The sequence below is a fragment of the Mesorhizobium sp. M0217 genome (assembly GCF_040321955.1).
In the GTDB taxonomy this organism is placed as follows: domain Bacteria; phylum Pseudomonadota; class Alphaproteobacteria; order Rhizobiales; family Rhizobiaceae; genus Mesorhizobium.
The window spans coordinates 53,765-108,787 of the sequence record NZ_JAMYSN010000007.1 but is presented as its reverse complement, the minus strand read 5'-3'; the positions used below and the strand labels follow the sequence as shown (position 1 = coordinate 108,787).

Annotated in this window: 55 protein-coding genes and 2 pseudogenes (2 of these 57 only partly in view); 27 read left to right on the top strand and 30 right to left on the bottom strand. The window is 63.1% G+C overall.

Annotation, left to right across the window (positions count from 1 at the left end):
* The 6 genes from NKJ18_RS14245 to NKJ18_RS14220 all read right to left on the bottom strand — a co-directional run.
* Positions 1–662, bottom strand: partial view of an SMP-30/gluconolactonase/LRE family protein gene (locus tag NKJ18_RS14245; protein ID WP_023701959.1) — the 5' portion only. It extends 214 nt beyond the left edge of the window; the window shows 662 of its 876 coding nt (coding positions 1–662); its start codon is at positions 660–662; its stop codon lies beyond the left edge, outside the window.
* Positions 662–1,303: a 2-dehydro-3-deoxy-6-phosphogalactonate aldolase gene (locus NKJ18_RS14240; protein WP_352758479.1), complete on the bottom strand. Its 642-nt coding sequence runs from the start codon at positions 1,301–1,303 to the stop codon at positions 662–664. Before NKJ18_RS14240 ends, NKJ18_RS14245 begins: the two co-directional genes overlap by 1 nt.
* Positions 1,304–1,325: 22 nt before the next feature.
* Positions 1,326–2,270 (bottom strand): 2-dehydro-3-deoxygalactonokinase, encoded by a 945-nt coding sequence (locus tag NKJ18_RS14235; RefSeq protein WP_031209613.1) that lies wholly within the window; start codon positions 2,268–2,270, stop codon positions 1,326–1,328.
* Positions 2,271–2,275: 5 nt separating this feature from the next.
* Positions 2,276–3,043 (bottom strand): SDR family NAD(P)-dependent oxidoreductase, encoded by a 768-nt coding sequence (locus tag NKJ18_RS14230; RefSeq protein WP_352443612.1) that lies wholly within the window; start codon positions 3,041–3,043, stop codon positions 2,276–2,278.
* A gap of 169 nt (positions 3,044–3,212) precedes the next feature.
* Positions 3,213–4,562, bottom strand: coding sequence for a putative bifunctional diguanylate cyclase/phosphodiesterase (locus NKJ18_RS14225; RefSeq protein WP_023681311.1), 1,350 nt, complete (start codon positions 4,560–4,562; stop codon positions 3,213–3,215).
* Between the two features lie 100 nt (positions 4,563–4,662).
* Positions 4,663–6,462 (bottom strand): GtrA family protein, encoded by a 1,800-nt coding sequence (locus NKJ18_RS14220; protein ID WP_352758477.1) that lies wholly within the window; start codon positions 6,460–6,462, stop codon positions 4,663–4,665.
* Between the two features lie 124 nt (positions 6,463–6,586).
* Between NKJ18_RS14220 and NKJ18_RS14215 the strand changes: the two genes are divergently transcribed.
* The 3 genes from NKJ18_RS14215 (at position 6,587) to gshB (ending at position 9,003) form a co-directional block, all read left to right on the top strand.
* The gene (locus NKJ18_RS14215; RefSeq protein ID WP_023814539.1) at positions 6,587–7,591 is read left to right on the top strand and encodes a glycosyltransferase; all 1,005 of its coding nucleotides are present in this window, start codon (positions 6,587–6,589) and stop codon (positions 7,589–7,591) included.
* A gap of 3 nt (positions 7,592–7,594) precedes the next feature.
* Positions 7,595–7,969: a GtrA family protein gene (locus NKJ18_RS14210; RefSeq protein ID WP_023701953.1), complete on the top strand. Its 375-nt coding sequence runs from the start codon at positions 7,595–7,597 to the stop codon at positions 7,967–7,969.
* An 80-nt stretch (positions 7,970–8,049) separates the two neighbouring features.
* Positions 8,050–9,003, top strand: coding sequence for a glutathione synthase (gene gshB, locus NKJ18_RS14205; RefSeq protein WP_023701952.1), 954 nt, complete (start codon positions 8,050–8,052; stop codon positions 9,001–9,003).
* A gap of 92 nt (positions 9,004–9,095) precedes the next feature.
* On the opposite strand, the gene NKJ18_RS14200 is transcribed toward gshB, so the two are convergent.
* Entirely contained in the window at positions 9,096–10,169 is a 1,074-nt protein-coding gene (locus NKJ18_RS14200) for a glycosyltransferase family 2 protein (protein ID WP_352758475.1), read from the bottom strand.
* 184 nt (positions 10,170–10,353) lie between these two features.
* Here NKJ18_RS14200 and NKJ18_RS14195 point away from each other — a divergent pair, with 184 nt between their 5' ends.
* Together NKJ18_RS14195 and NKJ18_RS14190 are read left to right on the top strand one after the other, a co-directional pair.
* Entirely contained in the window at positions 10,354–11,418 is a 1,065-nt protein-coding gene (locus NKJ18_RS14195) for a glycosyltransferase (RefSeq protein WP_155924238.1), read from the top strand.
* Between the two features lie 250 nt (positions 11,419–11,668).
* Entirely contained in the window at positions 11,669–13,201 is a 1,533-nt protein-coding gene (locus NKJ18_RS14190; RefSeq protein ID WP_023687500.1) for a YifB family Mg chelatase-like AAA ATPase, read from the top strand.
* 205 nt (positions 13,202–13,406) lie between these two features.
* Here the strand turns inward: NKJ18_RS14190 and NKJ18_RS14185 are convergent, their stop codons facing one another.
* On the bottom strand, positions 13,407–15,578 hold the full coding sequence (locus NKJ18_RS14185; protein ID WP_352758474.1) for a malate synthase G: 2,172 nt from the start codon (positions 15,576–15,578) through the stop codon (positions 13,407–13,409).
* A 133-nt stretch (positions 15,579–15,711) separates the two neighbouring features.
* Entirely contained in the window at positions 15,712–17,733 is a 2,022-nt protein-coding gene (locus NKJ18_RS14180) for a hydantoinase/oxoprolinase N-terminal domain-containing protein (protein WP_352519081.1), read from the bottom strand.
* A 195-nt stretch (positions 17,734–17,928) separates the two neighbouring features.
* On the opposite strand from NKJ18_RS14180, the gene NKJ18_RS14175 reads away from it, so the two are divergent.
* From NKJ18_RS14175 to NKJ18_RS14165, 3 genes are read left to right on the top strand one after another with little or no spacing between them, the layout of a single operon-like run.
* Positions 17,929–18,906: a threonine ammonia-lyase gene (locus NKJ18_RS14175; protein ID WP_023673293.1), complete on the top strand. Its 978-nt coding sequence runs from the start codon at positions 17,929–17,931 to the stop codon at positions 18,904–18,906.
* 8 nt (positions 18,907–18,914) lie between these two features.
* Positions 18,915–19,295, top strand: a complete 381-nt coding sequence (locus tag NKJ18_RS14170) for a nuclear transport factor 2 family protein (protein WP_023681284.1) — start codon at positions 18,915–18,917, stop codon at positions 19,293–19,295.
* A gap of 17 nt (positions 19,296–19,312) precedes the next feature.
* Positions 19,313–19,912 (top strand): DNA-3-methyladenine glycosylase, encoded by a 600-nt coding sequence (locus NKJ18_RS14165; RefSeq protein ID WP_023744872.1) that lies wholly within the window; start codon positions 19,313–19,315, stop codon positions 19,910–19,912.
* 4 nt (positions 19,913–19,916) lie between these two features.
* Here NKJ18_RS14165 and NKJ18_RS14160 read toward each other — a convergent pair whose 3' ends face one another.
* From NKJ18_RS14160 to NKJ18_RS14145, 4 genes are read right to left on the bottom strand one after another with little or no spacing between them, the layout of a single operon-like run.
* Positions 19,917–21,053, bottom strand: coding sequence for an ABC transporter permease (locus NKJ18_RS14160; protein ID WP_023681282.1), 1,137 nt, complete (start codon positions 21,051–21,053; stop codon positions 19,917–19,919).
* Positions 21,050–21,970 carry an ABC transporter ATP-binding protein gene (locus tag NKJ18_RS14155; RefSeq protein ID WP_023681281.1) on the bottom strand — a complete coding sequence of 307 codons (921 nt, stop codon included), beginning with the start codon at positions 21,968–21,970 and terminating at the stop codon, positions 21,050–21,052. The genes NKJ18_RS14160 and NKJ18_RS14155 overlap by 4 nt, the downstream gene beginning before the upstream one ends.
* Positions 21,967–22,920 (bottom strand): HlyD family secretion protein, encoded by a 954-nt coding sequence (locus NKJ18_RS14150; protein WP_352758471.1) that lies wholly within the window; start codon positions 22,918–22,920, stop codon positions 21,967–21,969. The genes NKJ18_RS14155 and NKJ18_RS14150 overlap by 4 nt, the downstream gene beginning before the upstream one ends.
* Positions 22,917–23,621 (bottom strand): CerR family C-terminal domain-containing protein, encoded by a 705-nt coding sequence (locus tag NKJ18_RS14145; protein WP_023681279.1) that lies wholly within the window; start codon positions 23,619–23,621, stop codon positions 22,917–22,919. Before NKJ18_RS14145 ends, NKJ18_RS14150 begins: the two co-directional genes overlap by 4 nt.
* 92 nt (positions 23,622–23,713) lie before the next feature.
* Between NKJ18_RS14145 and NKJ18_RS14140 the strand changes: the two genes are divergently transcribed.
* The 3 genes and pseudogenes from NKJ18_RS14140 (at position 23,714) to NKJ18_RS14130 (ending at position 26,080) form a co-directional block, all read left to right on the top strand.
* Positions 23,714–24,211, top strand: coding sequence for a CYTH domain-containing protein (locus NKJ18_RS14140; RefSeq protein WP_352758469.1), 498 nt, complete (start codon positions 23,714–23,716; stop codon positions 24,209–24,211).
* A gap of 86 nt (positions 24,212–24,297) precedes the next feature.
* Positions 24,298–25,237, top strand: a pseudogene (locus NKJ18_RS14135) (CHAD domain-containing protein).
* Between the two features lie 42 nt (positions 25,238–25,279).
* Positions 25,280–26,080 (top strand): C40 family peptidase, encoded by an 801-nt coding sequence (locus NKJ18_RS14130; protein WP_023834577.1) that lies wholly within the window; start codon positions 25,280–25,282, stop codon positions 26,078–26,080.
* Between the two features lie 7 nt (positions 26,081–26,087).
* Here NKJ18_RS14130 and NKJ18_RS14125 read toward each other — a convergent pair whose 3' ends face one another.
* Positions 26,088–26,678, bottom strand: coding sequence for a TetR/AcrR family transcriptional regulator (locus NKJ18_RS14125; RefSeq protein WP_023673283.1), 591 nt, complete (start codon positions 26,676–26,678; stop codon positions 26,088–26,090).
* Positions 26,679–26,801: 123 nt separating this feature from the next.
* On the opposite strand from NKJ18_RS14125, the gene NKJ18_RS14120 reads away from it, so the two are divergent.
* Positions 26,802–27,629 (top strand): oxidoreductase, encoded by an 828-nt coding sequence (locus tag NKJ18_RS14120; RefSeq protein ID WP_352514316.1) that lies wholly within the window; start codon positions 26,802–26,804, stop codon positions 27,627–27,629.
* Between the two features lie 64 nt (positions 27,630–27,693).
* The gene (locus NKJ18_RS14115) at positions 27,694–27,990 is read left to right on the top strand and encodes a YciI family protein (RefSeq protein WP_023834575.1); all 297 of its coding nucleotides are present in this window, start codon (positions 27,694–27,696) and stop codon (positions 27,988–27,990) included.
* 142 nt (positions 27,991–28,132) lie between these two features.
* Here NKJ18_RS14115 and NKJ18_RS14110 read toward each other — a convergent pair whose 3' ends face one another.
* Positions 28,133–29,509: an adenylate/guanylate cyclase domain-containing protein gene (locus NKJ18_RS14110; protein WP_023744871.1), complete on the bottom strand. Its 1,377-nt coding sequence runs from the start codon at positions 29,507–29,509 to the stop codon at positions 28,133–28,135.
* Positions 29,510–29,683: 174 nt separating this feature from the next.
* Positions 29,684–30,484, bottom strand: coding sequence for a helix-turn-helix domain-containing protein (locus NKJ18_RS14105; protein WP_023710374.1), 801 nt, complete (start codon positions 30,482–30,484; stop codon positions 29,684–29,686).
* 115 nt (positions 30,485–30,599) lie between these two features.
* On the opposite strand from NKJ18_RS14105, the gene NKJ18_RS14100 reads away from it, so the two are divergent.
* Complete coding sequence (locus NKJ18_RS14100) at positions 30,600–31,460, top strand: SMP-30/gluconolactonase/LRE family protein (RefSeq protein ID WP_352758467.1); 861 nt, start codon at positions 30,600–30,602, stop codon at positions 31,458–31,460.
* Positions 31,461–31,478: 18 nt separating this feature from the next.
* Here NKJ18_RS14100 and NKJ18_RS14095 read toward each other — a convergent pair whose 3' ends face one another.
* Both NKJ18_RS14095 and NKJ18_RS14090 read right to left on the bottom strand, forming a co-directional pair.
* Positions 31,479–33,200 carry a SulP family inorganic anion transporter gene (locus tag NKJ18_RS14095; protein WP_352758466.1) on the bottom strand — a complete coding sequence of 574 codons (1,722 nt, stop codon included), beginning with the start codon at positions 33,198–33,200 and terminating at the stop codon, positions 31,479–31,481.
* Between the two features lie 79 nt (positions 33,201–33,279).
* Positions 33,280–33,549: a helix-turn-helix domain-containing protein gene (locus tag NKJ18_RS14090; protein ID WP_023673276.1), complete on the bottom strand. Its 270-nt coding sequence runs from the start codon at positions 33,547–33,549 to the stop codon at positions 33,280–33,282.
* A gap of 79 nt (positions 33,550–33,628) precedes the next feature.
* On the opposite strand from NKJ18_RS14090, the gene NKJ18_RS14085 reads away from it, so the two are divergent.
* On the top strand, positions 33,629–33,820 hold the full coding sequence (locus NKJ18_RS14085; RefSeq protein ID WP_031210574.1) for a hypothetical protein: 192 nt from the start codon (positions 33,629–33,631) through the stop codon (positions 33,818–33,820).
* A 16-nt stretch (positions 33,821–33,836) separates the two neighbouring features.
* Here NKJ18_RS14085 and NKJ18_RS14080 read toward each other — a convergent pair whose 3' ends face one another.
* Together NKJ18_RS14080 and NKJ18_RS14075 are read right to left on the bottom strand one after the other, a co-directional pair.
* The gene (locus tag NKJ18_RS14080) at positions 33,837–34,547 is read right to left on the bottom strand and encodes a phosphatase PAP2 family protein (RefSeq protein ID WP_023692974.1); all 711 of its coding nucleotides are present in this window, start codon (positions 34,545–34,547) and stop codon (positions 33,837–33,839) included.
* Between the two features lie 4 nt (positions 34,548–34,551).
* Complete coding sequence (locus NKJ18_RS14075; protein WP_023681268.1) at positions 34,552–34,893, bottom strand: hypothetical protein; 342 nt, start codon at positions 34,891–34,893, stop codon at positions 34,552–34,554.
* 230 nt (positions 34,894–35,123) lie between these two features.
* Here NKJ18_RS14075 and NKJ18_RS14070 point away from each other — a divergent pair, with 230 nt between their 5' ends.
* On the top strand, positions 35,124–35,348 hold the full coding sequence (locus tag NKJ18_RS14070) for a hypothetical protein (protein WP_023687518.1): 225 nt from the start codon (positions 35,124–35,126) through the stop codon (positions 35,346–35,348).
* Between the two features lie 15 nt (positions 35,349–35,363).
* Here NKJ18_RS14070 and NKJ18_RS14065 read toward each other — a convergent pair whose 3' ends face one another.
* From NKJ18_RS14065 to NKJ18_RS14055, 3 genes are all read right to left on the bottom strand, one after another.
* Entirely contained in the window at positions 35,364–36,044 is a 681-nt protein-coding gene (locus NKJ18_RS14065) for a GNAT family N-acetyltransferase (protein ID WP_023692973.1), read from the bottom strand.
* Positions 36,041–36,526 carry a MarR family winged helix-turn-helix transcriptional regulator gene (locus NKJ18_RS14060; protein ID WP_023692972.1) on the bottom strand — a complete coding sequence of 162 codons (486 nt, stop codon included), beginning with the start codon at positions 36,524–36,526 and terminating at the stop codon, positions 36,041–36,043. The genes NKJ18_RS14065 and NKJ18_RS14060 overlap by 4 nt, the downstream gene beginning before the upstream one ends.
* Positions 36,527–36,920: 394 nt before the next feature.
* Entirely contained in the window at positions 36,921–38,123 is a 1,203-nt protein-coding gene (locus NKJ18_RS14055; RefSeq protein WP_352758464.1) for a flavin-containing monooxygenase, read from the bottom strand.
* Between the two features lie 128 nt (positions 38,124–38,251).
* On the opposite strand from NKJ18_RS14055, the gene NKJ18_RS14050 reads away from it, so the two are divergent.
* Positions 38,252–39,283 (top strand): phosphatidylglycerol lysyltransferase domain-containing protein, encoded by a 1,032-nt coding sequence (locus tag NKJ18_RS14050; RefSeq protein WP_352758462.1) that lies wholly within the window; start codon positions 38,252–38,254, stop codon positions 39,281–39,283.
* 192 nt (positions 39,284–39,475) lie between these two features.
* Here NKJ18_RS14050 and NKJ18_RS14045 read toward each other — a convergent pair whose 3' ends face one another.
* A complete protein-coding gene (locus tag NKJ18_RS14045) occupies positions 39,476–40,237 on the bottom strand; it encodes an ABC transporter permease (protein WP_023805830.1) in 762 nt (253 codons plus the stop codon).
* The gene (locus NKJ18_RS14040) at positions 40,234–41,160 is read right to left on the bottom strand and encodes an ABC transporter ATP-binding protein (protein WP_023692970.1); all 927 of its coding nucleotides are present in this window, start codon (positions 41,158–41,160) and stop codon (positions 40,234–40,236) included. The genes NKJ18_RS14045 and NKJ18_RS14040 overlap by 4 nt, the downstream gene beginning before the upstream one ends.
* Before the next feature lie 269 nt (positions 41,161–41,429).
* On the opposite strand from NKJ18_RS14040, the gene NKJ18_RS14035 reads away from it, so the two are divergent.
* Together NKJ18_RS14035 and NKJ18_RS14030 are read left to right on the top strand one after the other, a co-directional pair.
* Positions 41,430–42,791 carry a cytochrome ubiquinol oxidase subunit I gene (locus tag NKJ18_RS14035; protein ID WP_023825837.1) on the top strand — a complete coding sequence of 454 codons (1,362 nt, stop codon included), beginning with the start codon at positions 41,430–41,432 and terminating at the stop codon, positions 42,789–42,791.
* Positions 42,792–42,899: 108 nt separating this feature from the next.
* Positions 42,900–43,904 (top strand): cytochrome d ubiquinol oxidase subunit II, encoded by a 1,005-nt coding sequence (locus tag NKJ18_RS14030; protein ID WP_023710366.1) that lies wholly within the window; start codon positions 42,900–42,902, stop codon positions 43,902–43,904.
* A 246-nt stretch (positions 43,905–44,150) separates the two neighbouring features.
* On the opposite strand, the gene msrA is transcribed toward NKJ18_RS14030, so the two are convergent.
* The 3 genes from msrA to NKJ18_RS14015 form a co-directional block, all read right to left on the bottom strand.
* Positions 44,151–44,876 carry a peptide-methionine (S)-S-oxide reductase MsrA gene (gene msrA, locus NKJ18_RS14025; protein ID WP_023681259.1) on the bottom strand — a complete coding sequence of 242 codons (726 nt, stop codon included), beginning with the start codon at positions 44,874–44,876 and terminating at the stop codon, positions 44,151–44,153.
* 112 nt (positions 44,877–44,988) lie between these two features.
* Positions 44,989–45,273, bottom strand: coding sequence for a hypothetical protein (locus NKJ18_RS14020; RefSeq protein ID WP_352758460.1), 285 nt, complete (start codon positions 45,271–45,273; stop codon positions 44,989–44,991).
* Between the two features lie 81 nt (positions 45,274–45,354).
* Positions 45,355–46,056 (bottom strand): DUF1223 domain-containing protein, encoded by a 702-nt coding sequence (locus NKJ18_RS14015; protein ID WP_352758459.1) that lies wholly within the window; start codon positions 46,054–46,056, stop codon positions 45,355–45,357.
* A 194-nt stretch (positions 46,057–46,250) separates the two neighbouring features.
* On the opposite strand from NKJ18_RS14015, the gene NKJ18_RS14010 reads away from it, so the two are divergent.
* From NKJ18_RS14010 to NKJ18_RS13980, 7 genes and pseudogenes are all read left to right on the top strand, one after another.
* The gene (locus tag NKJ18_RS14010; RefSeq protein WP_023681256.1) at positions 46,251–46,622 is read left to right on the top strand and encodes an endonuclease domain-containing protein; all 372 of its coding nucleotides are present in this window, start codon (positions 46,251–46,253) and stop codon (positions 46,620–46,622) included.
* Positions 46,623–46,761: 139 nt separating this feature from the next.
* Complete coding sequence (gene lepA / locus NKJ18_RS14005) at positions 46,762–48,567, top strand: translation elongation factor 4 (RefSeq protein WP_023687530.1); 1,806 nt, start codon at positions 46,762–46,764, stop codon at positions 48,565–48,567.
* 483 nt (positions 48,568–49,050) lie between these two features.
* Positions 49,051–50,664, top strand: a complete 1,614-nt coding sequence (locus NKJ18_RS14000; protein WP_352758457.1) for a reverse transcriptase domain-containing protein — start codon at positions 49,051–49,053, stop codon at positions 50,662–50,664.
* Between the two features lie 408 nt (positions 50,665–51,072).
* Positions 51,073–51,261 carry a hypothetical protein gene (locus NKJ18_RS13995; RefSeq protein WP_352758456.1) on the top strand — a complete coding sequence of 63 codons (189 nt, stop codon included), beginning with the start codon at positions 51,073–51,075 and terminating at the stop codon, positions 51,259–51,261.
* A 476-nt stretch (positions 51,262–51,737) separates the two neighbouring features.
* Positions 51,738–52,085: a hypothetical protein gene (locus NKJ18_RS13990; protein WP_352758455.1), complete on the top strand. Its 348-nt coding sequence runs from the start codon at positions 51,738–51,740 to the stop codon at positions 52,083–52,085.
* A gap of 318 nt (positions 52,086–52,403) precedes the next feature.
* Positions 52,404–52,775 carry a hypothetical protein gene (locus NKJ18_RS13985; protein ID WP_352758453.1) on the top strand — a complete coding sequence of 124 codons (372 nt, stop codon included), beginning with the start codon at positions 52,404–52,406 and terminating at the stop codon, positions 52,773–52,775.
* Positions 52,776–52,871: 96 nt separating this feature from the next.
* Positions 52,872–53,241 (top strand): annotated as a pseudogene (locus NKJ18_RS13980) (endonuclease domain-containing protein).
* 112 nt (positions 53,242–53,353) lie between these two features.
* Here NKJ18_RS13980 and NKJ18_RS13975 read toward each other — a convergent pair.
* Positions 53,354–53,674 carry a hypothetical protein gene (locus tag NKJ18_RS13975; RefSeq protein WP_023681249.1) on the bottom strand — a complete coding sequence of 107 codons (321 nt, stop codon included), beginning with the start codon at positions 53,672–53,674 and terminating at the stop codon, positions 53,354–53,356.
* Between the two features lie 163 nt (positions 53,675–53,837).
* On the opposite strand from NKJ18_RS13975, the gene mbfA reads away from it, so the two are divergent.
* Positions 53,838–54,821: an iron exporter MbfA gene (gene mbfA / locus NKJ18_RS13970; protein WP_352758451.1), complete on the top strand. Its 984-nt coding sequence runs from the start codon at positions 53,838–53,840 to the stop codon at positions 54,819–54,821.
* A 160-nt stretch (positions 54,822–54,981) separates the two neighbouring features.
* Here the strand turns inward: mbfA and NKJ18_RS13965 are convergent, their stop codons facing one another.
* On the bottom strand, positions 54,982–55,023 hold the 3' end of the coding sequence (locus tag NKJ18_RS13965) for an antibiotic biosynthesis monooxygenase family protein (protein ID WP_352758449.1). It continues 303 nt past the right edge of the window; the window shows 42 of its 345 coding nt (coding positions 304–345); the start codon falls outside the window, past its right edge; it ends in the stop codon at positions 54,982–54,984.

Here is a 55,023-nt window from a genome sequence, read left to right as displayed (position 1 = left end):
GCATAAGCCTTCACCGCCTTGCCGCCCCAGACCGCGTTCCACAGCACGCCGTCGCGGTCGACGACCGAGCCATCGACATAGCCCTTCGACGAGCGATGGTCGACGAACACTTTGGACTCGCCGATCGGCAGACCCGTTGCCGGATCGCAGGCGACGCGCATCAACAGGCCGGTCGCGGTATCGGTGTAGTAGGCGATCGTTCCATCCTGCGAGAAACAGATCGAGTTCGACACGGTGATGCCGGTGTAAAGCGTGCGCAATTCTCCCTTGAAGAACCAGTAGATGGCGCCCGCGCCCTTCTCCTCGCCCTTGCCCATCGTGCCGACCCAGAAGGCGCCACAAGGGTGGACGCGCGCATCGTTGGAGCGGGTCAGCGCATTGTCGGCCTCGATGGGCGTATGCAGCGTCAGCTTGCCGGTCGAGACGTCGCGGACATGCAGGCCGGTCTCGGTGGCGATGAGCTGGCGATTGTCGTCGATAATGGCGATGGCGCTGGCCATCTGGCCGAGCTCATGGACCTTCCGCGCGCCGGACGTGACACCCTGCTCCAGCAAAAGCCCGTTGACGATGTCGAACCAGAACAGCGTGTCGGTGGCGGGATCGTAGCTCGGCCCCTCGCCGAGTTCACAGACATGGTCCGAAAAAACCGAAACGTTTCCCATCATGCCGCTCCGCCGAAGGCCGCATCCCAGGCCGTCACCGCCGCCCGGGCGCGCGAGGCCACCTCGTCGACGCTCATACTAGGTTTGAACAGGCTGGAGCCAAGACCAAAAGCAGTCACCCCAGCGGCTTTGTAGCCGGCAAAGTCTTTGTCGGAAACGCCGCCGACGGCGCCGACCACGGTATCGGCCGGCAGCACGGCCCGCATCGCCGAAATGCCGCTAGGCCCGAGCACGCTTGCCGGGAAGAATTTGAGCGCCGAAGCCCCAAGCCTAATCGCCTGAAAAGCTTCGGTGGGGGTGAACACGCCTGGCATCGTCACCATGCCGTGGTGCATGGCGCGGGCCATGACGTCGGCATCGATGTTGGGGCTGACCAGCAGCCTCCCGCCGGCCTTGGCCAGGGCGTCGACATCGGCTGAAGTCAGCACCGTGCCGGCGCCGACCAGCGTCGTCTTGGGCAATGCGGTGACAATGCTGGCGATCGATGAAAACGGCTCCGGCGAATTGAGCGGCACCTCGATGGCTTCGATGCCGGCGTCAAACAGCGCCTGGCCGATGGCAACCGCCTCGCTGGGTCTGAGGCCGCGCAGAATGGCGACAAGACCACGCTTCAGCTTCGGGAAAGGTGCGGTCTGGGTCACGCTGTCACTCCACTCTGGTGAGTCATTTGGCGATCATGCCATTTTCCCGCGCTGCCTCGATGAGGCCGGCACGCACCGCCTCGTCGGCGTCGACCGTCCTGACGGCAAGCCCTGCAAGGTCTAGCGCCTGGCGGTAGAGGGCTGCTAGCGAGCCGGACGCAACCAGCACGATTGCGGTGGTGCTTTCGCCATAGCGGCGGCCCGCCGAGGCGATCTCGCCGCCGATCAGCAGGCCGGATAGGCAAGCGGCGGCATCGTCGGCCTTGAGGTTCTGCAGCAGGCCGGCGGCGCGGATCGAGAACAGCCGCGAAGTGACATCGCCGCCCTCCGCCAAAGCCTTGCGGCACCATTCCTGGAAGAACGGATTGTCCGGAGTGACCGGCTTCGGGCTCTCGCCCAGCGAATGGCGCAGGATAGAGTGAGTGGCCAGCACCGAAAACAGCTCGCCGGTCGGCCAGGTGCAGAAGCCGTCGACCGCGCCGTCTGCGACCAGAACCCATTTCGAATGGGTGCCGGGCATGCAGACGAGATGGCGACCTTTTGCCGGCAAACCGGCGCCGGCAAGCTGGGTTTCCTCGCCGCGCATTACGTCCGGCGCATCTTCCAGGCGCTGCGCCAGGCCAGGCACGATGCGGATGTCGCGGCTCTGGCCGGGAATGCGGGCGGCCCCCGCGAGGATGGCACTGAGCGGCGCCGGCACGGTGACGTAAGGCGCTTCCAGCCAACCCTGGCGCGAGCCGGCCATGCCGCAGATGATGACCGGCAGTGTGTCAGGTGCGCCGAGCGCCGCCAGATGGCCCTCGAGGATGATCGAAAAGCCTTTTTGCTGCGCGGTGATCAACCCATCATCGCCGCGACGCTCGGCAAGCACCCCGCCCGCCTCGTCGACCAGCCAGACCCGCATGCGGGTCGTGCCCCAGTCGACGGCGGCGACTGCTGGCGTGCCTTTTGCCGGATTTTGATTCACCGGGCTCACAGGAAACCCCCGTCGACGATCAACATCTGCGCCGTCAGCATACGCGAGGCGTCGGAGGCCAGGAACAGCACCGTGCCGACGATGTCGTCGGGCTGCATGACCTGCTTGATGCATTGCTTGGCGACATGGGCGGCGAGCCTCTCCTCGGTGACCCAGAGTTCCCTTTGCCGGTCGGTGATCACCCAGCCCGGCGCAATCGCATTGACGCGGATGCCGTCGACCCCAAGCTTGCCCGCGAGACCTTTGGTGAGGCCGAGTATGCCGGCCTTGGCGGCGGTGTAGGCCGGCATATCGGGGTGGTTGATGAGATAGGAGGTCGAGGTGAAGTTGATGATCGACCCGCCGCCGGCCCGCTTCATGCCCGGCGCGACCGCCTGTGCGGTGAAGAAATGCGGGCGCAGATTGACGGCGAGATTGTTGTCCCAGAACTCGACGGTAACGTCGGCGACCTCGTGGCGTTCGTCCCAGGCGGCATTGTTGACCAGCACGGTGACGTCGCCATGCGCCTCAGCCGCTTTGGCGGCCGAAGCGCGCAACGCCTCGACGTCACGCAAATCGGTCTTGAGGTAGAGCGGTCGCCGGCCAAGTTCTTTTTCGACGCGGTCGGCAAGCAGCGTGCTTGGGCCATCGGCGATGTCGATGAAGGCGACATGGGCGCCCTGGCGAACGAAGCCCTCGGTCAGTGCCGCACCAATTCCGGAACCGCCGCCGGTGATCAGCACCGAGGCTCCCCTGAGGTCGGCAAAATCGGCCGATGGCATCATATTTTTCTCTCCCGATCCGGTCGGCGCGCATCCTATCCAGCCAAGTCCGGGGAGCAAGGGCGAAAACGGCGATTTGTTTGGCTTATGTCAGACAAAAGGACGCAAGATGGCGGCCACAGTCGATCTTGGCTCGCACCGCTGACTTGCTCGACGCAGGCAAGACCGCCGGTCAGACTGCCTTGGCGTAGAGGGCGCCGCGATAGGAATCGCGGAGGTAGCCGAGCGTGGCGTCGGCGTCGACCGGTTTGCCGAAGAGATAGCCCTGGCCGCCGGCGCAGCCGAACTGGACGAGGCGGTCGGCCTGCGCCTCCTCCTCGATGCCTTCGGCGACGACATCCATGCCGAGCCCTTCGCACATGGCCAGAATGGCGCGGATGATGTGTTCCGACGGGCGGTCGTCGAGGATCGAGGAGACGAAGGCGCGGTCGATCTTGAGCTTGTCGAAATGGAATTCGCGCAAGCGGCCGAGCGAGGACTGGCCGGTGCCGAAATCGTCGAGCGAGACTCGGATGCCGACGCGACGCAGGTCCTCGACGATCTTCTCGGCCGAGGCCGGATCGTTCATCAGGCCGGTTTCGGTGATCTCGATCTCCAGCCGTCGCGGATCGAAGCCGGTGCGGTCGAGGATCGACAATATGTGCAGGCCGGTGTTCTGGTCGACGAGCTGCGAGGGCGACAGGTTGAAGGACAGGAACAGGTCCTTCGGCCAGCTGCGCGCCGCTTCGGTCGCCTTGCGCAGCACCAGCTGCGATAGCGGGCCGATGATGCCGCGCTCTTCGGCGATCGGGATGAACACGGTCGGCGGCACCACGCCGAGGTCGCGATCGGTCCAGCGCGCCAGCGTCTCGAAGCCGATGGTGCGGCGGGTGGTCAAATCGACGATGGGCTGGAAATGCGGTTCGACCTCACCGGCCGAGACGGCACGGCGCAGCGCCTGTTCGATGCGGGTGACGCGCTTGGCCGCCTCTTCCATTTCGCGGGTGTAGACGACGACGCGGCCACGGCCCGAACGCTTGGCGTGGTAGAGCGCCGTTTCGGCCTTGTTGACGAGGATTTCCGTGGTTTCGTCGCCGGAATAAAACAGCGAGCAGCCGACCGAGGCCGAAAGCCTGGCGGTGCGTTCGCCGACATCGTAGGGCGCCGACAGGATTTCGATCATCATGCGCGACTTCTCGGCCGCCGCCTCCTCCGAGAACACCATCGGGTAGAGGAAGGCGAATTCGTCGGCGCCGATGCGGCAGACCGTAGAGTGGCTGTCCATCGAGGCGCGCAGCCGCATCGCCACCTGGATCAATATGTCGTCGCCGGCCTTGTGGCCGAACAGATCGTTGATCGGCTTGAAGCCGTCGAGGTCGAGAATGCCGACCGTGAACGGCGCGGGATCGTCTGCACGGTCGCTGATCAGGCGATCGACCTTATCGAAGAAGCGGCGATGGTTGCCAAGCCCGGTCAGCGCATCGGTGAACGCCAGATCCGAGTTTTCCCTGCTTGCCTGCCCGGTGCCAAACGTCGTTTGCATCGGTATCCCTGTTTGTGACGCCCGAAATTTAGGCTGAGACTGGCAGCAAAGCGTTTAGGAAGCGTATCGCGAAATCGATTTTTCGCTGGCGAATGATGCTTTAGCGGACGCGGTAGAGTTCGACCGGGGTTCCGCGCGTTTCGGCCACCGGTTCGAGCCAATCGGGGACGCTTCCCTGCATCAGCCTGGCCAGGAAGCCTTGCGGCGCCTTGGCGGCAAGCATCTTGCTTTCGGCGCTGCCGCGGCAGAGCGCCATCAGGCCGACGTGGTGAGCCGCCGCGATCATCCTCGCCTGGTCCGCCGATCCGAGGAACGCATCGAGCGCAAGCAGGTCGCCGGCGATGTTGCGATGATAGGGGCCGGCAAAGACGCGGTGCCCGGAATAGGCCAGGATGGGCGAGCCGAGATTGGAAATGGCAAGCACCGTGGTGTCCGGCAGCCGGGCCAACGCCGCGAAGGAGGCCTTGCGCTCGCAGGACGGATCGCTGTCGGTGTCCTGTGCCTCGACCGAGACCTTGCTGGCCTCGAATACGCTCGACGTCGCGGCGGCAGCACCGGCCCAGACGGCATTCACCGACACCACCCAGACTGCCGCCATGCGCAGCGATACGCTGCGCGCAGGGCTGATCCTCGCCCGTTCGCGCCAGCTTGCGATCCAGGCCGACAGCGGGATGACGGCAAAGGCGATCGAGAATGTCGAGCCGCGGACCTGCCAGGCGCTGACGATGAAGGCGCCGAGCAGCAAGGCGCCGACGAGGCTGTCCTGGCGGCGCCATGGTCCGCGCAGGCGAAGCGCCATAAGCGCGATCGCCACCAGCGGCGTGACATAGCGCGCCGCCAGCGAGGCCGGCTCGCTGGCGGCAATACTGAACAGCGACTGCGCCTCGTCAATGTGATCGAGCCACAATTCCTTGAGGCGCGGATCGAGGTTTGCGTAGGGAGCCGCAAGGCATTGCGGAAACAGCGCCACGATGACGGCGCCCAGCACAAGCGCGAGCAGGCTAAGCGAGATCAGGCGGCGGCTGGCCGTGCCATTGGACACCGTGAGCGACGTCACGGCGGCAAGCCCCAGTCCGGCGATTGCCGCCACCACGAACTGCACAGCCGAGAAGGCATCGCACTGCGGCTGGCCCATGGCCGATGGCGGGATGGTGGTGACGAAGACGAGGGCTGAAACCCCGGCAAAGCCGAGACCGAAATCCCTGGCGATCCGGCGTTCGCCGCCGGGATCGACGACGAACAGCAAGGCGATGCAGGCGCCGATGGTGGCGACATAGGGCGCGGTTTCCATGCCGACGGCCAGCGTCAGGGCCGCACACAGCCCGGAAATCAGCGCCGCCCAGCGACGCGCCGGCGCCTCGAGCAGCAGGCTGAGGCTGGCCGTGGTCAGCGTCAGCTGGACATTGTGATGATCGAGCACACCCGGCAAGAAAATGCCGATGAAATGCAGCGCTGCAGCGCCGATGACGATAGCGGGCAGCACGGCGCCGACGCCGGCGAAGCTTCGTGCCGCACGGGCTGTAAAAAACACCGCCAGGCAGAACAGCAGCGACGGCCACAGCACCTGTGCGATCGCTTCGGCCATGGCCATGCTGCCGGTCAGCGCTGAGGCGGCGAGGATGATGGCGGCGAGCGGTGCGTCGACCAGCCGCGACCAGTGCATGACGAAACCGCCTTCCGGCCCCATCCTGTACTGATGCAGGTCGAACCAGCCCTGGCCGGCCAGCATGTCGCGAACCTCGACCAGCCGCAGCAGGCTGTCATTGTCGCCGCCGGCATTGCTCAATTCGCGAAAGCCCGTGGCGGCATTGACGGCCAGCACCACCAGCATGGCAAGCAGCGCCAGCGTCATATCGGACTTCCAGGAGGAAGCACCCGCCTTGGCTGCGTTCATCATCATGACCTTCGTCGGAAAGACTGCGGCCTTAAACCTAGCCTTAACAGCTTCAATAAATAGTAAAGTCGCCTGAGCGAGGCCGCATATGAGCGCGGCCGGAGGCTCCGCCGGGCGTCGGGAGACGGAAATGCCGCACGAAGTCCGCCATGAGCCGGCCATTGCCGTGCTCCTGCCTTGTTACAATGAGGAACTGACCATCGCCGAGGTGGTGCGGCGCTTTCGCGAGACGCTGCCATCGGCCGACATCTATGTCTATGACAACAATTCGCGCGACCTGACGGCATTAAAGGCCCGCGCAGCGGGCGCCATCGTCGTCCGCGAGCCGCGCCAGGGCAAGGGCAACGTCGTGCGGCGCATGTTCGCCGACATCGATGCCGATATCTATCTGATGGCCGACGGCGACGGCACCTATGCGCCGGAAGATGCCTCGCTGCTGATCAACATCCTGCAGACCGAGCGCTGCGACATGGTGGTGGGCACCAGGCGCGGCGTCACCGACGATGCCGGCCGTTCCGGCCATGCCTTTGGCAACCGCATTTTCAACAGCCTCTACAAGCGGCTGTTCGGCACCGACTTCACCGACATCTTCTCCGGCTACCGCGTCTTCTCGAGGCGTTTCGTCAAGAGCTTTCCCGCGGTTTCCGGCGGCTTCGAGATCGAGACCGAAATGTCGGTGCATGCCTCGCAGCTCAAACTGCCGGTGAGCGAGATCGCGCTCGATTATGGCCGCCGGCCTGAGGGATCGTCGTCGAAGCTGTCGACCTATCGCGACGGCGCCAGGATCCTGTGGATGTTCGCCATGCTGATGAAGGAGACGCAGCCGCTGCGCTTCTTCGGCGCCTTCGCGATTTTCTTCCTGGCGTCGAGCCTTGCCCTGATGACGCCGGTGCTGATCGAATTCGCCCAGACCGGCCTCGTGCCGCGCATGCCGACCTGGGTGCTGTCGGTCGGCCTGCTGCTGCTCTCGATGCTTGCGATGGTGACCGGATTGATCCTCGATTCGGTGTCGCGCGGGCGCGCCGAGCAGAAGCGCATTTTTTATCTCTCGGTGCCGTCGAGCCGGGTCGAAGGGCGCGAACGCACTGGTGAAATCCCGAAGGCCGAACCGGGCAAGACGCCCCGGGCCGCCTGAGCCGTGAGCCGGCTCGCCCGCTTCGTCCTGGCAGGCGGCGTTGGTTTCGTCGCCGATGCCGCGGCGCTCTGGCTGCTCTTGGCGCTGACGCCGCTCGGTCCCTTCGTCGCCCGTGTCCTGTCGATCGGCTTTGCGCTGTGCGTCACCTGGCAGATCAACCGGCACCTGACCTTTTCGCCGTCGAGCCGCGGCGTGGCGCAGGAGGGCGCGCGCTATGGCGGCGTCGGCATCGCCACCAGCATCGTCAACTATCTCATCTACTGCGCCATCCTGTTTGCGCTGCCGGCGCTGCCGCCGCTGGCCGCACTTGCCGTCGCCTCGCCGGTCGCCATGGCGCTGTCGTTCCTCGGTTACTCCCGGCTGGTCTTCGACCGTTAAAGGTCTGGGCCAAGCAAGCGCGATTGGCAGAAGCCGCCAAGTTCCGTATATCGGCGACAGAGCCTGCTGGAGACCGGAAGATGCCCCTGAAAATCGCCGTCCAGATGGACCATGTCTCCACCGTCTCGATCGCCGGCGACACGTCGTTTGCGCTGTCGCTGGAGGCGCAGCGGCGCGGCCACCAACTGTTCCACTATACGCCCGACCGGCTGTCGATGCTGGGCGGCAAGGTGTTTGCCCGCATCGAAGAGATGAAGCTCCGCGACGAGAAGGGCAATCATTATACGCTGGGCGACAAAGTGCGCACCGACCTGTCGGAGATGGATGTGATCCTGCTGCGCCAGGACCCGCCCTTCGACATGAATTACATCACCACCACGCACATTCTGGAGCGTATCCATCCCAAGACACTGGTCGTCAACGACCCGGCCTGGGTGCGCAACAGCCCGGAAAAGATCTTCGTCACCGAATTCCCCGATCTGATGCCCGAAACGCTGATCACCAAGGATCCCCAGGAGGTCGCGGCCTTCCGCAAGGAATTCGGCGACATCATCGTCAAGCCGCTCTACGGCAATGGCGGCGCCGGCATCTTCCATCTCAAGGAGGGCGACCGCAACCTCGCCTCACTGCTCGAAATGTTCGCCCAGCTGTCACGCGAGCCCTATATCGTCCAGCGCTATCTCAAGGATGTGCGCAAGGGGGACAAGCGCATCATCCTGATCGACGGCGAGGCGGTCGGCGCCATCAACCGCGTGCCGGCCGACCACGATTCCCGCTCCAACATGCATGTCGGCGGCCGTGCCGAAAAGACCGAGCTGACGACACGCGAACGCGAGATCTGCGCCCGCATCGGGCCGTCCCTGAAAGCACGCGGCTTCATCCTCGTCGGCATCGACGTCATCGGCGACTACATGACCGAGATCAACGTGACCTCGCCGACCGGCGTGCGCGAAGTGCAACGTTTTGGTGGCGCGGATATCGCCAGCCTGTTCTGGGACGCGGTGGAGGCGAAGCGGCGCAATTCGGCCGCGTAGTGTGCGTTGCTACGGAGGACTTTGGTGGGTCCAGAGAAGCATCGAAAGATGCTCTTTATCGGGTAAGACTGCCGAGCAAGCGGCTCATCAAATCAAACTATGTCCCGGAAGCGCCGAGGCCTCAGTTTCGGAGGAAGGAGACCGATAAGTCTGGTCTGCAATTTTAGCTGTGGTGTTGCCCAGTCTTTCAGCAGAAAACCCGCATCGGCGTTCTTTTCCAGCAATGCAAAAGCCGCAGACAGTCCGATCAGGTCGACCAAGGTCCTGCGCATTGAGTGGCGGGAGATTAAATGCGCCAGTCCCGGCGCCACTTCGCACCAACGATTGGCCAGTGCCCGCCGTATCGCTATTTCAGTATCAGGCGACATCCTGCCGAGGCCAACTCCGGTACCCAAGATGCGCCCGTCCGCCCAGCCATTGCCGCCGTGAAGCCGATAACTGCCAAGAGCCCGCCCAATCCTCACGGTTCCGCCGATCATATGGGCGGCACGAGCCATATAACCATCGGCACATATCCTTATTTCGTCCGGATCGGATGGACGCATGATTTCAAGCGGAGCTCGACGAAACATCATCCCCGATGTGGTTGACCAAAACCAACCCACGGTACCCCGATCAATAAATAATAATGTCGGGTCAGCTTCGGTGTCGACATGCAGGTAGCCGCTCATTTTCGGCATCGATCGCGGGTCGTTCAGGTGGAATACGGGATGACCGCCCGCAAGCAGGTTGCCGGCCGTATCTATCACCACCTCATCGGAGCTCGACATCGCCGCGATACGGGTGTGGCTGAGATGCGCTCTCACATGGCATTCTATGAAGTCAGGGTGCCAAGCATCGTCACCGTCAAGAAAGGAGATCAGGGGTCCGGCCGTCGCGTCAAGCCCGGTCATCATTGTTGCCAACTGCCCGCCATTTTGCAGTCGGGGCAGAAGGCGGAAACGACTGTCGCCAAGCTGGGACAGACACTCTTCAATCCTTCGGCGGGAAGCGTCGGTCGAAAAATCATCGACCACCACGCACTCGAACGCAGTGTATGTCTGCGCCGCTACGGATCGGATCGCAGTGTCGATGAATGCCTCTTGATTGAAACAGCCTACGCAAACGGATACGGTTGGTAGCGCGATGTGAGAACCAGCCCCGCTTGGGACGATGTTTTCTTTCAAGAGGCGCTTCTCCGTACACCAGATTTGATCGCCTGAGATATTCCGTCGATCAACTGGCGATGTTTCTTTGCCAAATTTCTCTCTGTCGAAGCGAGTTTTGCCCCGCACTCAAGATCGCAATTGCCGCATGTTGACCCTACAGCACGGGTATCGCCCTCCTACCAAATTCGAGATTGTCAGAGCCATGCTGCGTCATGGCCACAAAGTCAGAAAGGGGCACCCTTCCGCGAAGTCGCAACCTGCTCTTCAGGCCAGTTTGCTGTCTGACGATCCGTTCATATCCTATTCGGGAATGTCCGGTACGCCGCTCGGATTAGCAAGTCATATGCCTTTCCTTCCACGCGGCCACCGCGCCTGGTTTCTCATCTCGCCAACCTGGTCCATCGAAAACAGTGCTAGCGTCAAAACCATCCGGACCTATGCCGTTCTGCATAGACTCAAGAACCCCCGTCACTCGCTAATCTTCCTATCCAACACTCAGGCCGAGGCTGATCTGTTGAATCAGTCCGGCGAGGCCGCCGTCCTGCACAACAAGACGTCAACAACCTCCGAACACATATTCAGGCCTCTCGATGACGTCCCTGTAGAATTTGATGCAATCTACAATGCGCAGCTGGCTCCGTGGAAGCGCCATGACTTGTCGCTTGGCATCCAGCGTTGCGCATTTGTCTTCTATCGAGATTCAAGCGGATCCTCCACGACGGAGTCGGAAAGAGCGCGAATAAATCGGCATAGGGAGCTCGCGCCGCATCACGTCTTTATCAACGAGTTTGACGGCACCGGCAAGCCTGTCCGATTGGCACCGGCTCAGGTGAACACGCATCTAAATCGTGCAGCCGTGGGAATCTGTCTCTCTCACCTGGAAGGACCAATGTTCGCCAGCACGGAATATCTTCTCGCGGGCCTTCCAGTGGTCACGACGCCGAACCATGGCGGCCGAGACCTTTATCTGGATGACGACTATTCGCTCACAGTTCCACCCGATCCTCGATCCATCGCGGAGGCTGTCTTAGCGCTGAAGGAGCGACGAATTCCCCGGGATTACATTCGTTCGCAAACTTTGAAACGAATCGAACGAGACCGCGGGCGGTTCATAGACCTTGTAAACGAGATTTTTCTGGAGAGCGGCTCTTCGCGCCGGATCGCCCTGCCTTGGCCTTTCAGATATCCTGTCATGGAGTGGCTTCCACCGCAGGTCGCGATCGATCGATCGCTTTCAGGTTCGGTCGATGCCTTCATCACCGCTTAGAAGCAACACCCTCAGATCGCCGAAGGGCCTAGTCGCCCTTGTTAAACGCGGTCGAGGAGGCGGAGCAGCCGTTCCATTTTGCTTGACCATCTTCCTTTTTTGCAACCGGCACAGCGCGCTGCAGCCACCACGAATGCATGTTCCTGTAATGTTCTTGCCTTGGCCTGAAATCTATGGTTGTCTTGTCCTGACGTCGCTCGCGGTCTGAACCACAAGGCCGAGGCGAGCCGATATCCGGGGGCAGAGCAAGATGGTGGCGCGGGTTCGCACGGTTGCTTTCCAGGGCATCGAGGCCGTACCGGTCGATGTCCAGGTGATGATCGCGCCGGGCAAGGTCGGCATGCAGATCGTCGGGCTGGCCGACAAGGCGGTGGCCGAAAGCCGCGAGCGCGTGCAGGCGGCACTGCATGCGTCGGGGCTGTCGATGCCGTCGAAGAAGGTGACGGTCAACCTGGCGCCTGCCGATCTTCCCAAGGAAGGGAGCCATTACGACCTGCCGATCGCGCTCGGCCTGATGGCTGCACTCGGCGCCATTCCGGGCGACATGCTGGCCTCCTATGTCGTGCTCGGAGAATTGTCGCTCGACGGCACCATTGCCACGGTCGCCGGCGCGCTGCCGGCGGCGATCGGCGCCAATGCCGAGGGAAAGGGCCTGATCTGCCCGTTCGGCTGCGGGCCGGAAGCGGCCTGGGCGGGCAAGGATTTCGACATATTGGCGCCGCGCAGCCTGATTGCCATCGCCAATCATTTTCGCGGCACGCAGGTGCTGTCGCGGCCCGAGCCCGGCATCCATGTCTCGGCGCGCGACCTGCCCGACCTTTCCGACATCAAGGGCCAGGAAAGCGCCAAGCGGGCGCTGGAAGTGGCGGCGGCCGGCGGCCACAATCTGTTGATGGTCGGGCCTCCCGGCTCGGGAAAATCGATGCTGGCGCAGAGGCTGCCTTCAATTCTGCCACCACTGGCGCCCAAGGAACTTCTTGAAGTCTCGATGATCGCCTCGGTGGCCGGCGAGCTCGGCGAAGGCAAGCTCACCGACCGGCGGCCGTTCCGCGCACCGCACCATTCGGCTTCGATGGCGGCAATGGTCGGCGGCGGCATCAGGGCGCGGCCGGGCGAAGTATCGCTTGCCCATAACGGCGTCCTGTTCCTCGACGAGTTTCCCGAATTCACGCCGCAGACCTTGGATGCGCTGCGCCAGCCGCTGGAGACCGGCGACTGCATGATCGCGCGCGCCAACCACCGCGTCACCTATCCAGCGCGCATCCAGCTGGTGGCGGCGATGAACCCGTGCCGTTGCGGCATGGCCGGCGAGCCCGGCTATCGCTGCCTGCGCGGCGAGCGCTGCCGCACCGACTACCAGGCGCGCATCTCCGGCCCGCTGCTCGACCGCATCGATCTCAGGATCGAAGTGCCGGCGGTCTCGGCCGCCGACCTGATCCGGCCCGACCGGGCGGAGAAAAGTGCAGCCGTCGCCCAGCGCGTGGCGCGCGCCCGCACCATCCAGCGCGAACGTTTCGAGCGGCTGGGCGTCACCAGCGCCACCACCAACGCCCATTGCTCGCCTTCTGTCATCGAGGACATCGCCGCGCCGGACGCAGCCGGCCTGTCGCTGCTGAAAGACGCCAGCGAGAAACTCGGCTTTTCTGCGCGCGCCTATCACCGCGTGCTTAAAGTGGCGCGCACACTGGCCGACCTCGACGCCAGCGAAACCGTCGGCCGCATTCACCTGGCCGAGGCGATTTCCTACCGCATGATGTCGGAGCGGGTGGCGCAGGCGGCGTAACGCTCCTCCTTGAGGGGAAGGTGGCCCCGAAGCGGCAGGGTGGGGGTCGCCGAAGAATGGTCGATCTTTTTGGAGCCGAGCCGAGAAAGGGCCTCTGCAATGACATTGCTTGTAGTGTCGTCCGAAGGGAGTCGCCGCACTTCACGCAGGACCCCACCCGGCCCTTCGGGCCACCCTCCCCTCAAGGGGGAGGGAAATGCAGGCGCTAATTCGCCCGCTCTTTCGCCTTCAGCTCCAGCCTCCGCGCGTGCAGCACCGGCTCCGTATAGCCGTTCGGCTGCTCGCGGCCCTTGAACACCAGGTCGCAGGCGGCCTGGAAGGCGATGGAATTGTCGAAATCGGCGGCCATCGGGCGGTAGAGCGGGTCGCCGACATTTTGGAGGTCGACGATCGCCGCCATGCGCCGCAGCGAATCCATCACCTGAATTTCGGAGCAAACCTTGTGGTGCAGCCAGTTGGCGATGTGTTGCGAGGAGATGCGCAGCGTGGCGCGGTCTTCCATCAGGCCGACATCGTTGATGTCGGGCACTTTCGAGCAGCCGACGCCCTGGTCGATCCAGCGCACGACATAGCCCAGAATGCCTTGCGCATTGTTGTCGAGCTCGCGCTGGATCTCGTCGGGGGTCCAGTTCGGCCGCACCGCCACCGGCACCGACAATATATCATCGAGCTTCGCCTTCGGCCGGCTCTTGAGCGCCGCCTGGACGGCATGGACATCGACCTTGTGATAGTGCGTGGCGTGCAACGTCGCCGCCGTCGGCGACGGCACCCAGGCGGTGTTGGCGCCGGCCTTGGGATGTGCGATCTTCTGTTCCAGCATCGCCGCCATCAGATCGGGCATCGCCCACATGCCCTTGCCGATCTGGGCATGACCGGCCAGCCCGCATTCGAGCCCGGCGTCGACATTCCACGCCTCATAGGCGGAAATCCAGGCGGCCTGCTTCATGTCGCCCTTGCGGATCATCGGGCCGGCTTCCATCGAGGTGTGGATCTCGTCGCCGGTGCGGTCGAGGAAGCCGGTGTTGATGAACACGACGCGTTCCCTGGCGGCGCGGATCGCCTCCTTGAGGTTGACGGTGGTGCGCCGCTCCTCGTCCATGATGCCCATCTTGATGGTGTTTGCCGCCATACCGAGCAGCGCTTCGACGCGGTCGAAAATCTCGACTGCGAAGGCGACTTCCTCCGGCCCATGCATCTTCGGCTTCACCACATACATCGAGCCCGCGCGGGAATTCATCCGACGCCCGTTGGCGCCGACATCGTGCAGCGCGATCAGCGCCGTCATCGCCGCATCCAAGATGCCTTCCGGCACCTCGTTGCCATCGCGGTCGAGGATGGCCGGATTGGTCATGAGGTGACCGACGTTTCGCACCAGCATCAGCGAGCGGCCAGGCAAGCTCAGCGCGCCACCACTGGGCGCGGTCCAGGCGCGGTCCGGATTGAGCTTGCGCGTGAAGGTTTTGCCGCCCTTGCTGATTTCCTCCGCCAGATCGCCCTTCATCAGGCCGAGCCAGTTGCGGTAGACGATGACCTTGTCCTCGGCATCCACCGCCGCGACCGAATCCTCGCAGTCCTGGATGGTGGTCAGCGCCGATTCCAGGATCACGTCGGCAATGCCGGCCGGGTCGGTGCGGCCGATCTGGTTGGTGCGGTCGATGAGGATCTCGATGTGCAGGCCGTTCTGGACCAGCAGGATGGCTTCCGGGTTGGCACCGTCGCCGCGATAGCCGGCAAATTGTTTCGGGTTGGCCAGCGTGGTGCCGCCGGCGCCGGCGCCGAGCCGCAAGGTGCCACCCGAAACCGTCAGCCCGTTCACGCCGGCCCATTTGCCCGAGGTGAGCGGCACGGACTCGTCCAGAAAACTCCTCGCCCAGGCAACCACCTTGGCGCCGCGCACGGGGTTGAAGCTTTTACCCTTCTCGGCGCCACCGGTCTCGGCAATGGCGTCGGTGCCGTAGAGCGCATCGTAGAGCGAGCCCCAGCGGGCATTGGCGGCGTTGATCGCATAACGCGCATTCATCACCGGCACCACCAGCTGCGGCCCGGCAACGCTGGCGATCTCGGGGTCGACATTGTCGGTCGACACGGAGAAGGCCAGCCCTTCGGGCACGAGATAGCCGATCTCACGCAAGAAGGTTTTGTAGGCCTCCATGTCGATGGGCGCGCCATTGGCGCGGTACCAGGCGTCGATCTGTTCCTGCATGGCGTCGCGTTTGGCCAACAGCGCCCGGTTCTTCGGCGCGAGATCATGGACGATGGACGAAAAGCCGTTCCAGAAGGCGTCGGCGGCAATACCGGTACCCGGCAGCGCTTCGCCGACAAAGTCATGCAGTTCGCGGGCAATCCGCAATCCGGCGATCTCGACGCGATCGGTCATCAGGGCTTCTCCAGATGAAAGGCTTTGCGGCCTTTGGCATGTCAGGGGTGAAGGGTCAATTCAGCTTAGGGTGAAGGCGGGGATTTTGAAGCTGCTGATCTCCCCCCAAGGGGACCCCAAGGGGGGAGATTACCTAAACCGCAATCCTCGGCCGACCCGATGCAACCGCCACCACATGCGCTTCGATAAACATCCGTTGGGCCTCAACGGTAGACACCTTGAACTCGGTCGAAACGTCGATCTCGGCATTATCCGTGCCGGCATCCTTCGCCCGCTCGGCTACGATCGCCCGCACATCAGCCTCCGCTGCCGCGATCGCCTTGGCCTCGTCCGTGAAGTCGCGCACCGTTTGCCCCGACGCCATACGAAACAAACCTTCCTTAGGCTGGCTGACGCGGGCTTCGGCCGAGACGCGGACCTGGCCGACGACGGCGCCGAGTGCGTTGGCGACGTCGGTATCCTCCGGCACCACGCACTCATTACCGACCAGCTCGGCCAAGCCGGCATAGTGCAGCGGCGCCGAGGCGCCGAGGCCGATGACCGGACGATCGAGCGCGACGCTGAGCCTTGCGATGCCGGGATGGGAATCGACGGCGCGCTGCACCAGCGCATGCGCGACGGTGGCGGCGCCATCCAGCCCGTCTTCGGCAAAGGCGGTCTCCAGAATGTATTCGGCCGACCAGCGCGTCAGCGTCAGCAGCACCCGTTCGGAAATCACCTCCGGAGACGGCGCGATGTACTGGCCTCGCCCATCACGCTTGCGGGCAAACAGTTCGGCGCCGAGCCGGGCCGCAAGCGGGTCCCAGTTGGCCTGCTTGCCGAGCACATGGGCGGCGTCCGAAGGGGTGAAGCCCGAGATATGCACAAGACCGCGCGAGACCAGCCGGTTCAGCGTAGCGTTCTGGGCGTTCGAGGTGAGCAGCCTGTCGATGGCGAGCGGCACGGCACCAATGAGTTCATACAGTTTCGCCTCGGGCGCGGTCAGGCCGGCGGCGAGCCTGTCCGGCACGCCGGTGCGCAACGCAAAGCGGCCGTCCATGCGGCCGGGATTGGGCGCCCTGAGCTGGCGCTCGAGCTCCGATGTCACGGAAACACCATGCATCATGCCGGCCAGCGCCAGTGGCACCAGGCGGCGCGGCCCGAGCAGGATTTTCGGGTTGAGCGCGCCATCTTCCAGCGCCACTTCGGAATCGCCGCCGAGGCCGAAGGTGCGCATGGCGACCGCCTCGACCATGGTGCGGAAGCCGCCGACGGTGGCGCCTTCGGGATCGAGCCGGGGACGGCCGCCGTCGAGCACGGCGACATCGGTGGTGGTGCCGCCAATGTCGGACACCATGGCGTTGTCCAGGCCCGTCATGTGGCGGGCGCCGACCAGGCTGGCGGCCGGGCCGGAGAGGATGGTCTCGATCGGCCGCTGGCGGGCAAAGGCCGCCGAAACCAGCGCGCCATCGCCGCGCACCACCATCAGGGGCGCTGCGATGTTGCGGGCTTCCAAAAATCCTTCGGTTGCCGCCACCAGCCGGTCGATCATCGAGATCAGCCTGGCGTTGAGCAAGGTGGTGAGCGCGCGACGCGGACCGCCGAGCTTGGCCGACAATTCATGGCTGGCGGTCACCGGCAGGCCGGTCTTTTCGCGGATGAGGTCGCGCGCGGCGAGTTCATGCGCCGGGTTGCGGGTGGCGAAATAGGCGCACACGGCAAAGCCCGACACCGAGGCGCCGAGTTCAGGGAGTGCTGCTTCCAGCCCCGACAGATCGAGCTTGGCCGCATTGCCGTGCACGTCATGGCCGCCCGGACAAAACACCACCGGATCGGTGCCGAGCGCCGTCTTCAGCCCGTCGCGCGCAAGGTCGGCCCCGGTAAAGCCGATCATGATGAGCGCCACACGCCCACCCTGGCCCTCGACCAGCGCATTGGTGGCGAGCGTCGTCGACATCGACACGAGTTTGATCGCGGCCGGATCGGTGGCCGATTTTCCCAGCACCGCATCGACCGCGCCGGAAATGCCGACGGCAAGATCGTGCCGCGTGGTCAGCGCCTTGGCCTTGGCCAGCACCTTGCCTTTTGGCCCGCCTTGTTCCGACCACAGCACGGCATCGGTATAGGTGCCACCGGTGTCGATACCGAGAAACAGGGGTTTTGGCTTGGCGGTCATGTCTGGCGGTCCGGGATTCTGCTCCCCCGCCCTTAGCCGATACGGCCCGGCTGATAAAGGCGGGAGAGGTGGGCCAGTTTGACCCTCGTCGCCGCTCATGCCCGCCAAACTTTGTAACGGTCACATTTTTTCATTGGTGCGTGGCCTGCCTTTGCGTGCACCATGCGCCGATCTCATCCCTTTCAGGACTTCGCCATGACCACGCTTCCCGGCATCGCCGACATCCATGCCGCCGCCGCGCGGCTCTCCGGCCTGATCGCCGAAACGACCTTGATCGAATCGCTGGAACTCAACAAACGCTTCGGCGGCCGCATCCTGTTCAAGCCGGAGACGCTGCAGCGCACCGGCTCGTTCAAGTTCCGCGGCGCCTACAACAAACTGTCTTCGCTGAGCGAAGAAGAGCGCAGCCGCGGCGTCGTCGCCTTCTCCTCCGGCAACCATGCTCAGGGCGTCGCCGCGGCGGCTGCCATGTTCGGCGTCAAGGCGGTCATTGCCATGCCGGCCGACGCGCCGGCGATGAAGATCGCCAATGTCCGCAAGATGGGCGCCGAAGTGGTGCCGTTCGACCGCTTTCGCGACGACCGCATGACGGTGGTGCGACCCTACATGGACAAGGGCATGGTGCTGGTGCCTCCTTTCGACGATCCGGCCATCATCGCCGGCCAGGGCACGATCGGTCTCGAACTGATGCGCCAGGCAAAAGCGCTCGGCGTCAGCCTCGATGCGGTCGTCATTCCCTGTGGAGGCGGCGGCCTGACGAGCGGCATTTCGATCGCCGTCAAGGATGCCTCGCCGGCCACGGCAGTCTGGGCCGTTGAGCCCGAGCATTTCGACGACACCCGCCGCTCGCTGATCGAGGGAAAAAGGGTCTCCAACGAGCCTGGCCACAGCTCGATCTGCGATGCCATCCTCACCGCAGAGCCCGGTGCCATCACCTTCGAGATCAACCGCAAGAACCTCGCCGGCGCCATCGCCGTCTCCGACAAGGCGGCCGCACAGGCGGTGCGCGACGCCATGGCCCATCTCAAGCTGGTGGTCGAACCCGGCGGCTGCGTTGCGCTGGCGGCGCTCTCGTCAGGCGAGATCGAACTGTCGGGCAAATGCGTCGCCGTCGTGCTGTCAGGCGGCAATGTCGATTTCACCACCTATGCCGAGATCATGGCCGCGGCCTGAGAACCGATATGGCAGACGCTGAGATAAGGGCGGCTCTCGATCGCCATTGGGCTGCCTCCGATGCCAATGATCTTGAGACGGAGCATCAGATCTATCGCGAGGACGCGGTGCTCGATTATCCGCAATCAGGCGAGCGCATCAGCGGACGGCACAACATCCAGTCGTCGCGCGCCACGCAGCCCAACCGGAAGCGCTTTGCCGTGCGGCGGATCACCGGGTCAGGCGACCTCTGGATCACCGAATATGTCCTGACCTATGACGGGATTCCGTCCTATACGGTGAGCATCATGGAGTTCGTCGATGGCAAGGTGGTTCGCGAGACCCAGTATTTCGGCGATCCGTTCGAGCCGGGGCAGTCGCGCGCGCAATGGGTCGAACGGATACCTTGAAACACGGCGGCGGTAGCATGACCGGCCACCATCCGCTCGATCGTGCCGAACTGCCTGATGATACGGCCGATCTCGCCCGCTATCTCATCGGCAAGCTCGTGGTGCGGGAGCTGCCGGAAGGCATCGTCAGCGGCCGTATCGTCGAGACCGAGGCCTATGTCACCGGCGACGCCGCCGGGCACGGCTATCGCGGCATGACGCCGCGCAACCGTTCGATGTTTCTTGAGGCCGGGCACGCCTATGTCTATCTCGCCTATGGCGTCTCCTGGATGCTCAATGTTTCGAGCGAGGGGCCAGGGACCGGCACCGGCGTGCTGATCCGGGCGCTCGAACCGCTCGAAGGCATTGCCATCATGCGGCAGAACCGGGGCGTCGAACGCCTGCGCGACGTGGCGCGCGGGCCGGGACGGCTCGCCCAGGCATTGCGGATCGACCGTTCGCTGGACGGCCTCGATCTGTGCCGCCAAGGCCCGCTATGGCTGGCAGCCGACGAGCACGAGCCCGGCGACATCGGCCAAGGCATCCGCATCGGCATCACGAAGGATGCGGATCGCCCGCTGCGGTTCTATGTCAGGGGCAGTCCGTTCGTCAGCGGTCCGCGATCGCTCAATTCCTGAACGCTCAGTCGAGCGTGCGCCTGAACCGCACCAATGCGACGCCGGCAAACAAGGCCACGAACCCGACCAGCCAGGCGATCTCGCCCGCAACCGCCGGCAGTTCGGCGCCCTTCAGCATCACCGCGCGGGTGATGCGCAGAAAATGCGTCAGCGGAAAAATCTCGCCGAAGGTCTGCGCCCAGCCCGGCATGCCGCGATAGGGGAACATGAAGCCGGACAGCAGGATCGACGGCAGGAAAAAGAAGAAGGTCAGCTGCAGCGCCTGCATCTGCGTGCGGGCGATGGTCGAGATGGTGTAGCCAAGCAGCACCAGCGCCAGCACGAACACCAATACGGCTGTAAGCAGCAGCGACATGGAACCGGTGAAGGGGATGGCGAACAAGAGCTTCGACGCCGCCAGCACCACCACCACCTGGACGCCACCGACCACAAGATAGGGCAGCACCTTGCCCAGCATGATCTCGAACGGGCTGGACGGCATGGCGAGCAGGTTTTCCATCGTGCCGCGCTCGGTCTCGCGGGTCAGCGCGATCGAGGTCATCATCACCAGGGTCATCTGCAGGATGACGCCGAGCAGGCCGGGCACGATGTTGTATTGCGAGATGCCTTCCGGATTGTAGCGCTGGTGCACCACCACATCGAGCTGGCCCCTGGCGGCCTCACTCGCCGCCTCCTGCATGCCTTGCGCCCGAAGCAGCGCCTGGCTGGCCACTTTGCTTAGCGTCGAGATGGCGCCGCTGGCGGCGGCCGGGTCGGTGGCGTCGGCCTCGATGAGTATCTGCGGATTGTCGCCGCGCTCCACCCGGCGGCCGAAATCGGCCGGGATGGTGACGACGAAGGCGACATCGCCGCGCGCCATCAGGAATTCGGCAGCCTCGGCACTTTGCGCAACATGGTCGAAGCGGTAGTAGCCGGTCGTCTGCAGGGCCGCGACAATGGCGCGGGTGTAGGGGTCATTGCTGGTCGCCACCAGTGCGGCAGGCAGGCTTTTGGGATCGTTGTTGATGGCGTAGCCGAACAGCACCAGCTGCAAAAGCGGCACGCCCAGCATCATGGCGAAGGTGATGCGGTCGCGCCGCATCTGGATGAATTCCTTGATCAGCAGCGCACCGAGCCTGGCGAAGGAGAAGACGCTGTTCATGCCATATTGTCCTTCGAGCCGGACATGAACTGAATGAAGACGTCCTCGAGGCTGGTCTCGCCGGGTTTTACGCTGACGCCCTTGTGCTCCTTCTCGACATCGGCGAGCGCCTTTTCGAGCTTTGCCTTGTCGGAGCCGACGACATGCAGCGTCGCGCCGAACGGCGCCACCTGGTCGACGCCGGGCCGGTCCCTGAGTGCATCGGCGACCTGGTCGAGGCGCGGTCCCTGCAGCACGAAGGTGGTCAGACCGGCATTCGTCACCACCTCGTCCACCGTGCCGGTGGCCAGCATCTTGCCGTAGGAGATGTAGCTGATGCGGTGGCAGCGCTCGGCTTCGTCCATGTAGTGGGTGGACACCAGCACGGTCAGACCGCCGCTCGCCAGCCGGTGGATCTCGTCCCAGAATTCGCGCCGCGCCTTCGGATCGACGCCGGCGGTCGGCTCGTCGAGCAGCAGCAGCTTCGGCTTGTGCATGATGCAGGCGGCCAGTGCCAGCCGCTGCTTCCAGCCGCCCGACAGCGTGCCGGCGAGCTGGTTGCGGCGGCTCGTCAGGCCAAGCTCTTCCAGCGTTTTCGACACATGCTCCTCGACCGACTTCAGCCGGTAGAGCCGCGCCACGAATTCGAGATTCTCGCCGATCGTCAAATCCTCGTAGAACGAGAATTTCTGCGTCATGTAGCCGACTTCGCGCTTGATGCGGAGCGACTCGGTGCGGATATTGAAACCCAGCACCCTACCTTCGCCCTCGTCGGGCGTCAGCAGGCCGCACATGATGCGGATGGTCGTCGTCTTGCCGGACCCGTTGGGCCCGAGAAAGCCGACGATCTCGCCCTCGGCCACCGTCATCGTCACATGGTCGACGACAGTCTTGTCGCCGAAACGCTTGACCAGGCCATGAACGTCGATGGCGTTCATTTTGCGGAGGCCGCCAGCTCGACATCGACGATCTGTCCCGGCTGCAGCGCTTGCGCCTTGCCCTCAGGCCGCGCCTCGACGAGGTAGACCAGCTTCTGCCGGTTCTCGAGCGAGTAGATCACCGGCGGGGTGAATTCCGGGTCGGGCGAGACATAGCTGACGCGCGCCTTCACCTCCGGCCCGCAGCCGTCGCAATGGACGACAAGCAGCGTGCCGACCTTGATCGACGAGAACGCACTTTCCGGGACATAGACGCTGAGCTTCACCGCACCGTCCGGCAACATCGAAATGACAGGCGCGGTCGGACCGGCGGTGTCGCCGGAATTGCGGATGACGTCATTGATGCGGCCGGGCGAAGGTGCCGCCAGCACGCGCTTCGACAACCGCCACTCAGCCTGTTCCAACGCCGACTGCGCCTGTTTGACCTGATTGTCTGCCGCCTTGATCGTTTCGGGACGCGCAGGCAGACCGCCGACGGCGAGGTTGGCCTGCGCCTGGCCGACCTGCGCATTGGCGGTCTCCAGCGTCGCGGCGGCCGTGTCGTAGTCGGCCTGCGTGCCGGCACCGCGCTTGAACAGGTCGGCGGCGCGGTCGTATTTGCGCTTGGCATCCGTGGCCTGGGCCTTGGCCATGTCGACCTCGGCCTTCAGCACCGCGATCTCCTCCGGCCGCTTGCCGATCTGCAGGTCGGCAAGCTGCGCCTGCGCCTGGGCGAGCGCGGCCCCTGCCTGGGCGACGGCGATTTTTGCGTCGGCGCTTTCGAGAGTCACCACCGGCGTGCCTGATACAACACGGTCGCCGCGCTTGACCGCGACGGTCTCGACCTGCGCCACTTCGATCGGCGCCAGCAAGACATAGTCGCCCTCGACATAGCCGACGGCAAGCGGCGCTGCCGGCGCGCAGGCGCCGAACAGCTGGGCCGCGAGCGGCAGGGAACAGAGAAAACTCATCGCTTGCCCTCCTTGCGGGCGACCGGATTTCGGGCCGCCAGTATGGCGCCAAGATTGCTTGTGACCGCCGCCACCACCTTGGCGGCTTCGGCGTTACCGATCTCGCGCCAGCCCATACGACGCATCACTGCTTCGCGGCCGATGCGGAAATAGATGACCTGGCCGATCAGCGTGAAGACCACGAGCTTGGTGGCCTCGCTTTCGGCCGGCTCGCCCGTCGCCTGTTCCCAGATCTGGCAGAGGCGGCGATGCGTCGGTTCGAACACCCCGTCATAGATGCGGTCGAGGGCGGCCGTCGGATGCGACAACTCTCTAAGTACGAATTGTACGATATCGCCCGCCTCCGGCCGGGCGACGATAAATCCTACCATCCGCTCCAATGCGGTCGAGAGCTGCGCCCGCGCCGTCTCTGAACTGGCTTGACCTTGCAGCTGCATGCCGCCGAGCGCCTGGCCAGCAACCGCCTGGATGGTCTCGACGATGTGGTCGGCGGCGGCCCCGCGGAGCCCTTCCTTGCCGCCGAAATGATAGGCGATGGAGCCGATGTTGGCCTTCGCCTCCGCCGCGATCTCGCGCGTCGAGGTGCCGTCGAAGCCCTGCCGCCCGAACAGTTTGAGCGCGGCCAGCACCAGTGCGGCGCGCGTCTGCTCGGCGGGCGATGTCTCCTGGCGGGGCATTTTGTCGGGCGCGGATTTGATCATGTCGGCCTCTTTAATCAATCGATTGATTAAAGTCAAATTGATTATCTACGGCCGCTTGCCATGTCGAGCCGCAGACGCTTTAGTGCGCGGCCATGGGCAAAGAAGTCGAACGCAAGTTCCTGGTCTCCAGCGCCGAATGGCTAGAAATGGCCGAGGCGAATATACGCATTCGCCAGTTCTACCTTGCCGCAGCACCTGGCCGCACCGTGCGCGTGCGCATCAGCGACGGCAGTTCGGCGAAGCTGACGCTTAAATTCGGCAGCAAGATCCGCGAGCGTGACGAATACGAATATGAAATTCCACTGGCGGACGCAGAGGAGATGCTGGCCTTCGCCATCGGACATGTCATCGAGAAGACACGCCACCATGTTAGGCATCGCGGCTATCTCTACGAAGTCGATGTTTTCGGCGGGATTCTAGCCGGCCTTGTGGTGGCCGAACTGGAGACGCCGGAGGATGTACCTGACGAAATGCTGCCTGATTGGCTCGGCCGCGAAGTGACCGGCGAGCAGAGATTTTACAACGCGTCGCTCGCCCTAGAGCCGGATGATTTTAGGTCGGGTCGACCTAAAATCGGAATCCGGCTCTAAATCAAAAGAGATGGAGCATGATGTCGTCCGAAAACCGCTTCACACTTTTCGGCATCATGCTCTAGGGGGATTCCGGAGATCGCCGCATGAGCTTTCGCATCGATCCGCGCCTGCCGCTGACCGGCGAGGTCAGGCGTATCCTTGGCGAGGAGATCGGCAAGGCGCTTGCCCATCTGGCCGTCGCGCGCGACCAGCCGGAGCAGGCATTGCACAAATGCCGCAAGCGGCTGAAGAGCGCGCGCCTTGCTGCGGCTGGTCCGTTCCGGAAATGAAACATTCTGTCGGACTGAGAACCAATGCTACCGTCAGGTGGCGGCGCTGCTTGCCGGGCCGCGCGAGGCGACCGCGCTGGTCGAGACCGTCGACCGGCTGGCAGCCGCCTTTCCCGAGCAGGTTGCCGGCGGCGGCCTCGACAGCGTGCGCGACCGGCTTATCGCCCGCCAGCATGAAATCCATGCCGGGGCTGGTCTCGACGCCGCCATAGGCGCGGCCACGGCCGCCTGCGAGGAAGGCCTGATCCGGATCGAGCGGCTGCTGCTCCCCGATCTGCCTGAGCATGCAGCCGATGTGCTTGCGGAAGGCGCTCGCAAGACCTTGCGCCGGGCCAGGAAGGCGCTGGACAAGGCCGGATCCCACGGAGGAGCCGAGGATTTCCACGATCTGCGTAAGGCGGCCAAGACCCACTCGATGCATCTTTCGCTGCTCGGCCGGCTGTGGCCGACGCCGATCAAGGTGCGGCGCAAGGCGGTCGACGAACTGGGTGAAAAGCTCGGCGAACTGCACGATGTCTTCGTCATGCGCGCCCTGCTCGAAGCCGACGGCGAGCCGCTCGGCGATGCGCAGGACACCAAGCTCCTGGGCAAGCTTTTGAAGCGCTCGGAAAAAAGCCTGAAGAAGAGCTGCCTCGCCGGGGCGGCCGAACTGTTCGGCGACAGTCCCAAGCGCTCGACAAAGAAGCTCGCCCGCAATGCGCGCGACGACCTCGCCGGGCCGGCACTGCCGGAAGAGACAGTGCCGGCCGGCTGACGCTGGCACTCCCCCGCCGGCGCGTGCTAGTCACGCTCTACCATGACCGCACCTGCCGACACGCTTCTGGACCGACTTGGCCGCTGGCTTGCCGGCCGGCTGCAGGACGAATCCTCCGGCTATGAGCCCTACACGCCGTCCGACGCCGAGACGTTGCGGCGCACGCTCGAGCCCGGCGACATCCTGCTCATCGAAGGCAACCAGAAGATCTCGGCGGCGATCAAATACCTGACCCAGTCGACCTGGTCGCATGCGGCCTTCTATATCGGCGATGCCTTGTCCGAACCGGAGGACGGATCGGAACGGCGTCGGCTGATCGAAGTCACGCTCGGCGAAGGCTGTGTCGCCGTGCCGCTGTCGCGCTACCGCACCTACAACACCCGTATCTGCCGGGCGAGCGGGCTGACCCCGGAAGACCGCGACCATGTCGTCGCCTTCATGATCGGCAAGCTCGGCCTGAAATACGATCTCAAGAACATTTTCGACATGCTGCGCTTTTTCCTGCCGACGCCGCCGGTGCCGGTGCGCTGGCGCCGCCGCATGCTGGCTTTCGGCTCCGGCGACCCGACGCGCGCCATCTGCTCGACCCTGATCGCCGAAGCCTATGGCGAGATCCGCTATCCGATCCTGCCCGAGATCACCCGCGCGCCCGGCCGCGCCTCAGCGCAGTCGAACTATTCGCGCCGCGAAATCCTGCACATCCGCCACCACTCGCTCTACACGCCGCGCGACTTCGACCTGTCGCCCTTCTTCCGCATCGTGAAACCGACGCTGGAATTTGGGTTCGACTACCGGGCGGTGACCTGGGAAGATAGGGCCGCTGAGGCGAAGGCCGCCGAATAGCAACCATTCAAACCGGCGCCGATGGCGAGTGGCGCCCTATGAGATCATTCGAGACAGTGTCGATGATCTCAGCGGAAAGCGTCGGATCGGGCACGACGCGGGAGAGGATCACCGATCCGACCATTTCCGCTAGGAATGCGATCGCGGCACTCCGCTTCGCGGCCGGGTCGCTTCCCGGCAGGAGTGAAATGATCAACGCGACATAATTGCTGACGATGCTTCCGAAGAACGATCGAAGCGCTGGATCGTCGTGCCGGGCGGCATCGGCCGCCAGTGCGGTGAGGCTGCATCCGTGCCCCGGATTGTCGCGATGATGGTCCGAGATGTAGTGGCGCACCAGCGTCTCAAACGGAGTATCGGTCGAAGCGAGCCGGGCGGATAGATCGGCGCTCATGTCACTGAAGGCCCGCTGCATGGCCTGAACGATGAGGTCGTCCTTCGACTTGAATTGTCGGTAGAAGCCTCCGTGGGTAAGCCCGGCCGCGCTCATCAGATCGGCAATGCCGATCCCGTCAATCCCTTGTTCGCGGAAGAGCTTTGCGGCGGTATCGATGACCCGCTCTCGATTTAACTCGACCATCTCCTTGCTCACCTTCACGACCGCATCCTCTTCTATTGATGATGATCGACATATAAGACGTGGCGGAGGCGCTTGACAATGATTATGGCGGTCATTATCACCCAATGATTACGATCATAATCATTAGGCAGGAAAGTTGAGATGACACAAGTTCAGTCGCGCGCCGAGAAGATCGCGCTGATCACCGGCGCTTCGGGTGGCATCGGGCATGCGGCCGGACTTGCGCTCATCCGGGCGGGGTATCGCGTGTTCGGCACCAGCCGCCGAGCTGCGCCCAACGAAGTGCGTCAGGGCATTCACATGGTCCCTTGCGACGTCACCGATGATGGGTCCGTCAGAGACGCCATCAAGCAAGTTGTCGCCCTCGCCGACCGGATCGACGTACTGGTAAACAATGCGGGCCGCAGCCTGATCGGCGGCGCCGAGGAATCATCGGTCGCTCAAGCCCAAAGCCTGTTCGACATAAATGTCTTCGGCATCGTTCGCATGACCAATGAAGTGCTGCCCATCATGCGCAGACAGGGCGAGGGCCGGATCATCAACATCAGTTCGGTGTCCGGTTTCCTGCCGGGGCCATTCACCGCCCTCTACACCGCCACCAAACACGCAGTCGAAGGATATTCCGAGTCGCTCGATCACGAACTTCGAACGTTCGGCATCAGGGTTTCCCTTGTCGAGCCCGCCTTCACCCGCACCGGACTGGAAGAGAACGCCGAACAGCCTGACCGGATTTCCGGCGTCTACGAACAGGGGCGCTCAGCCATGAATTCGACCTGGCGCAACAGAATCGCGAGCGGCGATCCGGTGGAAGCGGTGGCCGACAAAGTGGTACAGGCAGCCACCGAAAAGACGCCGAGCATGCGCTATACGCCTGGCAAAACGGCAGGCCGTCTTCGCTTCATGCGGCGCTTCGTGCCCGAAAACATGTTCGACAAGAGCTTCCGCAAGCAGATGGGCGTGGCCGATTGATCTAAAATCAAGGCATGGCCAGGCCAGTCCGGCAGGCGAGCCTCCTTTCGCCGAGGAGCGACGAATGAAGTCCTATTTGTGCAAATATATTCCGCCGCGTTCCGACTTTCTGGCAACGATGACCACCGATGAGGAAGAGTGGATGAAGCAGCACCGAGCATTCCTGGATGACCTGCTTGAAAAGAGGCTTATCGTCGCGCACGGCCCCGTGATGGACCCGGCTGGCGGTTATGGGGTGTCGCTCTATCGGATTGCCGATGATCTGGACATAGAGGCGATCACCTCGGAGGACCCGATCGTGAAGAATGGCGCCGGGCACTACGAACACCATCCGATGCTGCATTTGAAAACGCACGGCTAACCATTTCGACCAAACCGCATCGATGCGGCAGCGAAAGTCGCTCTCGAAGGGGCCAGCTTTGCGCACGCTGGCGGGCGCGATCCAGTCGAGGTTTCTGGCGTCCATCCTGCCGAGGTGCAGGCGTCTCACATGGCGGCCGGCATCACGCCGAAACCGCAATGGCGCCCTGGTTTTCGGCTCTGTGTTCGACCCAGATATGGACCGGTTCGTCCCGGCCGCGGATGCTCACCGGCCCATGATCGCGCGCATTCAACCGTGTCGTTGGCGATTCCGCCTTCGCGGCCTCGATCAGTCGTGACCCAAAGCAAATATTCGCCTGAAGCTCACGGCAGAGCGCCTGCAAACGGCTGGCGACGTTGACGGTGTCGCCCACCACCGCGAAGGACAGGTTGCGCTCGCTGCCGACCGCGCCGAGGACGACGGCGCCATATTGTGCACCGATCCGAACGTCCAGCGGCGGATATCCTCTGGACACACGCTGGACATTCCAGTCTTCGATAGCGGCGATCATCGCTTCAGCGCACCGGATGGCCCGGGTTGCGTCGTCATGGCTGGCTTGCGGAACCCCGAAGGTCGCCATGATGCAATCGCCGATATAGTTGTCGACGGTGCCATGGTGGTCGAAAACGACCTGCTCCATGCGACGGTGGAACTGACGCAGTAGTTCGAACACTGCTTCGGCCGGATGATCCTCGGAATAGTGTGTGAAGCCGACGATGTCGGCGAACAGCACCGCGATATCCTGCCGGCGGACCGGGCCGAAGGGCTCGTCATCCGTGGCGAGCTGGTCGACGACATTGGGCGAAAAATGCCGGGCGAGATTGGCGCGGGCGCGCTCCGCCTTGACATAGTCTTCCGACAGATGTCGGGAACGAGAGACGACCAGCGCCATGATCGCGCCGATAATCAGCACAACCAACACATTGGTCGCCTGCGCGAACGTATCGACGAAATTGGGGTTGAGATAGAGATTCAGTCGCTCTGTCAGCGGCAGCGAATAGAGGTTCGTTGCCGGAATGACGGTTCCCGCATGAAAAACCACCCATCCCACCCCGATCGTCCACGTCAAGGCCGCGAGCGCGCCGAGATAGAGCGCCAATCGTGTCGAAAGGGTCAGCGCGCCAAGGCATACGAAAATCAGCAGGAATTTGAAGCTGCCCTCGCGCAGTTGCATCGCGGCCGGCGCGACCTCGAGGGAAAACGGGTTGGGCGTTACCAGCAGAACGGTCAACAGAATGATGTCCAGCGTACCGACGAGGTAACCGATCCACCATGGCGCGTTGCGACGGCGCGCAAAGCGAAACTGGATCAGGCCGACGAGTTGGAACAGCGCGAGGCCCGCCAGCACGAAGAGCAGCGAGGCATCCCAGCGGCTGATCAAGGAAAAGAAGCAGGAGATCACGGCGAGCGATGCCGTGCGCGCCCAGAACTGCAATGCAGCACCCTGGCGTTCTGCCCGCTCCCGCAAATTTTTCAGGCGCGAATAGCGGCGAAGTTCAAGTGTTGGCGCGGTCGGCATAGGATCACTTCGATTTTGCGGGGACGGTCACGCATTCGGCAAACCCGCCCCGTACAGTCTGGCAAATCAGCGCGCGAACTCTATCATGAATGTGGCTTCATTTTTGAAGCACCTCCGGACTGGAGCGCGACAAGCTCAGCCGCCAGATGCAATCCTGCTCGGATGATGGCCCAGTCAGGCCGGCAACGGGCGGCGTCCCTTTGCCGGAGCGGTGGGCCGGTCGGACGCACCGGCATCCCTGGGGTGCGGGCCGATCGGCATGATCGCCGGAAACGGGGTTGCGCCAAAAGCAAACGTCCATTTGTAGCCGGTCAGCCCGTCTTCCGGCGTCGTGTGCTGGTCGTGATGGGCGAGCAGTTTGGCGCGCTCGGCCAGTTCCTCCGCCTCGCGCTTCACCATCTCCGCCGTCTCCGGCCGCATCCGCCTGGAGAAAGAGACGAAGGTCGCTTCCCGCTCCAGATGGGTGATCGCCCAGCCGATGAAATTCTTGTTTGTCATCTCGAACAGCGGCCTGAGCGGCCCTTCGAAATTCCACTGGATCGGTGTGTCGACCAGCAGCCGTGCCGACAGCCCGCCGCCCAATGCGATCAGGCCGAGCGCTTCGAGATCGCGCAGATAAAGGAACATCGAGGCTTCGCTCAAGCCTTGCGAGCGCATGACGCCTTCGGGCGTGAACTTCTCCGACAGCATGACGAAGATGAACAGCAGCGCCGGCCGTCCCGCGAGCTTGCGCTCGATCTCCGGCGCGATGCGATTGACCGGTCCCGGCCCCCGGTTCATCGACCCCAGCACGTTTTCCAGCTCGACGCCGGCGGCAGCGCAGATCCCGATGAGACGGTCGAGCTTGCAGTTGCGCTCGTGGAAGATGCGCTTCACCGTCGGCTCGGAAACGCCCATCCGCCCGGCAAGCTCACGATAGGTGACGCCCTTGGCCTTCAGCGTCCGCTTCAGCGCCTCGAAGATCAGGCCGTTCATGGAATGCACCTCTTTTGCGCCATTTCGTATCGGTTTCCGATACTAGCTCGAATCGTCCTTCCGGAAAAGTATCGAAAATCCTAGCTCTCCGCCATCCATCACAGGAGACCTGGCCATGAAAACCCTCATCCCCTCTATTTGTCTCGCCGCCTTCGCTATCGCGCTCGTGCCTGCGGCCGAGGCCGCCGAACTCTGGCGCGCCTCGGGCTTCGAGCAACCGGAATCGGCGCTGTTCGACGCCGCCAACAGTCGCATCATCGTCTCCAACATCGTCGGCAATCCTGGGGAGGCCGACGGCAACGGCTATCTCTCGGTGCTGTCGCTGGACGGCAAGATCATTAGCCAGCACTGGACCGACGGCATGGATGCACCAAAAGGCTCGGCGATCTCCGGCGGCAAGCTCTACGTCGCCGATATCACCAAGGTGCGCATCGTCGATCTCGCCAGCGGCAAGCTCGTCTCGACCATCGATGTGCCCGGCGCTGTTTTCCTCAATGACGTGACATCGGACTCATCGGGCAAGGTTTATGTCACCGACATGCTTGCCGACGCGATCTACCACATCGACGGCAACAAGCCGGACCTGTTCGTGAAGGATGCGAAGCTCGCCGCGCCGAACGGCATCTTTGCCGATGGCGACCGGCTGATCGTGGCGTCGTGGGGCAAGGGTATCAAGCCTGATTTCAGCACCGTCGAACCCGGCGGCCTGCTGTCGGTCGATCTCGCCAGCAAGGCAATCACACCGCTGCCCGGCGCGCAAAACTTCGCCGACCTCGATGGCGTCGTCGCCATCGGCGACAGCATCTACGCCACCGCCTACATGACCGGCAGGCTCTATCGCTACAAGGTTGGCGGCACGCCGGAGGCTGTGACGCAGTTCAAGCCGGGCAGCGCCGACATCGGCACCGACGGCAAATCCGTGATCTATGTGCCGCTGATGAACGAGGGCGAGATCGCGGTGCTGAGCCTGGACTGACGGCGCACATTTGCCGGCTCAGCCAACGGGCGCGGCTTTGAGTTGCGCCCGCGCATCCTTGATCGAAGCGGCAAAGGTCACCAGCGGGCGCTTGACGCCGTGGTTGATCAGCATGCGCCGTGTCTGCGGCGAGGCACCGGCGATGATGAAACGCACCCCTGCGCGCTTCGCCTTGTGCGCCGCGCCCTCGATGACATTGGCCGCGGTGGAATCGAAGAACGGCACCGCCGAGCAATCGAGGATGAAGTTCTTGCGCTGGTCGGCGATGCGGTCGAGCACCGTGCCGACAGTCGAGGCGGCGCCGAAGAAGAAGGCGCCCGAGATGCGATAGACGACGGTGTCGGCGTCGCTTGCCTCGCTTGCATCGTAGGCGCGGCCGCTGCTGTCGGCGACATCGTCCTGCACCAGCGGCAAATCCGCCTCCACGGCGATCGACTTGGCCATGCGGTCGATGAACAGGATCGAGCCTAGCGCGAAGCCGACGACGATGCCTTCGGTGAGATCGCGGAAGACGACGATCAGGAAGGTTGCCATCAGCACCAGGGCGTCGCCGCGCGAAGCGCGCAGCAACGTGGCGAAGGCCTGCTTCTCGAACATGTTCCAGCAGACAACCGCCAGCACCCCGGCAAGGGCGGCAAGCGGGATGTAGCTGGCCAGCGGTGCGGCCACCAGCATGAAGACCAGCAGAAAAAGCGAATGCAGCATGCCGGAAACCGGCCCATGCGCGCCGGCCCGCACATTGGTGGCGGTGCGGGCGATGGTGCCGGTGGTGCAGATGCCGCCGAACAGGGCAGACGCGATGTTGGCAAAGCCTTGCGCCACCAGTTCGCAATTGGAACGGTGACGCCGCCCGGTCATGCCATCGGCGACCACGGCCGAGAGCAGCGATTCGACGGCACCGAGCAGCGCAAAAGCCACCGCATCCGGCAGCACCGCAAGCGCCTTGTCGAGGTTGAGTCCCGGCAGTGCCGGCAACGGCAGGCTGCGCGGAATGCCGCCATAGCGGGTGCCGATCGTTTCCGCCGGCAGCGAAAGCATCGCCACGACAAGGGAAGCCAGTCCGACGGCGATCAGCATGCCCGGCCAGCCGGGCCGCCAGCGCTTCACCCCGACGATGGTGGCGATGGTCAACGCCGCCACCAGCGTTGCCGAGATGTTGAGCGTGCCGGCCGCGTGGCCGATCGCCATCAGTTTCGGCAGCAGCGGCCCGGGCTCCGGCCCGGCAAGCCTCAGCCCGAACAGTTCGACGATCTGGCCGGAGAAGATGATGATCGAGATGCCGGCGGTGAAGCCGACCGTCACCGGGTAAGGGATGAATTTGATATAGGTTCCGAGCCGGAGATAGCCGATGGCGAGCAGGAAGATGCCGGCCATCATCGTCGCCAGCAGCAGTCCGTCGACGCCTTCGCGCTGCACCGTCGCCGCCACCAGCACGATGAAGGCGCCGGCCGGGCCGCCGATCTGGAAGCGGCTGCCGCCGAGCGCCGAGACGATGAAGCCGCCGACAATGGCGGTGAACAGGCCGCGCTCCGGCGTCACGCCCGAAGCAATCGCAATCGCCATCGACAGCGGCAACGCGACAATAGCGACGGTCAGCCCGGCCATGAGGTCGGCCTTGAACTGCGGCAGGCGGTAACCTTCGCGCCAGACCGTCACCAGCTTGGGCGTGAACAGCTCTGAAAATGTCGGCTTTGCCGACTTCTGGGCCGGTTGATGCACTGCCCGCCGGATCTGATCCATGGACTGCCTTCCGCTTGCGTGAAGGCGGCGGGATCGTCGGCAGGACTGTCGGCGGTCGCCGTCGCGACTATATGCCGGCTCAGCCTTGCGGGTTCGGCGGCGCGACCGGCTTGAGGCGCACGCCCCGGCCGCCGCGCTCGCTGGTCTGGTTCTCGCCGATGAGCTCCACCCCGGCCTCGTCGAGAGCCTGGATAACCTTCATCAGCGTATCGACCACGCCCCTGACCACGCCGTCACTCGCTTCCATGCGCTGGATTGTCGGAAGCGAAACGCCGGCACGCTCGGCGAGCGTCTTCTGATCGATGCCGGCCAGCGCCCTCGCGGCGCGCATCTGCGCGGCAGTGATCATCGGTCGGAACCCCCGTCTGAGTCTGCGGAGACGACGTGTAATACAATCATAGTGATGTTTCAACCATCATAAAGCATACATGAAACATGATCTCTCCACAAAGCCGGATGACGGGATACGGGATGAGCATGCTACGCTACCGCCTTGGCTCTTACTGGCGGGGAAATATCAGTTGAAGATTTTCAGGACCTTGACGACTTCGGCAGCCTTGCTGTCGGCGGTTTTTCTGCTGGCAGGCTGCGGACACGGGCTGATCAACCGGCTGATTTGAATGTCGCTCCGGATCGTCAGTCTTCGGGCTCGTTGCCATCGGCCACCGCCTTGTTCCGCTGCAGCATTCGCGCCGCCAGCCAGCACAGCGTCGCCCAGGTGAAGCCGGCGCACCATCCCGCCAGCACGTCGGAAGGCCAGTGGACGCCGAGATAGACGCGGCTGACGCCGACCAGCAGCGTTATCAGCACCGCCAGGCTGAGGACATAGATTTTCGTCGTTCGTCCCGGCAGGAAGCGCGCTGCCAGCGAGCCCAGCGTGAGATAGGTCACCGCCGACAGCATGGCGTGGCCGCTGGGAAACGACAGCGACGTCTCGTTGGCCAGGTGCGAGACAAGATCGGGGCGCGGCCGGTCGATGCCGGCCTTGAGCAAGGTCGACAGCAGCTGCCCGCCGGCCACCGCGACAAAGATCAGCAGCGCCGTCCTCGGCCTGCGGATCAGCAGGAGGTAGACGATCACCGCCGTTACGATCAGCACCAGCACGCTGGAGCTGCCGAGGCTGGTGATGTCGCGCATCGCGCCTTCCAGCCATGCCGGGCCGACGGGAACATCCGGCTGACCCACTTTTCGGAAAGCGAGCAGGATCTCAGTATCGAAAGCGTGCGGCGTGGTGGCCCGCGCCACCTCCATCAGTTCCTCGAAGCCCCACAGCCCGGCGGCTATCACCAGCCCGGCCAGCAGCACCGGAAATTCAAGCCAGTTGGTGAACGCACGCGGGGTCTTCATCGGATTACAGTCGCCCCTGCAGGTAAGGCCCGAGCGAGATCAGCACCACCGCCGCGATGGCCAGCACGATGCCGGTCGCCTGCAAGGCATTGACGCGTTCGCCGAAGAACACCAGCGCCACCACATTGACCGCCACCAGTTGGATCACCGCCGACAGGCTGAACGAGACCGACATGCCGAACTCACGAACCAGCCGCAGCATCATCAGATTGCCCGCCGTATAGAGCGCCAGTGTCAGCACGATCTTGCCAAGGCTTGGCGCCAGCCCCCATTGCTTGGCCGCGATGGCCGCCAGCAGGAAGATCACCGTCGAAATGACGAGCTGCGCCAGTCCCCAGAAACTCACTTTTGTGCCTCGCTGTCGTTTGTGGCAGCTCTTGTTTCGCAAGCGTGGCGGCACGTCAAGCAGACTGCGGCGGAACAGGCCACGGCCGAGGTGCTGAATGAATGGCAGCGCGATCGCGGTCTGACTGCCACGCTCGGTCGGATTCGTGCAAACCCAGGCAGCTGCGCTCAAGCATTGGAAAAGAATGGACTTTTAAACATGGCGTCCTACGTCTTCTGGAGGAGACTGCGATGCCAAAGTCCGTCTATGACCGTGGCCTGCTGAAACCCGACGACATCGCCAGGCTGCAACGCGTGTTCGACGAAGCCTGCCGCAGGCGCGACGTGCATCCCGATTCCGCGGATGCGCGGGAGATCGCGCTGAACCTGCTTGCGCTGCACAATGCCGGCATGGTCGAGGAAGATATGCTTATGGAAACCGTGGGTTTTCGCCGGTTGGAGCCGAAATCAGCCTGAGGCCTGCAAGGCGGCCTATCCGGCGCGCTGCACGACGGCCACATTCATCTCTGTCCGCAGCCTGAAGCCGATGGATTCGTACAACCCAACCGCGCCGGCATTGCTGGCATAGGCATGCAGGTAGGGAACTTCGCCGCGCGCAAAAATTCGGTTGGCCACGAACACCGACAGCAGCCGGCCGAGGCCGCTGCCGCGAAATTCGGGATGCGAGCAGACGCCGCTGAGTTCGCTGTAGCCGGGCTGCTTCATGCGCTCGCCGGCCATCGCCGCCAGCCGGCCGTCGATCTTCACGCCCCAGAACTCGCCGAGGCTCAGCGCCTTGAGCGTGAACGGGCCGGGCTTGGTCAGTGACGCCAAAGCAAGCATCTCGGCCGCGTCGTCCTGCGTCAGCTGCTGTACACGCTCGTCCGACACGGAAGGCAATGGCGCCTCGGCAACCATCTGAACGCCGAAGGCGGTCACGGTCGCGGTCAGTTCCGGCGGCAAGGCAATGGGGTCCGCCTGGAGCATGAACACGCTCTCACCTGCAGGAATGAGGCTTGCGAGCGCCTGCAGGCTCTCAGCGTCGTCTGCCCCGGAAGCCGCGAAGGGGACGATCGAGGAGGGATAGCGCCTGGCGAGCCTGTCGCCATACGCAAAGATCCGATGCCGCGTGTCGAGCGCGCTCCAGACCGGACGATCGAGGACATGGCTCATGGCGCGACATCCTGTTTCACACGACAGTCGAGCGGGGCCGCCGCCAGGCCGTCCTCTATTGCCGAGAGTTGTTCGAGAAGCGGCCCTGCAAGGCCTTTGCACAAGTCGGCAACGGCGTTCTCGATGCGCGGCCAAACGTCCCGCTTCGCCTTATCGACCAGGCGCTGGCCGTTCGCGGTCAGCGAGATCATCCTGCGGCGCTGGTCGTCGTTCGATGGCGCGGCCTCGACCAGCCCCAACTCGGCCAGCAGCGCCACGCTGCGCGTCACCCCCGGCTGGGTGATCCCCAGTGACTGCGCCAGCTCGCCGACAGGCAGCGGCCCGAGCCGGTCGAGCGCGGCCAGCAGAGGATACTGGCTGGACTGCACCGGCACCTCCAGCCCATCGAGCATGCGCTGCGTATCGGCCTGCAACTGCTCGCCGATACGCTTCAGCCTGCTGCCGAGGGTGAGGTAGCCAAGGGATCGAATGATGTCTTCCATGGGTGGTCCGTCTCCTGGATAAGTATAACATGTTATATAATGATGCAATGAACGAGTTCAAGCGCCTGCTTTGGAGGTTGGCCGCAAGCATCTCAACTTCGTCGTCCTTGGGCGAAGCAGGAGCGAAGCTCCGTCGCGGAGACCCAGGGATCATGCCTTGGCCGTGGAAGCAGCGGAGCAGAACCTGCAACGCAGCGTAGCTCAGAAGTCACGGCATGGATCCTCGGGTCTGCGCCGCGTCGCTACGCTCCTTGCTTCGCCCGTGGATGACGACGGGATGGCGTTTCGCCCAATCGCCAGGATATTCGATCCCGTCTTGCAGATGCGTTGAACCACCAGTCCGCGCCACAGCAGCAGCCCGAAGTGCGGTGGTTCTCCGTCCAGAAGCGCTCGTCTACAACCCCTTGGCGATCTGACGGGCAATCGCTTCGGCCTGCAGGCCGGCGCTGTGGAAATAGCTGGTCAGGCTTGGCCGCATGCCGATGAACCACAGGCCGGGCTGGCCGCTCGGGGTGCCGCCATTGGCCTTCGGCACGCCCTTGGCGTCGAGCACGCCGAGATCGCCCAGCATGGCCTCCAGGCCGGTGCGATAGCCGGTTGCCGCGATCACCACATCCGGCTCGAGCACCGTGCCGTCGTTCAGCCGCACGCCGGCGCCTTCGAAAGCCGCCACCGGCGCCACCACCGAAATCCATCCGGCCTTCAGCGCGGCAACCGCGCCGTCGTCGACGGCGATCGCGATCTGCTCGACGCCGAGCCGGCTGGCGCCGCCTTTCGGCGCCGGCGGCAGGCCGAAGCGGGCGAGGTCGCCGAACACCAGCCGCTGCGTCGCGGCAATCGCGGTATCGGCAATCCACGTCGGCAGCATCGCCATGAAACCGCCGAAGCGCGCCACGGCGACCTTGCCGATCCGTTTCGGCATCAGCGACGGACCCTGCCTGGCTGACAAGCAGATGGCCTTGGTGTCGGCGCGGGCGAGGTGGTTGAGCACGTCGAAGCCGGAATTTCCGGCTCCGACCACCAGCACGCTTTTGCCCACATAGTCCTGTGCTGTGCCGAAATCGGCGGCGTGGATAAGTTTGCCGGTGAAAGTCGCCTTGCCTTGCCAGTCCGGCGTCCATGGCAAGCGGTCGCGGCCGGTGGCGACGATGACATTGCGGGCGCTCAGCGTTTCCCGGCCCGTATGGACGAGCCAGCCATTGCCTCTGCGTTCGATCCGCTCGACGGCGGTGCCGAATTCGACCCTTATGCCGCGCGCGCGGGCAAAATCCTCGAGATAACCGACGATGGCATCCTTGTTCGGAAAGGCGGCGGTGCGTGGCGGATAGGCAAGGCCGGGCAGGGCCGATAGCGCGCGATGCGTGTTGAGGGTCAGCTTCTCGTGCCGCCGTCGCCACGGTTCGGCGATCCGCGGCTCCTTTTCAAGCACGACGACCCGCACGCCGCGCCGGCCAAGCGCGTCGGCGGCCGCCAGCCCCGCCGCTCCGGCGCCGATAATGATAACCGTGTCGTCGAGTCCTTTCGGCCCCAGGACGATAGGCATCGTTTCGCTTGTCGTAGCCGCCATTCGGTCGAGATTTCCTTTCAGGTGCGCCATGGGGACCCGTCCTATATGGCACGTCCCATATGGCACAGGGGCGATATGATCGATAATGAGGTCAATGCGACTGATTCGAGGCCTTGGGGGCAAGCCTCTGTTTATCATCGGCACGCGGAAGCTCGACCATGCCCTCCTTGCGCATCTTTCTCGACAGACTGCTGGAGGGCGCCGCAGCCAAGGTGCCGCGCCAGGATTTTTCGCATGTCGAGCGGCTGGCGCTTGTCCGCCAGCACGGCGACTTCTCGCTGGCCTATTCGACCGCCGTGCAGCAAAAACTGTCCTATTTCGGCGACGCCGACGGCTACATCGCCTTCGGCACCAAGATGAAGCACCATTTCGCGCTCGGTGACCCGGTGGCCCATCCGGCCGATCGGCCCGACTATATCAGGCGCTTTGTCGAAGCCGCCGACAGCCCGTGGTTCGTGCAGATCGGCGAACCGACGGCGCGCGTTCTGGCCCGGCTCGGCTACCAGGTCAACCGCCTCGGCGTCGACACGCGGCTGGAGCTGCCGGCTCACGATTTTTCCGGCAAGCGCAACGAAACCGTGCGCTATTCCGAACGCTGGCTCTTGAAGAAGGGGTTTTCCTTTGGCGAAGGAGCGGTCTATCTCGACGAGGTCCAGCGCCTGTCGCAGAACTGGCGGGCCGACCGCATCGTCAAGCGCTGGGAGATGGCGTTCCTCAACCGGCCCTTTGCCGATCATCTCGGCATCGATATGCGCCGTTTCGTGCTCTACAGCCCGGAAGGCGAGCTCGTCGCTCTGCTCGATTTCGATCCGATGTTCAGTGGCGGCAAGGTGATCGGCTACACCACCTCGTTCAAGCGCAAGCACATCGATGCCTCGCCGCATGCCGAAATCGGGCTGACCAAATTCGCCGTCGACCGCTTTCGCAATGAGGGCATTTCGGTCGTCACGCTCGGCCTGTCGCCGATGCTCGATGTCGGAGCCAACGGCTTTGCCGAATCGAGCTTCTGGCGCAACGCCTTCGAGCGGGCCTATGAGTCGCCCTGGGTCAACCGCAGCAAGTTCAACCTCAAAGGCCAGGCGGCGTTCAAGCGCCGCTTCCACGGCATCGAGGAACCGACCTACATCGCCTTCCGCGAGGGCAGGCTGATCGAGATGCTGGGGTTGCTGCGCCTCATCAAGGCGATCTAGCAAGAAGCGTGGCGGCCAACGTGGCCAATTTGCCCCCAGCAAAACTGTTGATTTGACCGGCGCACGGGTGATCGCCTATTTGCATGTCGCTCAAAAGTGGTCCCGATTTGAGCAAACGACATGCATAAGAACAAAGACCTAATGCGCGTCGCCTGAGTCCGTTCAAACGCGACGCGCTTTAGAGCGGCAGGGTCAGTTGCGCAGCCGGTAGCCGGTGCGGAAGATCCAGGCGACGATGGCGATGCAGATGGCGAGGAACACCATCGTCATGCCCAGGCTGACGGCGACCGAGACATCGGACTTGCCGTAAAAGCTCCAGCGGAAACCGCTGATCAGGTAGACGACCGGGTTGAACAGCGTCACCGTGCGCCAGGCCTCGGGCAGCATGTTGATCGAATAGAAGCTGCCGCCGAGGAAGGTCAGCGGCGTGATGATCAACAGCGGCACCAGCTGCAATTGCTCGAAGCTTTTCGCCCAGATGCCGATGATGAAGCCGAACAGGCTGAAGGTCACCGCCGTCAAGACAAGGAAGGCCAGCATCCAGAACGGATGCTGGATGGTGAGCGGCACGAACAGCGAGGCCGTCGCCAGGATGATCAAGCCGAGGATGATCGACTTGGTCGCGGCGCCGCCGACATAGGCGATGACGATCTCCAGATACGACACCGGCGCCGACAAGAGCTCGTAGATGGAGCCGACGAATTTCGGGAAATAGATGGCAAAGGAGGCGTTGGAGATCGACTGCGTCAACAGTGAGAGCATGATCAGGCCGGGCACGATGAAGGCGCCGTAGCTGATGCCGTCGATCTCGGTGATGCGCGAGCCGATGGCTGAGCCGAAGACGACGAAATAAAGCGATGTCGAGATCACCGGCGAGACGATGCTCTGCAGCACGGTGCGGAACGCACGCGCCATCTCGACCCGGTAGATCGCCCATACTGCTCGCCAATTCATGGCTCTTGCCTCAACAGATTGACGAAGATCTCCTCGAGCGAGCTGTTTTGCGTGTCCATGTCGCGAAACTGGATGCCGGCCGTCTCGAGTTCGCGCAGCAGCGATGCGACGCCGGGGCGTTCGCTCTGGTTGTCATAGGTGTAGGTCAGCTGTGTGCCATCGCCCGACAGCTCCAAGGCGTAGTGCGAGAATGCATCGGGAATGGCGGTGAGCGGGTTGCGCAATTCGACGATCAGGCGCTTGCGGCCGAGCTTGCGCATCAGTTCGGCCTTGCCCTCCACCAGGATGATCTCGCCGCGGTTGATGACACCGACACGGTCGGCCATCGCCTCGGCCTCTTCGATATAGTGCGTGGTGAGGATGATGGTGACGCCATCGTCGCGCAGCCGCCGCACCATCGCCCACATGTCCTGGCGCAGTTCGACGTCGACGCCGGCCGTGGGTTCGTCGAGGAACAGGATGCGCGGCTCATGTGACAGCGCCTTTGCAATCATCAGCCGCCGCTTCATGCCGCCCGACAGCGTGATCGCCTTGGCGTCCTTCTTGTCCCACAACGACAGGTCGCGCAGCACCTTTTCGACGAAGCCCGGATTGGGCGCCTTGCCAAACAGGCCGCGGCTGTAGGTTACGGTTGCCCAGACGCTCTCGAACGCGTCGATGGTCAGCTCCTGCGGCACCAGCCCGATCAGGCTGCGCGCGGCGCGGTAGTCTCGGTTGATGTCGTGGCCGTCGACGGTCACCGTTCCCGACGAACGGTTGACGATGCCGCAGACGATCGAGATGAGCGTCGTCTTGCCGGCGCCGTTCGGCCCCAGCAGCGCGAAAATCTCGCCGCGTTCGATGTCGAGGTTGATTTCCTTCAGCGCCTTGAAGCCGGTGGCGTAGGTCTTGGTGACCCCGGAAATCGAAATGATGGAAGGCAAATTAGTGGAAGACATGAGGCCGAAAACGACTGTTTGAAAGAGGCGGGGATTATTATTGCGCTGAATGTCGGTGCGCACGGCGCGAAGTCAATGCCGCTGCTGACAATTGTGGACAAACGTTCCCCTTTTGCCGTTTCGTCATGGGGGTATCGGGGCACTGACGGATTGATCCCATCTGCTGCGACAACGCGCCCCGCGTGACGCCAAGCCGCTTTGACCGGACCGCATCCGCCGCCTATTCTGCGCCAACAACAGCAGCCGGAGCCCGCATGGACCCGCTCATCCTGTCGCGAATGCAGTTCGGGGCGAATATCTCGTTCCACATCCTGTTTCCGACCATCACGATTGCGCTTGGCTGGGTGCTGCTGTTCTTCAAGCTCCGCTACAACGCCACCAATGATTCCGCCTGGATGCGCGCCTATTTCACCTGGGTGAAAGTGTTCGCGCTGTCCTTCGCCATGGGCGTGGTCTCCGGCGTCACCATGAGCTTCCAGTTCGGCACCAACTGGCCGGGCTATATGGAAAAGGTCGGCAACATCGCCGGGCCGCTGCTTGCCTACGAGATCCTCACCGCCTTCTTCCTCGAAGCGGCCTTCCTCGGCATCATGCTGTTCGGCTTCCGCCGCGTCTCCAACCGCGTCCACACGCTGGCGACGGTATTGGTCGCCGGCGGCACCACGCTGTCGGCCTTCTGGATCATCGCGCTGAACTCCTGGATGCAGACGCCGGCCGGCTTCGAGATGATCGACGGCAAGGCGCATCCCGTCGACTGGTGGGCGATCGTCTTCAACCCGTCCATGCCCTACCGTCTGACGCATATGCTGCTTGCCTCCGGCCTGACGGTGTCGTTCCTGATCGCCGGCCTGTCGGCGCTGCGCTACCTCACCGGCGACCGGTCGGAATCGATGTGGAAGGCGCTGCGCACCGGCGTCTTCACCGCCGCCATCCTGATCCCGATCCAGATCTTCGCCGGCGACCAGCACGGGCTGAACACGCTGGAGCACCAGCCGCAGAAGATCGCCGCCATGGAGGCGAACTGGAACACCGGCCCCAACGTGCCGCTGGTGCTGTTTGCGCTGCCCGACGAGGCGGCGAAGGAAAACAAATTCGAGATCGCCATTCCCGACGGCGCCAGCCTGGTGTTGCGCCATTCCACCAGCGGTATCGTGCCGGGGCTCAACGACTATCCCGGCCTGCACCCGCCGGTGTTCCCGGTGTTCTGGGGCTTCCGCATCATGGTCGGCACCGGCATTTTGATGCTCATCGTCTCGTGGTCGGCGACCTTCTTCCTCAAGCGCCGCCACAGCCTGCCGAGACCGCTGGCCATGCTGATGGTGCCGATGGCGCTGTCGGGCTGGCTGGCGACACTGGCCGGCTGGTACACCACCGAAATCGGCCGCCAGCCCTGGCTGGTCACGGGCGTGCTGAAAACCGCCGACGCTATCGGCCCGGTCGCCGGCAGCCATGTCGCGCTGACGCTCGCCATCTATCTCATCCTCTATGTGCTGCTGTTGATCGCCTATCTCGGCGTGCTGGTGCACCTGGCGCTGAAGGCCGCCAAGGACGGCGATACCTCGCCGCTCCCGGGCGTCATGAAGACGGCGATGTCGCAACCGGCCGCGGGAGAGTGAGGAATGGTCCGCGTAGCGGACGAAAAGCCAACGATTTGGCTTTTCGAATGACGAACGCCCGGAGCCATAGCGAAGGGCAGAACCGTTGATGAGAGGGATGACAGACCGATGACCTTCGACTGGCCAACCGCGCTGCCCCTGATCTTCGCCGGCCTGATGGGCCTCGCCATCCTGATCTACGTCATTCTCGACGGTTTCGATCTCGGCATCGGCATCCTGTTCTCGGTCGCCGAAGATGCCGAGCAGGACACCATGATCGCGGCAATAGGCCCTTTCTGGGACGCCAACGAGACCTGGCTGGTGCTGGCCGTCGGCCTGCTCCTGGTCGCCTTTCCGCTGGCGCATGGCGTCATCCTCACCGCGCTATACATTCCGGTCTTCGTGCTTTTAGTCGGCCTCATCCTGCGCGGCGTCGCCTTCGATTTCCGCGCCAAGGTGCCCGCCGGCAAGAAGCATCGCTGGAACCGCATTTTCTTCCTCGGTTCCGTCATCGCCTCGCTGGCGCAAGGCTATATGCTCGGCGTCTATGTGCTTGGCCTCGATGTCGGTTTTGGCGGCATCGCTTTCGGGGCGCTGGTGGCGCTCTGCCTGTCGGCGGCCTATGCAGCGATGGGCGCGGCCTGGGTCATCTACAAGACCGAGGGCGAATTGCAGAGGAAGGCGGTGGCCTGGCTGCGGACAGCCCTGGTGCTGACCGCGCTTGGCATGGCGGCGGTGTCGCTGGCGACACCATTCGCCAGTCCGCGTATCTTCGCCAAATGGTTCGTCTGGCCCGAAATGCTCTATCTGTCGCCGCTGCCGATCCTGTCGGCGCTGCTGTTCCTGTGGCTGTGGCGGCAGACCTTCCACCTGCCCAAGCCCGACGATCGCCACGCGCTGCGGCCGTTCCTGACGCTCGCCGCCATCTTCGCGCTCGGCTTTGCCGGGCTTGCCTGGTCGTTCTACCCCTTCGTGGTGCCCGAGAGGCTGACCATCTGGCAGGCGGCGTCGGCGACGGAAAGCCTGGCCATCATCCTCGCCGGCACGGTGGTCGTGCTGCCGGTGATCATCTTCTATTCGTTCTATGCGTATCGGGTGTTTGGGGGCAAGGCGACGGATCTGACGTATGATTGAAGGGCTCTCTAATCGCGGTTTGCGCGAGGCACCCCCCTCTGGCCTGCCGGCCATCTCCCCCTCAAGGGGGGAGATCAGCTCCTCACTGCGGCCTTCGCCAACCTTGCAAGATGAGCACCGTCAGCGACGCTGCCAATCTCCCCGCATGAGGGGGAGATGCCCGGAAGGGCAGAGGGGGGTGCTGTCCCGCTGGCGTCTCAGGTAGGGCGTCGCCGCTCTCTGCGTCCGGCCAAGTCCTATCGCCCCTCAGCTCTTCCCCGCCAGCACCAGCACCGGTTTCTCGCTGTACAACCCCGGGAACAGCGACTTCAAATTCGCCACCTTGGGCAGGTCGTTGTAGACGATGTAGGGGTAGGTCGGGTTCAGCGTCAAAAAGTCCTGGTGATATTCCTCGGCCGGATAGAAGGTTTTGCCCGTCTCCAGCGTGGTGACGATGGGCTTGGCAAACACCTTCGCCTGGTCGAGCTGGGCGATGTAGCTCTGGGCGATCTTCTGCTGCGCATCGTTCTCGGCAAAGATGGTCGAGCGGTACTGGGTGCCCGAGTCGGGGCCCTGGAAGTTCAACTGCGTCGGGTTGTGGGCGACCGAGAAATAGACCTGCAGCAGCTGGCCGTAGGTAACCTTGGACGGATCGTAGGTGATCTCGACCGATTCGGCGTGGCCGGTGCGGCCGCTGCCCACCGTTTCGTAGACGGCGTCATCCTTGGCGCCGCCGGTGTAGCCGGAGACGGCCTTGGTCACGCCCTTGACGTGCTGGAACACGCCCTGCACGCCCCAGAAGCAGCCGCCGGCGAAGATAGCCTTCTCGCTGCCGCTGGCGGCCTTCTCGTCCACTGCCGGCGGCGGGATCACCACCGCGTCCTCGGCCGAACGCGCCGGGCTCTGCCAGAAGGCAGCCGCCGCGGCGGCGACGATGAGCGCGGCAAGCGCGCTCTTGAAGATCGGCGTTCTCGTCCTTGCAATGCCGGTCATGTCTGATCTCCTTGATGGTGGCGAAGACTATACGACAGAACGTCCCGCCAGGTTTCTCAAATTGCCGTGCGCCGGCCCGGCCACTGTGCGGCCCCGGCCATGGGATCAAGCCTTATTGCGCGGGCGCCATGGCGTCCGCCGGCTTCATCGCATCCGTTGCGGGCTTCATGGCATCGGCCGGCTTCATGGCGTCGGTGGCGGGTTTCATGGCATTCGTCGCCATCGGATCGGCTGGCTTCATGGCATCGGTCGCCGGCGCCATGGCATCGGTAGCGGGCTTCATCGCATCGGTTGCCATCGCCGGCTTCATGGCGTTGGTCGCGTCTTCGGCGCGGGCGCCGGCGGCGAAGGCGGTCATCGAAAGCGCAAGGGCGAGCGCGGTCAGGGTCTTGCTCATGATGGTATTTCCTCCTTGAAGAGGGCGCGCGGATGCGGGCCCGGTTATGCCGCGCTAGCGGCGTTGCGTAGAAAAAGAAAATCAGTCGGCGGCTGCAGCCAGGATCGGCCCACCGCCGGGCGACTGCACCAGCACCGCGGTGCTCAAGCCGCCGGAGGCTGCCGGCAGCGGCAGTGTGGTGGCGTCGCCGCTCCAGCTGCCGAGTTTCTCCAGCGAGTGCACGACATTGGCATGCGGCAGCGTGCGCCCGGTATTCTCGCCGCGCGCCACCGGCACTTCGACGACGCCCTTGTTGTAGCGGACCAGCCAGACATCAGCGCGGCCGGCCGGCGCGGAACCGACGCCGATGCTGATCTTGCCGCCGTCGAGCGACAGCGTCGGCCCGTTCGTGTGACCGCTCGCGGAAATCAGCTGCTCGATCTCGCCGGGCGCTGCACCCACCGCATCGGCACCGCCATTGACCACCACCTGCGGCGTGAACGGGCCGGAGCGGCCGAGCGACGGCTCATAGCGCACCTGGCGCTGGGTGAACTCCTCGCGGCCGAAAATGTCCTTCCAGCCGAGATAGTCCCAGTAGGTGACGTTGAACGACAGCGCCAGAACGCCCGGCTCGTCCTTGACCTTGATCAGATTGGCATTGGCCGGCGGGCAAGACGAACAGCCCTGGCTGGTGAACAATTCGACCACGGTGAGCGGCTGGGCGAAGGCGGTGCCGCCAAGCATCATCAGCGCGGCGCCTACGGCAGCCAGCATGCCGGCGCGTTTTGGGTTGGATCCAGTCATCGGGGGTCTCCGTTGCGGCGGGTTCATCCCACACTTCGTCGCTGCCCGAGGCTTCGTTACATGGTTCACCGCTTCGTGATTGGGGGCGGACGCGTCGTTGCCTTCTCCCCTTGTGGGAGAAGGTGGATCGGCGCGAAGCGCCGAGACGGATGAGGGGTGTTCCAGCGGAGTGAGACGTTGGTTAATCTAACGTCATGCCACATCAGCCCGTCGCTCCTGCCAAACGAAACTTTGCCCGTTCGCTCCGACGTGAAATGACGGAGGCGGAAGACAAACTGTGGCACGAACTACGTGACCGCAGGCTCGATCGGATCAAATTTCGGCGCCAAGTTCCTGTTGGAAAATACGTCGCCGATTTCGCTTGTCTTGAATCACTCCTCATCATCGAGATCGATGGGAGTCAGCATGCGGACTCAGAGTCAGACCAGGCCCGTAGAACGGAACTGGAGGCGAGAGGCTTTCGTGTGTTGCGCTTTTGGAACGACGATGTCCTGAAAGACATGGACAGCGTCTGCACCACGATAATCGCTTATGTAAGGGATGTCAGTTTGCAGCCATGGCGGTGAAAGAACGCCGGCGTCAAGCTGGAACACCCCTCATCCGTCTCGGCGCTGCGCGCCGATCCACCTTCTCCCACAAGGGGAGAAGGCAAGGGCACCGCCACCCCGCTTGCCCCTGCAACCCGCCCCTGCTAAAGCGCGCGCCATGAGCACGCCTCTCGACCACATCCGCAATTTCTCCATCGTCGCCCATATCGACCATGGCAAATCCACGCTTGCCGACCGGCTGATCCAGTCGACCGGTGGGCTGGAGCTGCGCGACATGAAGGAGCAGGTGCTGGACTCGATGGATATCGAGCGCGAGCGCGGCATCACCATCAAGGCGCAGACGGTGCGGCTGAAATACCGCGCCAACAATGGCGAGGACTATATCCTCAACCTCATCGACACGCCCGGCCATGTCGACTTCGCCTATGAAGTGTCGCGGTCGCTCGCCGCCTGCGAAGGTTCGCTGCTGGTCGTCGACGCCTCGCAAGGCGTCGAGGCGCAGACGCTGGCCAATGTCTACCAGGCCATCGACAACAACCACGAGATCGTCGTGGTGCTGAACAAGGTCGACCTGCCGGCCGCCGAGCCCGAGCGCATCCGCGAGCAGGTCGAGGAGGTCATCGGCATCGACGCCTCCAACGCCGTGCTGATCTCGGCCAAGACCGGCCTCGGCATTCCCGATGTGCTCGAAGCCATCGTCCACCAGTTGCCCCCCCCGCGCGAAGGCGATGCGTCAGCACCCCTGAAGGCCATGCTGGTCGACAGCTGGTACGACGCCTATCTCGGCGTCATCGTCCTGGTGCGCATCATCGACGGCGTGCTGAAGAAGGGCGCGACCATCCGCATGATGGGTACCGGCGCAAAACATCTGGTCGAGCGCACCGGCGTGTTCACGCCCGCCCGCATCAATGTCGACGAGCTCGGCCCCGGCGAGTTCGGCTTCTTCACCGGCTCGATCAAGGAAGTGGCCGACACCCGCGTCGGCGACACCATCACCGAGGACAAGCGCCAGACCGCGCACGCGCTGCCCGGCTTCAAGCCGGCGCAGCCGGTGGTGTTTTGCGGCCTGTTCCCGGTCGACGCCGCCGATTTCGAGGATCTGCGCGCCGCCGTCGGCAAATTGCGCCTCAACGACGCCAGCTTCTCCTATGAAATGGAGACCAGTGCCGCGCTCGGCTTCGGCTATCGCTGCGGCTTCCTTGGCCTGCTGCATCTGGAAATCATCCAGGAGCGGCTGGAGCGCGAGTTCAACCTCGACCTGATCGCCACGGCGCCATCCGTCGTCTACCGGCTGCTCTTGACCGATGGCTCGATGAAGGAGCTGCACAACCCGGCCGACATGCCCGACGTGGTGAAGATCTCGGCGATCGAGGAGCCGTGGATCCGCGCCACCATCCTGACCCCCGACGACTATCTCGGCGGCATTTTAAAGCTCTGCCAGGACCGGCGCGGCATCCAGGCCGACCTGTCCTATGTCGGCAAGCGCGCCATGCTGATCTACGATCTACCGCTCAACGAAGTCGTCTTCGATTTCTATGACCGGCTGAAGTCGATCTCCAAGGGCTACGCCTCGTTCGACTACCACCTCACAGACTATAAGGAAGGCGATCTGGTGAAGATGTCGATCCTGGTCAATGAGGAGCCGGTCGACGCGCTGTCCATGCTGGTCCACCGCACGGCGGCGGAAAAGCGCGGCCGGCAGATGTGCGAGAAGCTGAAGGAGCTGATCCCGAACCACCTCTTCAAGATCCCGATCCAGGCCGCGATCGGCGGCAAGGTCATCGCCCGCGAAACCATCTCGGCGCTGCGCAAGGACGTGACCGCCAAGTGCTACGGCGGCGACGTGTCCCGCAAACGCAAGCTGCTGGACAAGCAGAAAGAGGGCAAGAAGCGGATGCGGCAGTTCGGCAAGGTCGATATCCCGCAGGAGGCGTTTATCCAGGCGCTGAAGATGGGGGATTGAGAGGCCGGTTGGCGCGCAGAGCGCGCCAAGTCATCGATCCGGTGGATCGATGACAGGCTTCGAAAGCGGGGGAGCTGCCGGAGGCAGCGGGCCCCCCGCCAGCGCGACACTGAAGCTGCGCGGTGGAGATACTTTCCGGGCAGCGGCGCGGTATGTCTTCCGGCGCTGCGACGATTCTTCTTTCGAAATTGCAGTAATTTCTCGATCCCATCGAAACGTGCGAATATCAACCGATGGGACGAACAGAGCGCGCTGCGCAAGCAATTTGGGTTGCGCTCTAGTTAGAGCATGCAGCAAACGGCCACCAACTCTCTTCCCATTCGCTGTAAATACTGTAATAAGCGAGTCAAGCACGTGTCGTGCTAGTTGAGCCGCGAAGCTTCACCATGCAGTTGATGTCGCAAGCATCGTCGCCCCTCGCAAACGCCGTCTCCCTAGGGAGACCCTGACTTAGCGCGGCCCAACCCCGCAAGGGTTTAAAAGATGGAAGATGCAATAAGACGTGCAATCGAATTTCAATCCAAGAAATTGCTAAAGAAAGAAGAGCGAAGCCGCTTTGCGGATAGGAAGTATCAGCGAAAACATAAGCTAAGAACTGGCACTCCTGGACAAACAGGGGTATACCGCGAGCCGCGAATCTGGGGCGTGGCTCCGCATTTCAATCCTAAATATTGCTTAGCTCATTCAAAATTTCTGGCTCGTGTTATCTGGCTGAAGATTCGAGAGCGGACATATCAGCCGCAACCAGCCGTCAGATACAAGATCGCTAAGGATTCTGGTGGCTTCCGCGAGATAATGGTTTTCGCCATCCCAGACGCAGCCATCGCGAACCTCTTCTACAGGAAACTTCGGGATAAAAACAGAAATCTATTTTCCCCGTTTAGCTATGCGTATATGAAAGACCGAGGTCTTTTCGATGCCGTTATTCAGCTGAACTCATATTTGACCGGGTCAACCAAATACATTATTCAATTCGACTTTGCAAAATATTTCGATAGTATCGATCATAAATATATTGAACACCTGTTCAGCGTTTTGAATTTTAACATTTCAGACACTGAAAAATACGTACTTAGAGCATTTTTGCAACATCCTATCCATGATGCGAAACACTACGCGGCTGGTCCGCCGGAGATTCGGCAGATAGGTGTCCCCCAAGGCTCCTCACTGTCTCTTTTTCTCGCGAATCTAGCAGGCCACGAGTTGGATCGGCGCCTTGAGGCGACCAACGGCCAATTTGTGAGATTTGCTGACGACATCGTTGCGGTTACTAACAACCACGATGACGCACTCAAAATTTTAAAGGCCTTTGAGGAACACTGTAGATATTCCGGCATCACAATTAATCACCAAAAGTCTCCAGGGATCTCGCTGATGTCGTCAGATATACGTTCGGAGCGCAGATCGTTTTTTGTGAACGACGGTGATGGCGATGACATTATGATCCTCAGCGATTTCGATTACATCGGGCACAAGTTTTCAAACAATAAGGTGGAAATCTCCACGAGAGGATTTAAAAGAACGAAATGGCGTATAAGCAAGATTTTATATATACATCTGTTGTACAGTTTGAAATCTCTCGGGACGATGGATGTATCGCGCGTCATAGGGAAACATTTCGACTGGGATTTGGTGACGTGTGTCAATGAAATACGCAAATTCATTTATGGGGGGATTACCCAAAGTGAGCTTGCCGGATTCCTTAGTGGCAATAGCAAATTGGGAAAGATGCGGGGGTTCATTGGCTTTTGTCCGCTTATGGATTCAATCGAGCGGTTCCAAGAACTTGATGGTTGGCTTGTTAATGTTATGAGAAGGGCTCTCGCTGAGAGATATCGGTTGGTTGACGCCTTACTGAAGAAGTCCGGTAAAAGTCCGCTTTCGAAGAAAGTCCCGAGTCAAGGGGCGTTGATCTCGGGCGATTGGTACGATGGCCCATCGAAGTTGGAGTTGGAACTCGGACTGCCTAGCTTTGTGATGGCTTGGAGGGCCGCGAGAAAGAAGTACAAGCAATATGGCTTGGATGATTTTGAAAGCCCGAGATACTACTCTCATGCATCGGACTTTCCTGCTGTCCTAGATCACTACGACGCCTGACGACAAAGGTCGTCGGCTGAGAGCGCGGTAGCCAACTGCACGCTCCGACACCACCCTCCGTTTGGGCTCACTTCGCCCTACGTCCGCATCAAGCATGACCTTCCAGATCGCCCGCGCTTTCGGCGACGCATTCGGCGTGTCGGCGATCTGACGCTTCTTGAGACAGGGCTTGGTAGTTCTACAGGCCCGATGATTGTCCGACGCTCTCCGCTTTGACGCTATCCTGCGCTCCTCGTTGGAGAAGCCACATTTTAAAACACCCCATCCCAGAGTATCTTTCTCGCCAGCTCGGGGGAAACATCACATGCGCACCACTCTCGACACCGTCGCCGCAATCGGTCTCGCCATCGGTGGCGCCTTCGGCCTCGCCGGCACCTTCGTCGCCAGCGCTCCACTGCGTGAAACACTATGGAGATCGACGGCGTGGCCGCTCGTAGTGGTGGCCGCGCTGCTGACCATCAATACCAAGGGCTGGGCAATGACTGCGTCGCGGCCGGATTCCTCCCCTTTCTTGCCGGCGAGAGCTTGCTCATGGCCGGCAATGCGGCGGGGCTGGAGGCCAGCGTGCCTTGCTATGTCGGCGGCATCTCGCTGTGAGCAGCGACGCTCGTCTTGATAGGCGCGTCGAACAACCTTTGCGCTGTGGATGCGGCTCACCGGCGCGCCATCCTGTTTGTCGTGACCGTGCCATGGTGCTGTGGGGCGCCGTTGCTGCCCACCTCGGCGCCGCTGCCCCGCCGCCGGCTATCCGTTCCCGGTTCTGACTTTTGCCGGCTGGATTTGGACGTTGCTGAAGACGCCGAGGTGATTGACGCGATCTGGCGGCTGGCGCCGCTGCGCTAATCTCCCCCCTTGAGGGGGAGATGTCGCCGAAGGCGACAGAGGGGGTCGCCTCGCGTGAAGTGCTAGCTTCGATCTGCGGCAACAAGGCAACAAGGTTGAGCCCGGTCGGACCGACCCCCTCTGGCCTGCCGGCCATCTCCCCCTCAAGGAGGGAGATTACCCGCTCGACCGCCTCGCGTCGCTTCTCCGCTCATGCTCTAGTTCCCCCTCTCCGATTCGGATACCCCATCATGCTCCGCCTCACCCTTGCCGCCCTCTTCGTCACCACCCCGGCGCATGCCGCCGATATGGCGTTATTCGTCAAGAACCTGCGCAGCCAGGCAGTCGCGGTGGAGCTGTTCAGCCGTGACCGCAAGATGTCGTGGCCGGGCGGCGACCAGGTGTTTTTGATCGAGCCCAGCTCGCAGAAATCGGTGCCGATCTCGTGCAATTCAGGCGAAAACATCTGCTACGGCGCCTGGGTGAATGGCAATGATGGGATTTCGGCGGGGGTCGGGCCGGATAATGACCAGCCATGCGATACGTGCTGTTTCATCTGCGTGGAGAAGACGACCGAGACGATCGATCTGGTTGAGTGAGGGGCGGGGCGCCGAAGCTGCTGATCTCCCCCCTCGTGGGGGAGATGTCCGGCAGGACAGAGGGGGGCGCGAAGGATCGCCAGCATATGGATCAGCAAGCCTAAAATTGAAATGACGCGGCTGCAGGAATGAGAGGTCGGCGGGACAGCGCCCCCCTCTGCCTTGCCAGGCATCTCCCCCACGAGGGGGGAGATCAGCAGCTCCACCAACCTCTCCCAATCCCCCCAAAATCAGTCAGCCGCTCCCCTTCAATGTCAGCCGCCGTCATGCAATGCTGGCCCCCTCGGCCGGGGGGCCGATTGCCTCGGGGGAAACGCCATGTCTTTCACTTGTCTGCGCCGCATCTTCGTCGCGCTCTCGCTTGCCGCGATGTTTGCGCCGGCAGCGCACGCCGCCGACATCACCTTCGCCGTCAAGAACAGCCATCCCAACGCCATGCGCCTCGAGCTCTACAGCCAGGACCGCGACTATGTCTGGCCGGGCAACGACAAGGATTTTTATCTCGACGATGGCGAGACCAAGCAGATCCCGGTGTCCTGCGACGAAGGCGAGTCCATCTGCTACGGCGCCTGGGTCGACGGCGACGAGGGAACCTATTGGGGCGTCGGCCCCAACAACAAGGAAAAATGCGAGGATTGCTGCTACACCTGCAATGGCGGCGAGACGGAAGAGATTGAACTGACGCCGTAGGAAGTACAGCCAATCTCCCCCCAAGTGGGGGAGATGTCCGGCAGGACAGAGGGGGGCGCCATAGAGCGCAAGCCTCGGCAACCACCGAGCATCGTAATGCCGCACACGCCTCTACCGCCTCGACATCGCGCAAACGCCAGATCGATGCGCAAAGTCCTGACGCCAGCCGAACTCAAGTTCTGGAAGGAACTTCGTGCCCACCGGCTGATGGGGCTTGGCTTCCGGTGACAATTTCCGATTGCCGCCTACATCGTCGATTTCGCTTGCCCGGAGAAGAAGCTGGTCATCGAAGTCGATGGCTCCCAGCATGCGGACGCCGGCGCGGCTGCCGGTGATGAAACGCGGACATCGCCTCGAACAAGATGGCTGGACCGTCCTGCGGTTCTGGAATGACGACGTCATCCGCGACGTCGACAATGTCTGCCAGCATATTGTGATTGCGGCTGGGCTTGGAGGCGCATCCTGAACGGTGCTGGGCTTTAGGGCAGGGAAAGGTCGGCGGGACAGCGCCCCCCTCTGGCCTGCCGGCCATCTCCCCCACGAGGGGGGAGATCGGGTTTCCCCGCGGCTTTCGCCAATTAGCCCAGCAATGCCCTCTGCCGCTTCGGCCCGCCCGCCTTGCGCCAGGAATTGAACCGGTGCGTTGCGGCGGCAAACGAGATCTTCATCTGCTGGGCGACCGAATAGCGCGACTTGCCTTCGTCGAACAGGCGGTAGCAGCATTCGACGCCCTCCTCGGTCAGCTTGCCGTCGGGCGCCTTGTTGTGCGGATTGGCGGGATCGAATTTTTCGACCTGCTGTTCGACCAGGCCTTTCAGCCGTTGCAAATCGGCCTCGATGCTGGCGATCAGATCGAGGACGGGTTTCGGATCGAAGTGGTCGTGCGGCTTTGCCGTCATCTTGCTCATGCCTTTCGCTTGCGTGTCGCGACAATATAGGTGAACATTTGCCGATAATGAAGGGCGCGTTGCAATCCGGCGCTTCAACATTTCTTGACTGGTGATTGACCGCAGAGACTGCAGCGCCTAGTTTAGAATTGTTCTAAACTGGGGTGAATTTCTCATGCTTTCCCGTGTCTTCGGTTTCGGCCGCCGTCCTTTCGAAACGCTGTCGGAACAGGAGATCCTAGCCCTGGCAATTTCGTCCGAAGAGGATGACGGGCGCATCTACCGCGCCTATGCCGACGGGCTGGCTGACAGTTTTCCGCAATCGGCGAAAGTGTTCGAGGCGATGGCGGAGGAGGAGGATGGCCATCGCGATTCCCTGATCGAGCTTTACCGCAAGCGTTTCGGCGAGCGCATTCCGCTGCTGCGCCGCGAGCACGTGAAAGGCTATTACGAGCGCAAGCCCGACTGGCTGGTGCGGCCGCTCGGCATCGAGCATGTGCGGCGCCAAGCCGAAGAGATGGAGCGGCAGGCCTATCGCTTCTATGTCGAGGCGGCCAAGCGCACCGGCGATGTCTCGACGCGGAAACTACTCGGCGACCTGGCCGCGGCCGAGCAAAGCCATGAGAATTCAGCGCATCGGCTGGAACAGAAACTCGTGCCGGGCGAGGTGAAGGACGAGGAAGCCAGCGCCGAGCAGCGCCAGTTCATCCTGACCTATGTGCAGCCGGGACTGGCCGGGCTGATGGACGGCTCGGTGTCGACACTGGCGCCGATCTTTGCCGCGGCGTTTGCCACCCACGACACCTGGCAGACGCTGCTGGTCGGCCTCGCCGCCTCGATCGGCGCCGGCATTTCGATGGGCTTTACCGAAGTCGCTTCGGACGACGGCAAGCTGTCGGGGCGTGGCTCGCCGATCAAGCGCGGACTGACCGTCGGCATCATGACGACGCTGGGTGGGCTGGGCCACGCGCTGCCTTACATCATCCCGCATTTCTGGACGGCGACGGCGGTGGCGGCCGTCGTGGTGTTCTTCGAATTGTGGGCGATCGCCTTCGTGCAGAACCGCTACATGCAAACCCCGTTTCTGCGCGCGGCGTTTCAGGTGGTGCTGGGTGGGGCGCTGGTGTTTGCGGCCGGGGTGCTGATCGGGAATGCGTGAGCGCCAAGCGCCCCCTCACCCAGCCTCCGCTTCGCTCGGCTGACCTCTCCCCGAGGGGAGAGGAGATTTTCGAAGCCTGCGCCAGTCTCTTCTCCCCAGCGGGGAGAAGGTGGCCGCGAAGCGGCCGGATGAGGAGGCCTGGCGCGACGCCGATACCTAGTCACCCATTCACCGCCCTGCTGTCCGCCGGCGCTTCATCCCG

Excerpts from the sequence above, each read along its gene's own strand:
- NKJ18_RS14230 (WP_352443612.1), bottom strand. The coding sequence starts at position 3,043 with ATGATGCCATCGGCCGATTTTGCCGACCTCAGGGGAGCCTCGGTGCTG.
- NKJ18_RS14225 (WP_023681311.1), bottom strand. The coding sequence starts at position 4,562 with ATGCAAACGACGTTTGGCACCGGGCAGGCAAGCAGGGAAAACTCGGAT.
- NKJ18_RS14220 (WP_352758477.1), bottom strand. The coding sequence starts at position 6,462 with ATGATGATGAACGCAGCCAAGGCGGGTGCTTCCTCCTGGAAGTCCGAT.
- NKJ18_RS14215 (WP_023814539.1), top strand. The coding sequence starts at position 6,587 with ATGCCGCACGAAGTCCGCCATGAGCCGGCCATTGCCGTGCTCCTGCCT.
- gshB (WP_023701952.1), top strand. The coding sequence starts at position 8,050 with ATGCCCCTGAAAATCGCCGTCCAGATGGACCATGTCTCCACCGTCTCG.
- NKJ18_RS14195 (WP_155924238.1), top strand. The coding sequence starts at position 10,354 with ATGCTGCGTCATGGCCACAAAGTCAGAAAGGGGCACCCTTCCGCGAAG.
- NKJ18_RS14190 (WP_023687500.1), top strand. The coding sequence starts at position 11,669 with ATGGTGGCGCGGGTTCGCACGGTTGCTTTCCAGGGCATCGAGGCCGTA.
- NKJ18_RS14185 (WP_352758474.1), bottom strand. The coding sequence starts at position 15,578 with ATGACCGATCGCGTCGAGATCGCCGGATTGCGGATTGCCCGCGAACTG.
- NKJ18_RS14180 (WP_352519081.1), bottom strand. The coding sequence starts at position 17,733 with ATGACCGCCAAGCCAAAACCCCTGTTTCTCGGTATCGACACCGGTGGC.
- NKJ18_RS14175 (WP_023673293.1), top strand. The coding sequence starts at position 17,929 with ATGACCACGCTTCCCGGCATCGCCGACATCCATGCCGCCGCCGCGCGG.
- NKJ18_RS14170 (WP_023681284.1), top strand. The coding sequence starts at position 18,915 with ATGGCAGACGCTGAGATAAGGGCGGCTCTCGATCGCCATTGGGCTGCC.
- NKJ18_RS14165 (WP_023744872.1), top strand. The coding sequence starts at position 19,313 with ATGACCGGCCACCATCCGCTCGATCGTGCCGAACTGCCTGATGATACG.
- NKJ18_RS14160 (WP_023681282.1), bottom strand. The coding sequence starts at position 21,053 with ATGAACAGCGTCTTCTCCTTCGCCAGGCTCGGTGCGCTGCTGATCAAG.
- NKJ18_RS14155 (WP_023681281.1), bottom strand. The coding sequence starts at position 21,970 with ATGAACGCCATCGACGTTCATGGCCTGGTCAAGCGTTTCGGCGACAAG.
- NKJ18_RS14150 (WP_352758471.1), bottom strand. The coding sequence starts at position 22,920 with ATGAGTTTTCTCTGTTCCCTGCCGCTCGCGGCCCAGCTGTTCGGCGCC.
- NKJ18_RS14145 (WP_023681279.1), bottom strand. The coding sequence starts at position 23,621 with ATGATCAAATCCGCGCCCGACAAAATGCCCCGCCAGGAGACATCGCCC.
- NKJ18_RS14140 (WP_352758469.1), top strand. The coding sequence starts at position 23,714 with ATGGGCAAAGAAGTCGAACGCAAGTTCCTGGTCTCCAGCGCCGAATGG.
- NKJ18_RS14130 (WP_023834577.1), top strand. The coding sequence starts at position 25,280 with ATGACCGCACCTGCCGACACGCTTCTGGACCGACTTGGCCGCTGGCTT.
- NKJ18_RS14120 (WP_352514316.1), top strand. The coding sequence starts at position 26,802 with ATGACACAAGTTCAGTCGCGCGCCGAGAAGATCGCGCTGATCACCGGC.
- NKJ18_RS14115 (WP_023834575.1), top strand. The coding sequence starts at position 27,694 with ATGAAGTCCTATTTGTGCAAATATATTCCGCCGCGTTCCGACTTTCTG.
- NKJ18_RS14110 (WP_023744871.1), bottom strand. The coding sequence starts at position 29,509 with ATGCCGACCGCGCCAACACTTGAACTTCGCCGCTATTCGCGCCTGAAA.
- NKJ18_RS14105 (WP_023710374.1), bottom strand. The coding sequence starts at position 30,484 with ATGAACGGCCTGATCTTCGAGGCGCTGAAGCGGACGCTGAAGGCCAAG.
- NKJ18_RS14100 (WP_352758467.1), top strand. The coding sequence starts at position 30,600 with ATGAAAACCCTCATCCCCTCTATTTGTCTCGCCGCCTTCGCTATCGCG.
- NKJ18_RS14095 (WP_352758466.1), bottom strand. The coding sequence starts at position 33,200 with ATGGATCAGATCCGGCGGGCAGTGCATCAACCGGCCCAGAAGTCGGCA.
- NKJ18_RS14090 (WP_023673276.1), bottom strand. The coding sequence starts at position 33,549 with ATGATCACTGCCGCGCAGATGCGCGCCGCGAGGGCGCTGGCCGGCATC.
- NKJ18_RS14085 (WP_031210574.1), top strand. The coding sequence starts at position 33,629 with ATGAAACATGATCTCTCCACAAAGCCGGATGACGGGATACGGGATGAG.
- NKJ18_RS14080 (WP_023692974.1), bottom strand. The coding sequence starts at position 34,547 with ATGAAGACCCCGCGTGCGTTCACCAACTGGCTTGAATTTCCGGTGCTG.
- NKJ18_RS14070 (WP_023687518.1), top strand. The coding sequence starts at position 35,124 with ATGCCAAAGTCCGTCTATGACCGTGGCCTGCTGAAACCCGACGACATC.
- NKJ18_RS14065 (WP_023692973.1), bottom strand. The coding sequence starts at position 36,044 with ATGAGCCATGTCCTCGATCGTCCGGTCTGGAGCGCGCTCGACACGCGG.
- NKJ18_RS14060 (WP_023692972.1), bottom strand. The coding sequence starts at position 36,526 with ATGGAAGACATCATTCGATCCCTTGGCTACCTCACCCTCGGCAGCAGG.
- NKJ18_RS14055 (WP_352758464.1), bottom strand. The coding sequence starts at position 38,123 with ATGGCGCACCTGAAAGGAAATCTCGACCGAATGGCGGCTACGACAAGC.
- NKJ18_RS14050 (WP_352758462.1), top strand. The coding sequence starts at position 38,252 with ATGCCCTCCTTGCGCATCTTTCTCGACAGACTGCTGGAGGGCGCCGCA.
- NKJ18_RS14045 (WP_023805830.1), bottom strand. The coding sequence starts at position 40,237 with ATGAATTGGCGAGCAGTATGGGCGATCTACCGGGTCGAGATGGCGCGT.
- NKJ18_RS14035 (WP_023825837.1), top strand. The coding sequence starts at position 41,430 with ATGGACCCGCTCATCCTGTCGCGAATGCAGTTCGGGGCGAATATCTCG.
- NKJ18_RS14030 (WP_023710366.1), top strand. The coding sequence starts at position 42,900 with ATGACCTTCGACTGGCCAACCGCGCTGCCCCTGATCTTCGCCGGCCTG.
- msrA (WP_023681259.1), bottom strand. The coding sequence starts at position 44,876 with ATGACCGGCATTGCAAGGACGAGAACGCCGATCTTCAAGAGCGCGCTT.
- NKJ18_RS14020 (WP_352758460.1), bottom strand. The coding sequence starts at position 45,273 with ATGAGCAAGACCCTGACCGCGCTCGCCCTTGCGCTTTCGATGACCGCC.
- NKJ18_RS14015 (WP_352758459.1), bottom strand. The coding sequence starts at position 46,056 with ATGACTGGATCCAACCCAAAACGCGCCGGCATGCTGGCTGCCGTAGGC.
- NKJ18_RS14010 (WP_023681256.1), top strand. The coding sequence starts at position 46,251 with ATGCCACATCAGCCCGTCGCTCCTGCCAAACGAAACTTTGCCCGTTCG.
- lepA (WP_023687530.1), top strand. The coding sequence starts at position 46,762 with ATGAGCACGCCTCTCGACCACATCCGCAATTTCTCCATCGTCGCCCAT.
- NKJ18_RS14000 (WP_352758457.1), top strand. The coding sequence starts at position 49,051 with ATGGAAGATGCAATAAGACGTGCAATCGAATTTCAATCCAAGAAATTG.
- NKJ18_RS13995 (WP_352758456.1), top strand. The coding sequence starts at position 51,073 with ATGGAGATCGACGGCGTGGCCGCTCGTAGTGGTGGCCGCGCTGCTGAC.
- NKJ18_RS13990 (WP_352758455.1), top strand. The coding sequence starts at position 51,738 with ATGCTCCGCCTCACCCTTGCCGCCCTCTTCGTCACCACCCCGGCGCAT.
- NKJ18_RS13985 (WP_352758453.1), top strand. The coding sequence starts at position 52,404 with ATGTCTTTCACTTGTCTGCGCCGCATCTTCGTCGCGCTCTCGCTTGCC.
- NKJ18_RS13975 (WP_023681249.1), bottom strand. The coding sequence starts at position 53,674 with ATGACGGCAAAGCCGCACGACCACTTCGATCCGAAACCCGTCCTCGAT.
- mbfA (WP_352758451.1), top strand. The coding sequence starts at position 53,838 with ATGCTTTCCCGTGTCTTCGGTTTCGGCCGCCGTCCTTTCGAAACGCTG.